Origin of the sequence: Alloprevotella sp. OH1205_COT-284, assembly GCF_003859795.1 — a bacterium.
Classification (GTDB): Bacteria; Bacteroidota; Bacteroidia; order Bacteroidales; family Bacteroidaceae; genus Alloprevotella.
This window is the reverse complement of sequence record NZ_RQYI01000006.1, coordinates 1-57671: the sequence shown is the minus strand read 5'-3', so window position 1 is coordinate 57671 and position 57671 is coordinate 1. Positions and strand designations below refer to the sequence as shown.

The following is a 57671-nucleotide window of genomic DNA, read 5'->3' as shown; positions in this document are numbered from 1 at the left end:
TCAAAACAATCCTTTTATGAAAAAGCTTTTTACTCTTCTCCTTTCCGTCTTCGCTATCGGAGGGGTATCGGCTCAGTCCACCGATACGGGCTATCGAGCCGTTCCGGTCGCCGAAAAGGCATGGCCGCAAACTGCGACTGTTGCGACCACCGATAATTCCAAAGACGTTGTTTTTCGCAGCAATAATCATCCCGATTACTTTGTGTCTTCTACCGATACGGAGCTGAAAGTGATGAATGATGGCACGCGCGATGTATTTCGTATCTTCTCCACGGCAACTGCCAATCAGTACAAAATCTACAATGTGACGAAAAGTAAATTTGTCAAATGGAAACAAAATGCGAATGTCCGAAGTGTAACGGAATTAGTCCTCAATGCGGATGATGCCAATAATACTTGGTTGATTGTGAATAATAACAATGGCAATAATGCAAAAATTGTAGACATTATTGCAGGAGGTCGCACGGCGTATGAAAACAGAGCACCTTGCTGGAACCCTCATGGTGGTTTTGGACACAATAAAGTGATTGGAACATGGGATGCAAACGACGCCAATTCTTCTTGGCAGATTTGCGAGGCAATGGCGCTTACAGCCCCTGAATTTGTGACGAATTACAATGCTACCGAAAAATGGTATTCCGTAACTCTGCGCGGCAAGAAAGTGGCTTACGACAGAGAAGCCAACAAAATGAATTTTTCGGATTTACCCGGTGCTCCTTCTCTTTTTCAGTTTGTGGGTACAAGAGATGGGTTCAAAATCTACAATCGTGCCGCAGGCAATACAAAAGCCTTAGGCTCTGCGAACGTGGCAACCAATGAAGATGTTCTTCCTGTCGAAGCGGCCATGGCCAAAACATTCCGTCTCGAAATGGGATACGACAGAGGACGTTGTCAAGATGCTTGGGTGATCCGCTCTACCACTACCAATAATGGATACCTCCACGATTATAGAGAAAAAGTCAGCTATTGGGTGAATGGCAATGCTAAAACAGATTATGGTAGTGTCTTTGTTTTTACTCCCGAGATATTCAACCCTTTGGCTGAATTTAATTATGAAAAATCAACAGCATTGGCTCTTTTGAATGAATGGAAAGGCAATGCCTCCATTAAAGCAATTTACGGAGAAGATAATATATCAAGTGCTATCAGTACGATCAATGGTTTGAACCCTGCTGAAAATGAAACCGAAGGTAATCGGGCGGTTCAAACCATCGTGGCTGAGATGGAACGACTTTATGCAAATGCCAATGGGAAAAAGATAGTGCTGACTTGTCCGCTTTATCCCACTCGTCGTATGGCGGTGGATTTGTATGGAAAGCTCATGGGGGTTGAAACAACCGAAACCACCGCTTCGCATGTCTTTGTCCTTAAAGCCAATAAGGCATCCCTGCAACTCACGCATGCAGCCTCCGGCCGTAAAGTGCAAACTCAGACAGAATTCAATAAAGCAATTCTTGCAGATAACACAGCCGCTAACTATGCCTTGAAGACTGTTGCAGGTAACAACGAGCAAGTAGCTTTTGAGTGTCAGGATGTTTCCGGTAAAGAAACGGCCTGTTTGCATATGGCAAGCAGCATAGGCTATGCCATTGTGCGTTGGAATGCTCAAAGTATAGGGGCTTCAACATGGAAAGTGGAAGTGGTGAACAGTACGGAAACCGACATCAAAAATGCAGCCAAAGCTCGTTTGTCGGAGGCTGAGGCTTTGTATGCTTCTTCTGTGGGGAGCAGTCTTCAACAGTTTAGCCAAATAAGCAATCAAGCTTACGATAATGCAAAATCCCCCAATGCCGATGTTGCTATGATAGAAACAGGCGTTAAAGCTATACTTAATGGAGAGGTATATAAACTCAATCTTCCACGTCAAGGACAATTCCTGCGCATCAAGTCCAAAGGAGGAGTGAAGTATGTGAGCATGAATCCCGTCACAGCCGAAGGGGTTAATAAAGATCGCCTTTCCACAGTTACGAGTGCGGATGCTTCTACGCTTTTCTACTACAATGGTACTACACTGACCGGTGTGCAATCGGGTAAGGGTATCGGAGTAATAGCTAAGCCCGGTAACGACGGATATAAGGCTTATGTGCTTCCTCATGGTCAAGAACCCAAAAATGTTCATTTCCGCGTTGCTCCTGCTAATAAGAAATATTATAATATTTTGGTGGGTGAGGCGGAAACCTATGATTCGCAAGGACTTTGGATCAGGGACAACAGTGCCTTTGTGGACGGCTCCACAAATTGGCGCGATGGAGATGATGCCAATCGCTTGCAGTTGGAAGAAGTTACCGAAATTCAAGTTCCTCTCGGCAGCGCAGGAGTAGCCTCCTTTGTGATACCGGCAACGGTGAAGATGACCGTTTCTTCCGGGACTAAGGCCTATAAGGTGACGCAAACCGGTAGCGGAACAGCCACGCTAACCTCTTTGGACGGTGTGATTGGTAACGAGAATAGTGAAGTAGCGATTGTGTTGAAAGGCACTCCCGATACAAATGCAACGCTTACCGTTTCTGCCACAAATGTACAAGGAGCGGCCGATATCAGCGGCAATATGCTGATCGGTTCGGTAGCGGCTTCTGCTACGACAAACAAAACGGCAGAAGGGGACTACGGCCTCAAAGTGAGTGGAAGCGAAGCCTACTTCGCCAAGACAAATGCCGATATTCCTTTCCGTCCTTTCCGTGCGGTGTTGCGCACTACCACTGCCCAAGGTGTTTCTGCCTTCTCGCTCAACTTCGGCGAGGACAATGTCACCGCCATTGAAACGGTAGACACCACAACGCAAGACGCCCCCATATTCGATCTCAGCGGACGCCGCGTGACGAAGACCGTGAAAGGCGGAGTCTATATCAAAAATGGTCAGAAAATCGTACAACAATAATCTTTTAAGATCGTTCAAAATGAAGAAAACATATATTGCCCCCACACTTGTAAATGTTGAAGTTCTCGCAGAAGGGCTCATCGCTTCCTCCATTACCTCTATGCCCATGAGAGAAAGCGAGATCGAGAGCGAAAAGATCATCTCGTCTGATGACTTTGCTACGCAAGAATTTAACGGAAACTCATGGTTCGACGCCGAATAGTTCGACACTCTGCGGCGAAGCTCTTTGGAGTGTCGGCCGGCGCATTGTTCGCCAAACTGCCTAAACACTGCCTCCGCTGAGCGCGCCAAACCATTTGAAAAAAGACCGCATCCGTCCCCGTCGGGAGGAGAGCGGTCTTTCTTCTTTTCATTTCATTCCGAACAGCCATGTGCTCAAAATTTCTCTTTTGTCCTTCTTATTTCTTCTTTCTCGTTTTTCCGCTTTTTCTTTTGGTTCTTCTTTGGGTTTATCATTCTATTGGGAAAAAGTGGAGTTGGCGGTCATGGAGCAATGTAGGAAGCGAGAGCACAAAAAACTCATCGGGTCGGACTTGTTGCGGAGTCCGACCCGATGAGCTTTGGGTTGAGAAAGAGGGGGGGGGAGCGGCGTGTGGGCTTTCTTTGGAAGAGCGGCGTGGCGTCGTGCGGTGTTTTGCCGCCGAACTGCCGATTGTTCCATGCCGTCTTTATCCCGCGTCGCAATTATCCCACGCTGCCTTCGAGCGAAACGGAGAGCAATTTTTGCGCTTCGACGGCAAATTCCATCGGTAGTTTGTTGATGACCTCGCGGGCGTATCCGCCGACGATGAGGTTCACGGCGTCTTCCACGGGAATGCCGCGTTGTTGGCAGTAGAGCAGTTGGTCTTCGGAGATTTTCGACGTCGTGGCCTCGTGTTCGACAATGGCGTCGTTGTTGTCCACGTCGATGTAGGGGAAGGTGTGCGCGCCGGAAACGGAGCTGAGCAGCAGGGAGTCGCACGAGGAGTAGTTGCGCGCGCCTTTCGCCTTTTTGGCCATGCGCACCAGTCCGCGATAGGAGTTTTGGCTATTTCCGGCGGAGATGCCTTTGGAGATGATGGTCGAGCGAGTGTTGGGAGCGAGGTGTATCATTTTTGTGCCGGTGTCGGCCTCTTGGTGGTTGTTGGTCACGGCTACGCTGTAAAACTCTGCCTGCGAGCCTTCGCCCGATAAAATACAGGAGGGATATTTCCATGTGACGGCCGATCCGGTTTCGACTTGCGTCCACGACAGCCGGGCGTTTTTGCCGCGCAGGTGTCCGCGTTTGGTGACGAGGTTGAGCACGCCGCCGTTGCCGTCGGCGTCGCCGGGATACCAGTTTTGAACGGTGGAATATTTCACTTCGGCGTCGGCATTGACGATGATTTCGACGATGGCGGCGTGGAGTTGGTTTTCGTCGCGCATGGGTGCGGTGCAGCCTTCGAGATAGGATACGTATCCGCCCTCGTCGCACACGATGAGCGTGCGCTCAAACTGCCCGGTGTTGCGTGCATTGATGCGAAAATAGGTGGACAGTTCCATGGGGCAACGCACGCCTTTTGGGATGAACACGAAAGATCCGTCGGAAAAGACGGCCGAGTTGAGGGCGGCGAAGTAGTTGTCGCGATAGGGCACGACGGTACCGAGATATTTGCGGACAAGTTCGGGGTTTTCTCTGACGGCTTCGGAAAAGCTGCTGAAAATTACCCCTTTTTCTTGCAGCCGCTCTTTGAAGGTAGTCTTGACGCTGACGGAGTCCATCACGGCATCAACGGCAACGCCGGCTAATGCCATGCGTTCTTCGAGCGGTATGCCAAGTTTGTCGAATGTTTTGAGCAGTTCGGGATCAATCTCTTTTTTTTCGTTTTTCTTTTTCGTGGGATCGGCATAATAGGAAATGGCCTGATAGTCGATTTCGGGCAGGCGCACGTGTGCCCAATCGGGTTGTTGAAGCGTTTTCCAGTGTCGGAAGGCGGTGAGGCGAAATTCGAGCAACCATTCCGGTTCGTCTTTTTTGGCACTGATTTGCCGAATGATGTCCTCGTTGAGGCCGGCTTCGATGATTTCGGTGTCTATGTCGGTGATGAAGCCGGCTTCGTATTTTTGCTTGGTGAATGATCGGAGGTATTCGTTGTCTGCCATGGGGCTTTTGTGTTGTTGTGTGGATAGGAGGTGAGGCGTGGGCTTTCTGAAAATGGCGCGCACGACAAGTGTCTGCAAAAATACGATAAAAGGAGGGGAATGCCAAATTTTGCGATGTTTTTGGGCTTTATGCGCAAATAGTTCGGAGTAATGCAAAGAAAAGTCATCTTTTCCGATGATGTTCCGAAGACGACAACGCGAAAGCGGCGTGAAGCTGCTTTCGCGTTGTACAAAGAGAGGCGGTCGGCGTGTAAAAGGAGCTGCCGACACGGCCGAAAGATTATTTCACCACGCGTTTGCGACCGTTGATGATGTAGATGCCTTGTGGCAGGCGGGTGGGATCAACTTCCGGCAGTAAGCGTCCGGCCAAATTATAGATACCCTTTGGAGCGAGCGTGGGAGTAGGAACTGATTGAGGGAGGGCGGTGATGTTTTTCAACACTTCTGCATCGGCAGCGATATTGGGATTTTCATAGAGTACCCATTTCGAGCCGGCATCGTCGGCTGCCCAAACGGCAATGGGAGACTGAGCAAGCTGAGGGGCGGCGCAGAAGTAGGTTAGGGCATTGGAACCGGTGTTGAAAGCAAAACCCAAAGAACGTTGAACGACGTGGATGGGAGTTTGTTCGTCGGTGAAAGTGCAGGCGCTGATGTTGTCGGGTGTTTGGGCAAACTGTTTCGCACCGATGTTGTAGAGATAGAAATCGCCGTTGTCGGTCTTGATGATTTGCCAGCTGCTCAAAGGAGATAGAATGTCGAGAGGCTTGGCAAATTCGGGATTATTGAGAGGGTGATCGGAATCGCCTTGCATTTCGGCTACCCAAACGTTATTTTCTCCTTCTTTTTTTATGGCATAAGCGTTGAAGTGAGGATTGTGGAGAACATAGGCTTTATTGTTCTCGATTTTGTCGAGAGAGGTGATGAGTTCGCCGAGCGAGAGTTTTGCTTGTTCCAAACGGATGACGGAAGAGAAATTGTCTTTCCAATAGGGAGTTCCGGCACCGTCGTAGTCAAGGTTTTCGGTATTGACGATCCAATAGCCGTCTTCTGCTGCGGAGGTGTTTTTGTTGATGCCGCGCATGGAGCGTATGACGAAGTGTCCGTAGAGGTCTTCGAGCGTGCCGTTTGTCATGTTGGTGCCGAGAGGGGCTTTTTCGAGCGTGAGGGGAGACATGGCGGGGTCGAAAGTGTCCGTAAATCCGGTGGTGCTTTCATTCTCCAACCATGTTACGCCTGCGCGCTTGGAATGGTTGCAAAGGTGTTTTCCGTCGGCAGTGGTAAAGAAAAATCGGCCGTCGGCAGTGGTGTGTGCCGTGAAGCGTCCTTGTGCGGGAATGTCGTCGGCATTGCGTTCGCCGAGAGCGATATCGCTACCCGTGTAGATCAGATAGTATTGTTTGTCTTTGCCGACAAAAGTGAAGGTGTAGCTCGTACCGTTTTGAGGCATTTCGATCTTTGTTTCTCCGAGGAGATTTTCGATGGCAGTCATGAGTTGTGCCTTGGTATGAGTGGCCGGTGAGTTGATGATCTCGATCAGCTGTGTACGCGAAGGGGCGTCGGCAGCGGGGTAGCCAAGACCTTTGAAGGAGAGTAGACGTTCTGCGCGTTGGAGATCGGCGGCAGAGATGGCTTGATCGTCGTCGTTGGGTTTGGGCACAGTGGGGTCGTAGGAGAAGGCATCGTCGGTGATTTCTTCGAGGGTGAAGGCCTGATAGACGTTGGTGTAGTCGGCTCCGAAAGTGCTTTCTTCATAGAAGAAGGCAATTTTGTTGTCTTTTTGGAGTATCATCGTGCTGTATGCCGAGCTGAGTTGGGAGATTTGTTTGTGACCCGTCCAGTTTGCGGCAAAAGCGGTCGGCGTGATGTAGTCGGCAATGCTTTCGAGGGCTTTGAAATGGATGCCCACGTTGGTGCGTCCGGGGCCGAAAGGCACGCTTTGGAGTGCGAGGTACATTTGTTTTTGGTCGGCGTTGCGCTTGACGGGAAGAATCATGATTTCGCCGTTACAAGCATTGCTTTGTGCCACGGTGCCGTTGTTGCTCGCACCCGACATGACGGCATTGCTCCAAGTGCCTGCGCCGGTTGTTTCATCGGAGTAGGTGAAGATGTTGAAGAGGCGTCCGCCGTTTGCGCGGCTCGAAATCAAAATGCGTCCGTCGGGCAACTCTTCGCATTTGGGTTCGTCGCCGGCGGGAACGGGGCGTGCTTCGACACCGCCGAGGGCTTTCCACGTCAGGCCGAAGTCGTCGGAGAAGATCACTCGGTTGCCGCCGTCGCGAGCGCAGAGGGGTGCGTAAATACGATAGTGAGTGCCTTTCTTGATGGTGGTGCTTTGACAGAGTTTGCCCGAACCGACAAAGAGGCTTTTGATACCCACGCCGGGAGCAGTTTTGAACATGCTGTACACCTGTTCGGTGAGATCGGTGTAGGTGCCCCAGTTTTGTCCGCCGTCTTCGCTGACGAAGCGCACCATCGGGTTGGGACGTCCCTCGAAATAGTTGGCTTGACCATAGGGCGTTTTTCCGGCCACGCAGAGCATCAACACTTGTTCGCTTTCGCGATCGGCCACAACGGCAGCGTCGCCAAATCCGCAGTCTAAGGCGTTTACGTTGCCCGTGCCGTCGGCGATGGTCGCGGCCTTGCCCCATGTCTTGCCATTATCGGATGAGATGCGGAGCTGTATGTCTACTTCGCCATAGCCGATGTCGCTGCGACAGGGCCGATAGTCGCTAAATGCCAAGAGCTTTCCCGATGGGGTGCAGGCCATGGCCGGAATGCGGTAGGGAATTTCGCCCGGGTTGGTGATGAATAGATACTTGTTGAGTTGTGCATCGTTTTTGGCCACGGTGACCACGAAATTTTGGGTACGAGCAAAGCCATGGACTTTCTGTTGCTCCTCTTTGACGTTGAACGTGATCGAAGTCTGGTGTATATCGGTCACACTGATGTTGGCCGGCGTTGTGCTGCTGGAATTGCTTACGGAGGCTTTGCCGGATGGGGTCACAACGATGGTTTTTCCATCTTGGTCGGAGGTGAAGTCGAATTTGTAGCCTACGATTTCATACCCTACGCTGACAGAGAGGGTATAGGTGCTTGCAAAGTTGGCGGAGGCATTGCCGGTGAAGACCCGGATGTTTTCTCCGTCGTAGTAATCCATGTTATTGCTTGTGCAAGAGAGTGTGACGGTGGGGGAGTCTTGTGTGGATGTCCACGTTCGCGCCCATGTTCCTGCCGGGTTGGTGGCAGTCCACGACCCGGAACTTTTGTTTACGGCAACTTCCGTGTTTTGTGCCACAGTCGTTGCCCACCCCGACAGCGCCAAGGCTGCCGTCAGAAAAAGACGGTAAAAATCTCGTTTCATAGTTTTGAAATTAGTTAATAAGGGAATTTCGGGGGTAAAAATAAAGATTTATTTTCATTCCGACAAATTAAATGTCCTAATTGTAATGTAAATATTGCTTTTAGGCTGTTTTTGCTTTTCTCAGGGTGAAAAATGCGGTTGGCCGTGTCGTCATCTCTTTTGCGGAAATGATGAATATTCGTTCCCCCGTGAACGTGCTTTACCCTCTTTTCGATGCCGTCCGCTGTCCGCCGTCGAGCCGAATCGGACGGCGCACCACCATAGATTGAGTGTTGGGAAAGACTTCCTTTGAGATCGGGATAAGTTTTACTTAGAAGGTTTTTGGAGGTTGTCTGCGAGAGTATCAAACATAAGAGACTGTGGAAAAACATACATCCATCCAAATGTTGAATTTGATTATTAGGTAGATGTGTGACTTGGTTTGGCTGTATTGAGAGGGCTTGTGATGGTTTCTATAACTGGTTGTTTTTTGTCTTTTTAAAAACTATACTTCATCTTCACCCATATTTCGGAATTTTGGCTGTACATGGCAAACATACCTCTTTGGGAATGGAAGTAGTCGTAGCCTGCGGTGAGTTCGATTTGATCATTAAGGTTGTATGTGGCAGAAAAACGATTGAAGATGTCGCCGTCAGCCACGTCAATATAGGCAAAGGTGGAGAGTTTCAGGGTGCTGCGCAAGAGATCTTTGGTTATTCTCGCCGTGGCAAGTCCGGTGTTGCGATAGATATTTAGCATGGCGAGATTGCCCGATACGTATTTATGGCTGTATTGCGCACTGATGTTCCAATCGTTTCCCGGATACCAGTCCATGCCCAAAAGGGTATGGACGACATCTCGCCTGGCCACTTCACTGCCCCAATTTGCACTCTGCGTCTCTCTTAGATAAGCCGCGGTCTCTGCACGCAACACAAACTGACCGATGGGCAGCGAGCAGTCTGCCCCAAGCATCGTCATACGGCGATATATTCCTGTGCCCGAAAGCCGCCTCCCATCGGGCGAGAGCGACAAAGCGAGCGCAGGTATCTTGTTCCACGTTCTGAGCGCACTCACCGAGAAGTCTGCGCCTCTGAGATTGGCCGTTATCCGACCGCCATATTCGATATTTTTCAATCGTTTCTCGGGTTTCCTGCTTTCTAGATCGAAGGTGTAATCCGAGGGTGTCACGGGCAGACGCATCGCCCACGGATTGCGCGCGTCGGTGGGCAGGACAAAAAAGTCAGCCACCGGTGTGCATACCGCCTCGAAGGTTAGTGCCTTTAAAGCATATTTTGCGCGCAAGGCATTGACCGGCATACGAATGTCGTCGTAGTCTTGTGCGAGAAACTCGGTGTAATCGAACGGCGAGATGCAGTCGGTCAGGCGCAGTGCATCTGCCACTCCCCACACCACGATCTGTCTTCCCACACGCATGTCCCAGTTGCTCTTTGCGTAGGAGAGATAGGCCTCTCGAAGTTCAATACCCGTGCGCTCTTTCAAAATACCGTTGTGGGTGGCATTGAGTGAAACGAAGAAGGATGACGCTCCTTTTTCGAGCATCAGTTCTCCTCGCGCCCGAGTTCTCGAAGCCATCCAGTGGCCTCCGCTCGTGCGGAGAGCATGATAGGTGTCCAAGAAGCCTTTCACCCGTGTTTGCAGAGTATTGTCCTCTTCTTCTTCAAAGATATTCGAAAAAATACTGTTTTTTTCCGTGACCGTCTCGTTCACCAAAAGGGTGTCGGCTTGTTCCCTTGCCTGCACCGCTCCCATCGGCACGAGCAAGGGTATAAGCAAACATAATCGCAATGTTTTCATATCAAAGTCCTTTTTCGAGTTTCGCCACCGTGAAGAGATTGGGCGATATTTTCACGTTAAACTTCTGTCCACTCATTTTGATGATGGTCTTGTGTCCGGTCTGCACGTTTTCCATCTGCATGTGATGCATACTCCAAAAGCCCTGCACCTTTTCTATGCCGGAGATGGTGAGACGGCGGTGGAGCTTGTTGAGCTTATCGTAATACTCGGCCTTGACCGCCATCAGACAGTCTTGCCTTATCCACGTCAGGCGACGTGAGTAAATCTCATCCTTGCCTTTGGGAGTGGATTCCACCAACCAACATTTATGCTCGCCCACCATCTCCTCACGCACGAAGGTGTGTGTCTCCTCGTCCACGCTGCGTGTACTCATATCGTCGTAAGTGAAGTCGCTCCCCATGAAATAATCGGTCTTAGACGACTTCCCGCTGATGCGGCGTGTTTTTTTCATCGCAGGCAGATAGAGCCATTTGTCGTCCACATGGCTCGCATGATCGTAATCCCACGTGAGGAAACCCGTACCTTTCACATCTCCCGGGTAGGTAAAAAACATGATTTTTTTCGTGTCTCTTCCCACGTCCATTGCCCACGATTCTAGCTTTCGAATGCGCTTGTGTCCGCTCTTCTGAATGAGTGTCATCTCGATGGCGGCATAGCGCGTGTCGCCATCCGCGCGGTTCTTCACTTTCTGCATGATGTCTCTGCCCGACAGCTCTGCTGCCTGTGCGCCACACACCGTAAAGAGAACGATGATAGCGAGTATAAAATGTTTTGTTTTCATCTTGTCAATGCTTGTTTTTGTTGTTCATGTTTTCTTTATCCGTATGATCATACTCTTTACCGAACACACGGAGATACCTGAAAAGGATGGGAGTGAGAAAAAGGTCTGCCAACAACGCCGACACCATACCGGCCACAGCGAGCAAGCCCCAGTGGCGCATCTGCGTGGCATCGGAGAGGATAAAACCGGCAAATGTAGCCGAAATGATGACGGTGGACATCACGAGAGCCAATCCTTCTACACGGAAGGTAAGGCTGATAGCTTTGCGATAGCCGCCATATCGGTGGAAAGCCACGTGACTGTGGTTGATGAAGTGAATGGTGTCATCGACGGCAATGCCCAGGACCATGGGTATGAGCGAGGCAGTCATCATATCGAGCGGATAGTCCAGCCATCCCATTATACCGCCCACGATGATGGCAGGGGCGATGTTGGGTATCATCCCTACCAGACCCACTTTCCAATTGCCGAAGATGAGTACGAGGATAACACCGATAACCAATACCGACAGAAGCATCGACCACATCTGCCCTCGCTCCACATACTGCTGCATTACGGTGAACTGTGGGATGTTGCCCACCACAGCAACTTGCGCCTTGGGGAAAAGCCTCCGTGCCTCCATCTGCAAGGCTTCCATTTCTTGTTCTGCTTGGAGGGAGTTATAGCTTTTCAGCTCCAACTGCAAACGCAACCGCCGATAATCGTAATCCAACCAGTATTCCGACTCTGTTCCTCCTGCGTTCTCATAGAGCAGGAGCAGTTGCGCCACCATATCGGCCTCCTTGGGAATGGTGTAGAATTGCGCGTCGTTACCGTTTAGTGTGCAATTCATGTCTTTTATAATGTCGGTTATGGAATTATGCCGCTTGGTGAGTTTATAGCTACCGGCAATCTCGGCAAGCCGATCAAGCTTTTGCAGGTTCTCTGGCTTTTTGGCATCGTTCTCGTTAGGTAGGGTAATCATCAGGTCGTAGGCGTACATCGATCCCAATTCCGTTTCGCAGAGATCGAGGAAACGTTTCACATAGGGAATTTTACGCCCCATGGTCTTTTCTATGTCGAATGCAGGTTCGATGAAGAAGAGCCCCACACCACAAAAAATGGTGACGGCTATCGAAACAAGCATCACTGCACGGTGACGGTGCATAATCCTATTTCCAAACCGCTCAAAACAATGCCCGATGCAGCCCTCCACACTCTTCTTCATATCGGTGGCCGGCTTTCTGTCCTTGCCTATCGACAGAACAATGGGCGTGATGAAAAGACAGGTGATGAGTACGGCCAGCAGACAGAGCGAGGTGTTGATGCCAATGGCACGCATCGGCACAATCTGCATAGAGAGAAAAGTCATCATTGCCGCCACGGTTGTCAGCCCCGAAAGCAACACCCCCCAGCCTGTCTCGCTCACCGACTCTATAATGGAATCCTTGCGTCGTCCCGTCTCCACAAACCGTGTTTTGAAAAAGTTGTAGAGATGAATGTTGTAAGCTATGGAGCAGGCAAAGGTGAGGATGACGGCTATCATTGCCGTACTCATATCAATATAGATGCCCGACCAGCCGATAACGCCGAAGCCGATGATAAGGGCAAAAATGGAAGTGAACAAAGGGGCTGCTACGCCACGTAGGGAACGTGTAACAAGGAGCATCACCATGATTGAGACGATGAAAGCGAAAAAGAAGAGTCGTCCTAACTCGCCTTTGAGATAAACAAACTTCTCATACGCCAAGTAGGGCATTCCGGCAGCATTGGGCGATAGTTCTGCATATTTAGCTTTGCCGATGATATGTCCGACTTCCTTGCCTGTGAGCATGTCGGGACCGATGTCGCTCGTTTTCTTCCACACACTGTCTTCGGGAAAAGGGCGGAGCTTCACCATAATCCATGTCATAGTGGCATCCTGTGAAACGAGTTTCTTGGCTACATAGGGTTTGTTGTATGCCTTCCGTTTGATGGCGGCAAGCGAGGCAGAGTCGGTGGGTATCTCCTCCGGCACTATCTGCTCGATAGTCATCCCCTCTTCCGTCCCCACAGCAAATTCGAGATCGGTAACAGAAGTGAGTTTGTCGGCATACGACAGGCTGTCTTTCAATTCGTTGCTGAGATCACGAATGAGCGTCAGACTGCGGTGGGAAAAAAGTTCTTTGTTCCTTACCAGCACCGCCACATAATAGTCGTTGCCGAATATGGATTGGAACTCGTTGGTTTTGAGTAGCATCGGGTCGTCGTTCACGAAATAGTCATCGAAGGAAGTTTTCATCACCATTCTCTTTGTGCCAATGAAAGAGAAGGCGACCAAGAGGATGAACATTCCTGCAACGACAAGGCGATGGCACACGATCCACCCGGCCAATCGTCCGAAGGTGTGATTGATTTTTTCAATTTTCATTGTATTTCTGTTTTTTCTAAAAACTAAATTCCTACATCCGAGTGCCGGTTTTCCACTCCCTCTTGCTGCAACAGCACCATTTTGGCAAACTCGCCGCCTTGTGCCATGAGTGCTTCGGGAGTGCCTTGCTCTTTCACGGTGCCGCCGCTGAAAACTACAATCTTGTCGGCATGGCGCACGGTTCGCATGCGGTGGGCTATGATGATGACCGTCTTTTGGCGCACCAGTTCGGATAGGGCGGCTTGTATGCGTGTCTCGTTTTCAGCGTCGAGGCTGGCGGTGGCTTCGTCGAGGAGAATGATGGGCGCGTCTTTCAAGAGGGCGCGGGCTATGGAAATGCGCTGCCGCTCTCCTCCCGATAGAGTTTCGCCGTTTTCGCCGATGAGCGTGTCGTAGCCTTGTGGCATGCGGTTGATGAACTCTTCGCACTGCGCCAACCGAGCCACCCTGCGCACCTCTTCGTCGGTGGCATCGCGTTTTCCTATGCGGATATTGTCGGCAATGGAGGCATTGAAAAGCAACACGTCTTGGAACACCACGGCGTAGTGGTGCAAGAGGTATTCGGAATCAATGGAAGACAAAGGCTCGCCTCCGAGCAATATTTCTCCGCTGTCGGCGTCCCAAAATCGGGCGGCAAGTTTGGCGGTTGTTGTTTTTCCTCCTCCCGAAGCCCCCACGAGTGCCGTCACTTCGCCTTGTCGGGCGATGAAAGACACGTTGTGCAACACTTGTTTGCCTTCCTCGTAGGCGAAGGACACGTTGCGAAACTCGATGTTGTAGTTTTTCAACACCACCTCCGTTCGCCCTTCTTGGGTTGGCATGGCTTCAATCTCTTTCATTCGATTGATGCGCACGTCGAGAAACGTGAGCACGGCGATGTTGTTGCACACTTCCTGAATGGGATAGTAGACCATTGCCGTGATGAGCAGGAAGGCCATATAGACAAACGCCGACAGTTCGCCGCGTTCCAAGAGCCACGCCCCCACGAGAATAACCGTAGGTATGCCGAGTTTGAGCAATGCGGCGGAAAGGTTTACGAAGACTCCTCCCCAAAGGTCGTTGCTGAAAAGTTCTTGCTCCAAATGTGTGAGTCGGCGGTCGAAACGGCGGTTGTAGTCTTCCTCTCCGCAGTAAGATTTGATTTCCTGAATGCACTCCAAGCCCTCTTGTATCTGTTCCGTGACGCCACGTTTCACGGTATAGAGCCGTGCAAAGGCGCGGTTTATTTTGTGCCTTGCCAAGATCAGCGTCCCCACCGCTGCGGGAACCACCCAAAACACGGCGATGGCCAACCGCCAATCGTAGGCGAAGAGGCCGACGGCAACGAGCGACATGCTCAGTGCCGAGGCAAAGAGCTGTGGCACAGCGTGCGAGAAGGTGTGTTCCAAGTGTGTGCAGTCCTCCATTACGGTAGAGGTGAGGTCGGAGAGGTTGCGCTCGCCAAAGAACGCCAACGGCAATCGGCGCAGCTTTTCTGCCACACTGATGCGGCGGTGTGCGCTTTCGTCATAGACGGTGGTGTAGGTGCTGTCGTATTGCCATCGGCTCACGACGAACATCACCGCCATGACCGCCATAGCCAAGAGCAGGTAGAACGCGGGCGAGTGCGGTGTGCGGCTCTTGTCCAGATATTCGGTGAGAAAGAGAAACAGATAAGTAGGCGGTAACATCAGCGCAAGGTTGAATAGCGTGGTGTAGGCGATGCCGCGCATCAGGTCTTTTGCCCCTTTTTCCGAAAGGGCGAAACGGTGTTGAAAATATCGTATCATCGTTTTAGACATTGGAAATGAAACATTGAAGACAATAGGAATATGTTCGGCGTCTTTGCCGGCACATTCTTTTTACAGGTGCCATGCCACGGCCTTTCGATATTCGTTCCACATACTCTGATATACCGATCCGCGCTCCATGAGTTCGGCGTGCGTGCCCTCTTCTGCGATGCGTCCTTGCTGCATCACCACGATGCGGTCGGCATCTTGCACGGAGGTCAGCCGATGAGCAATCATCAGCACCGTTTTTCCTCTTGTGAGGTGGGCGAGGGCTTTGCGAATGAGGTGTTCGCTTTCGGGGTCGGCAAAGGCGGTGGCTTCGTCGAGCACGATGATGGGTGCATCTTTCAGAATGGCACGCGCCAAGACGATGCGTTGTTGTTCTCCGCCGGAAAGATATGTGCCCTCCGCCCCGATGACGGTGTTCAATCCATCGGGCAGCCGGTCGATGATCTCGCGGCTCTGCGAGAGGTCGATGGCGCGGTTCACCGCTTCGATTGAAGCATCGGGATTGCCGTAGCGAATGTTGTCTGAGAGTGAAGTTTTGAAAAGGCGTGTGTTTTGGAACACGAACGACACGCTGCGCATCAGTTCCGCCTTGTCCATAGTTCTTACGTCTACGCCCCCGATGCTCACCGTGCCTTCACGAACGTCCCAAAATCGGGGGATAAGTCTTGCCAATGTGGTTTTTCCGCTGCCCGATGCTCCCACGAGTGCAACGGTTTGGCCTTCGAGAATGGTGAGGTCGATGTGGCTCACGGCATCCGTTTTCGCCCCGTCGTAGCGGAAAGATACATTTTGAAAGCACACATCGTGCGACTTTGCCTGCATGGAAGTTTTGCTCGTGGGGAGTTCGGGAACATCGACGAGTCGTTCCAAACGCTCCACCGCCTCGTTGGCCAAGAAGAGGTTTCGACTGAGATACATGCTCTTCATGACGTTGGCCGAGATGACCGGTGCAATCAGCACATAGAGGAAAATGTCGGCTATGACGAGGGCGGTGTTTCCGCCATGGGCGATGAGGACGATGCCCACGGGCACGAGGATAAAGGCAAAGGCATGAATGGCAATGGTGTAGGCCGACATGGGCGTGCGCCACATGCGGGTATATCGTATCACGAGGTTGCGATAATTGATGATGCTGTCGTGCAGCCGCTTGAAGGAGAATACCGTTTGCTGAAACACCTTGACCACCGGCACGCCACGCACGTATTCCACCGCCTCTGCGCCCATTTTCTCCTGCGCATCCAGATAGAGCCGCTGAAAATTGTTGCTTTTGGGATTCATCATATATCCCATAATGCCGAAAGCGCAAACGATAGGGACGAGGGCGGCGATGCCCAATTGCCAATCTACGGCGAGCAGCAGAGCAATCACTCCCAAAGGAGCAACGATGCTGCCGGCCACATCGGGCAGGATATGTGCCACGAAAGTGTGCGTTTCAGAAGCGTTTTCGTCGATGATTTTGCGCATCTGCCCCGTCTGTTGTGCGTTGAAGAAGCCGAGGGGTACACGCATCAGTCGCTCCATTGCCCGCCGGCGCATGTTTGTTTCCACCCGAAAGGCGGCAAGATGAGAGAGCAACAGGGCAACGAAATAGAGCCCTACGTTTGCCACCGAGATGATGAGAGCCGCAAGGGCATAATCCCACACGGGCGTTTCGGCAAAGTCGCCTTCGGCGGTGAGCAGCACGCGTACCACGAGCCACAGCAACACGAAGGGAGCGAGCGAGAGCAGGCCGTTTAGCGCGGAAAGAACTATGGCGCAGGGCAAAAGCAATTTGCGTCCCTGCATGTAGGCGGATAATCGTTGAAGTGTTTTGAACATTTCTCTTGTGTTTTTATAGAAGGTTGAAACTATGGTTGCATCAGTGCTTTCCAGCCCGCTATGCCGTATCGGGCATACTGTCGGAGAGCAAGCTCGATTTCCTCTTCGGTGTATTCCTCGTGGTACACCAACTCGCAAAAAATGGCTACCCACGTGGAGGCGGCAATGCGGAGGAGGAACGGCGAGATGTCTGTGTTGAGGTGAGGGTAACGCTCTTTCATCAAGCGGAGGTATTCCGTGCCGATGCGCGTTTGGTGGTCGGTGATGCGTTCCTTGTAGCCGGCCAGCGAAGTGCCCTCCGCGCCCGAGAGCAAGAGCCGAAGCTCGGGGCGGAAGCTGCGGATGAGGGTGTGCATGGCGATGAGATATTCGTTTTGAGGCTCCTCCATGTCGAACACGTCAAGGCGCAGATGTTGCTCCTTGTTGTGAGAAAGAAGGTAGCTGTCGAGTCGCTCGATGAGCGGGCGCAACACCTCGCGAAACAGCTCGTCCTTTGAACGGAAGTAGTTGTACACGTTGCCCACGGCCATGCCTGCCTTGTGAGCAATGGTGCGAATGGACGTGCCACTCGCGCCGTGGGCGATAAACTCTCTGCGTGCCACGTCGATAATGCGCCGGCGTGTCTCCTCTTTCAATGTTTGCATAGGGCAAGGGGGATTGATGAGATTTGCAATAATGAACATTGTTTTGATTTGCTCATTAAAAAAGCGCATTGCTCTTTGCCCGAACAATGCGCCTGTGTGGTTGAGAGCTTGCGCCCCCTGTGTCTATGGAGTTTATCTGTTGCCATATCATCTGCTTTTTCAGTTTGCAAAATTACTAAGACCGCGATACCGACACAATACTCAAAAATGGGTATTTTGCACTCGCCTTTTGAGCAGAATAGGGCAGTGATGAGTGTTTGCTTTGGATTTATCCAACCTCGCGACGAGCCGTTTGTCGGTTCGATTGGAGGTGATGACGGTCTTTCCTTATGCTTGTTCAATCGAAAAAGCGATACTGAAAAATCCGGGTGTATCTCCAACGATTTCATTCACCCGCTGTCCGTAAGGCATCAGTCGCTTTTGAAAAGGCCTCCGAAATCTGAGGTCTTGTTCCACGAAGAAGAGAACAAGCTCGGAACTTGCGGCAAGGGGTGGGAGAAGGAATTTTCCGCACCGCGGTGCGGAAAATTTTAGCTCTGAGCTAAAATTTTCCACCTCAGAGGTAGCGAAAACCACCTCCCGACAATGTTAAAAAACGGCCGCTCTCGCGCGTGCGCGCGTATCCCTGTTCATTGTTTTTGCCTTCACTGCCTTCGCAAATCAATTCAAATCTTTGATTTTCAGTGTGTTTTGTGCGAAGGCAAGTGAAGGCAAAACGAAAAGCTGTTTTTCAAGTCGCTGGAAGTCAGTATGTTGTGGTGTTATTTTGCCTTCACTGCCTTGGAAAAAGGCGGTGTTCGTGTCGCGCTCTGTGAAAGGAGGTGAAGGCAAAAGGGGAATTTGCCTTCACCGTAGGGGCTGTGATTTTCAGAGGGTTGCGATTTCTCTTGAAAGTTTGCCTTCACTTGCCTTCGCACAAAACGCGCTGACAGTCAGGGGAAAAGAGGAATTTGCGAAGGCAAAACGGCAAAAAACAAAAAAATAGGGTGGAAAAACGTCCGAAAAGGGTGGTTTCATCGGCGCGGCTCTCGTTTTCGGCCAACTGCGCGCAGGAAGGCGGAGCGGTTTGGCGGTTTTCGGATAAAAGACTATCTTTGCCGCATGAGAACTTCGTTTTTTTCTTCCGCTTTTCGTCGTTTCCGAGTCCGTTTGCAGTCCCTCTCCTTTCGCACGGGGGTGGTGGTGCTTGCGCTGTGTGTGCCCTTCTATGTGCTCTCTTTCGCACAGATGGCTTTGCCGTCTGCGTGGTTGGGGGCGGCGGCCAAAGGGGTGTTGTGGGCTGTGTTTTTCGGCATGGCCAAAGCGTTTCAATATGGCGGTTTGCTCATTCTCGGAGCAGACGGCGTGAAGCGGCTCAGACAATGGAAAAAGCGTCCTCGTGTGTAGGGGGACGCTTTGTTTTTGCAAAAAAGATGTCGGTGTCGGGCGGCGGATTACAGTGCGATGATGAGCGAAACGACGGAGGTGAGCACCGATATGAGGGAGAAATAGATGTAGGGCTGGTGCCAGACGTTGCCGTAGGCTTGGGCTTCGCGTATCCGTTTCTTGTTGGGGGCTACATAGACCACGTCGCCGGGTTGGAGCTGATAGCCGGGAGATGCCCACAGGTCGTGTCGTTTGGTCAGATCGAGGGCAAAGGCTTTCACCTTGTTGTCTTGTTTTCGCAACACCAACACGCCCTTGCGGTCTGCGTCGATGTTGAGGTCGCCGCATCGCGAGAGAGTTTCGACGAGGTTGAGCCGGTCGCGGTCGAAGTTGATGCGTCCGGGTCGGTGTACTTCTCCCAATACGCTCACGAATTGGTTGAGGATTTCGACGGTGACGACGGCGTCGTTCAGGAGTTGGCGGCTTCGCAGTTCGTTTTGCAGTTTTTCGGCGGCTTCGGCTCGGCTCAAACCTTTCAGGCCGACCACGCCCAATGAGGGGAAGATCACGTTGCCGTCGGCGTCCATGATGTAGGGCGCGAAAGACTGCTCGCCGTGGAGATGTCCGGTTTGGGTTTTTGCCACGATGATTTTGTTGAAAGCGATTGCGAGGTCGGGCGTTTTCGAGCTGGACACCGCGATGTGGAGTTTGTCGCCGGGTTGCAGGCGGAGTTTCTCGCCGGCCGAGGCCAGCAGGGCTGCCGAGGCTGCGGTGTCGGCAGGGGTTGCGGGTGCGGTGTCTTGAAAATAGGCCACGTCTTGTGGCGTTTTGCAGCTCCAAAGGGCGATCAGAGCGATCAGTGTTGCGACAATACTGCTGAATTTCATGATAATATCGAAATGAGCTTCAAAAGTACGCATTATAATCCGAACGCCTCGCCTTATTTCCCGATTTTTTGGCGATGAGGCTGTTTTTCCGCTTCGTTGTCTTGCTTTTTGGCTTTGTCGTCTTGCTTTTGGGCTTCTCCTCCGTGTTTTTGGGGCTTCGTTGTTTTGCCGCGTTGCCGGTGTGTCTGTTTTTTTCGTTCTTCTGTCGTGCTTTTTGGTTTTTCCGTCGTGTTTTCGGTTTCGCCGTTTCGCTTTTTGTCTGCATGGCTTGAAAGTGATAAAAATACGGCTTTTGCATACATGTAAAACGTGTTTTTGATAGCTTTGCGTGTGAAATCTGAAATTATGGAAGAACTAATGCAATCGGATGTTTCCATTTGTCTTTCTTTCCGTCGCTTAATGCAGACAAATGCAAGTATGCATAAATCGTTTGCTTTTTAGATTTGTCTTTGTTATTGCTTTTTGATATTTCTATATATCATAATTAGGCCTTTGTTGTTAATTTTAGCTTCTTTCTTGCTTTTTCCTCTGTTCTCGTTTTCTTTTTATAATCAAAAAAACTAAATTCGCGAAAATTGGTTCTCGAATTAGGTATTACAAGAGTGTTTATTTATTCTCTTTTTCGTTTGAGAAATGTACCGGCGGCCGTTGTTTCCAAGCGGTGTTTCGACATAGACATTTCCAGTGTTTCTCCGCCACCCGGCATGTGGGGCGCATGCCTGCCTCTTCGCCAAGTCATTGCGTCGGCGAGTTGCCGTCGATGACTTCCAATCAGCCCAAAAAGCAATAAGATAATATTATTAAAGGTAGAATTATGAACAAAAAGTTAGCAATCCTGAGTGCCGCTGTAATGATGGCCGGCACGATGGCTGCTCAAACGGTTGTAAAAGGCCGGGTGACAGACAAGGGCGGCCATCCCATCGTCGGAGCTTCCGTGAAAGCCGGCAACAAGGTGGTGGCCATTTCCGACGAAAACGGTAACTTCACCATTTCCAAACTCCCTGCCGGAGTGAAGAAAGTTTCCGTTGCCTATATCGGCATGGAACCCTCTACGGTAGACGTGTCCGGAAATATGAGCATTGTTTTGGCAGAGTCAAACACCAATCTTGATGAAGTGATGGTCGTGGCCTATGGAACGACCAAGAAATCGTCGTTCACAGGATCTGCTGCTGAGATCAAAGCCTCCGATATTTCCGACCACGTCACCTCCACTGCCACTTCTGCACTTGTGGGTAAGGTGGCCGGTATTCAAACCACCACCGGCAGTGGCGGCCCCGGATCGGCCCCCACCATTCGCGTACGCGGTATCGGTTCGATCAGTGCCAATTCCTCGCCGCTCTATATTGTGGACGGAGCACCCTATGAAGCCGGCATTGCCAATATCAACCCCTCCGACATTGAGAGCCTCACCGTGCTCAAAGACGCTTCGGCCAGTGCCATCTACGGTGCTCGCGGTGCCAACGGTGTGGTCATCATTACCACCAAAAAAGCCAAACTCAATCGTGATGCCGAGGTGAATTTTGAAGCCCGTTGGGGTTCAAACAGCCGTCTGGTGCCTCAATACGATGTCATCAGCGATCCTGCGCAATATTTTGAAACGCATTATAAGGCTCTCTACAACTCCAAGTTCTACAACGGTGCAACCCCCGGGGAGGCTTATGCTTTTGCCGACAAAAATCTTCTCGATGCCAAAAACGGTGGTCTTGGTTATCAGATTTTCACCGTACCTGCCGGTGAGAAACTCATCGGTACAAACTTCCGTCTCAACCCGAATGCCACTTTGGGATATAGCGACGGAAAGTACTTCTACACCCCCGACAACTGGTATGACGAAACGTTTCACAACTCGTTCCGTCAGGAATACAACATCAACGTCAATGGTGCCACCGATCGTTTCAACTACTATGCCAGCTTCGGTTTCCTCGGCGACGGCGGATTTGTGAACAACTCCGACTATCAACGCTATACCGGTCGTACCAACATGGAATATCAGGTGAAGCCTTGGTTGAAACTCACCACCAACATGGGCTTCACGCACTCCGATTCGAGAAGCCCCCAATATACCACAAAAAACTGGGGTTCTTCGGGCAACCTCTTCTATGTCACCAACTCCATCGCGCCGATCTATCCTCTCTATGTGCGCAATGCCAACGGAGAAATCATGCGTGAAAACGGTCGCATCGTCTACGACGCCGGCCAAACCGCTTTCCAACGTGCCAACATCACGGGCAATGCCGTGCGCGACAACGAGTATAACATCAGCAAATCCGTGCTCGACGTCTTCACCGGCAAGTGGAGCATGGTGGCCACTCCTCTCGAAGGCTTGGCTTTGAGCGCAACACTCAACACTACCGCCATCATGGGACGCAGCAATGACCTGTCCAGCCGCTTTGCCAGCGGTAGCACCGACGATGGTATAGTGGTGGTAGAAAGCACTCGCAAGTTCAGCGTCAATCAGCAATACATGGCCAACTACAACACCACCTTCGGCGGTGTACACAATCTTGCCGTGTTGGCCGGTTACGAGCAATACAACATTGTCGATCAGGAGTTGAGCGGATACAACGACCACCTTTTCAATCCCAACATTCCCGAATTGAACAACGCCCACGGCAAAGAAAAGCGCGAAACCAACTCCAAGACCGACCGCTACATGACGATGGGTTTCATCGGCCGTGTGAACTACGATTTCCAAGAACGCTACTTCCTCAGTGCCTCCTATCGCCGTGACGCTTCGAGCGTGTTTGCTCCCGGTCATCGCTGGGGCGACTTCGGATCGTTGGGTGCCGCTTGGCAGCTGATGAAGGAAGACTTCATGAAATCGCTCACTTGGCTCAACAACCTCAAAGTCCGCGTCAGCTATGGTGTGCAAGGAAACGACGGTTTGGACAGCTGGCACGCTTATGCCAAACAGTATCGTCCCTCTTACAACAGCACCTCCGGCGAATACTCCATCAAGATGACCACTCTCGGCAATGACAACCTCACTTGGGAAACCTCCAAGCAATGGACACTCGGTGCCGACTTCTCGATGTTCAACTATCGACTCTCCGGAAGCCTCGAATATTACAACCGCCTGACTTCCGACATGCTCTACTACAAAGACCTTCCCCTCTCCTCCGCACTCTCCGTGTCCGACTATCCCACCAACTTGGGCGAAATGGTGAACCGCGGTGTGGAATTCTCGCTCAACGCCGTTGCCTACAAGGACAGCCGTATGCAATGGGATGTCTTTGCCAACATCACGCATAACTACAACGAAATCACCGACCTCGGCGGCGAAGTGGTGAAGGGCGGAAGCTCTATCCTCAAAGAGGGCACGAGCCGCTACGAGGCCTATCTCGTCAAATCGGCCGGCATCGATCCCAAAACCGGTAAGGAGCTTTATTATAAAGATGTGAAAGACGCCGCAGGAAACGTGACCGGACAAACCACCACGGACGACATTTCCGCAGCCAGCTATTATGAATGCGGCACCACTCTTCCTTCTGTATTCGGAGGATTTGGAACGAGCATCTCCGGCTATGGCTTCGACCTCTCGATGAATTTCTCCTATCAGCTCGGCGGTAAGATCTACGACGGACAGTATCAGACCCTCATGCACAACGGTCGTACGGCCGGTTTGGCCATGCACAAGGATCTGCTCAAAGCATGGACGCCCGACAACCGCAATACCGACATTCCCCGCCTCTCTACCGGTGCAGGCGACTTTGGAGCCTCTCAAACGGCCATCGACCGTTTCCTCACCAGCTCCGATTACCTCACGCTCAACAATGTCACCCTCGGCTACACGCTTCCCACCCAATGGTTGGAAAAACTTCAATTCAGCCGCATGAGAGTGTATGTGTCCGGTGAAAACCTCTTCCTTCTCACCGCTCGCAAGGGGCTTGATCCTCGCTACAACTTCGGTATCGGATCCATGACCGGAGGTTCGGGAATGGCCGGCGGCAGCTATTCGGGCAGTCGCACCATCACCGCAGGATTGAACATCACCTTCTAAAACCGCATTGTTTCAAGCAATATTCATTATGTTCCGAGAGCGGAGAGCAGCCTCTCCCTCTACGGGCTTTTCAAAACGACAAACAACATGAAACTCCATAAATATTCCCTCTTGTTGGCGACGGCTTTGGCATTCGCTTCCTGTTCCGACATCAACGAGCAATATTTGGAAGGCAGCGATCAGACCAAAGAGCAGCTGGAAGGTACCATTTCTAACGTGCCCGATCGTGCCAACTCCCTCTTCTCGGGTATGTACACCATGATGGCACAGCCCAAATTCATCTTTACCACCCGTCCACGCGACGATGAATTCGGAATAGTCACCGGCCTGCTCAGTGCCGACTTCGAGGGAGCCGACATGAGCGGAGCCGACAACGGTTACAACTGGTTTTCCGTGGCCAGCGAATTGGCCAGCCGTGATGCCACTTACGCCAATCCCTACATCCGCTACAAGGTGCCCTACATGCAGATCGGTGTAGCCAACGACGTGATTGCCGCATTCCCGGCCGACACCAAAAATCCCAAAATCATCGCCATGATTGCGCAGGCTCGTGCCATGCGTGCTTTCGACTACTTGCAGCTCGTGCCCTACTTCCAATTCGGATATGCCGTGGCCAAAGATCAGCCCGCCGTGCCTATTGTCGGCGCAGGAACGATCAACAACAACCCCCGCGCCACCGTCGAGAAGTGTTACGAGATCATGCTCGAAGATCTCAACTATGCCATCGAAAACCTCAAAGAGTTTGACCGCGGTGCCAACAAGTTTCAGATCGACCAAAAAGTGGCCTACGGTCTTCGTGCCCGCGTCTACCTGAATATGGGTAAATTCGCCGAAGCCGCTGCTGATGCCGACATGGCCATGCAGGGCTATGCGCCGGCCTCCGTTGCCGATGTGAGCAAGCCTGCTTTCTGCGATCTGGCCGAAAAGAATTGGATGTGGGGCGCGCAAATCACCGAAGCCTTGGCCGAAATCAGACCCTATGCCACTCCGGCCTCTTGGCTCTCTGCTTTCAGCGGACAGGGATATGCCGCCGCAACTGTCGGCAACTTGGCCATGATCAACGTGTTGCTCTACAACAAAATTCCCGCTACCGACGTGCGCAAAGGCTGGTGGCTCAACGAAAGCGTGGAGTCGCCCCTGCTCAACGGCCTCGTGTGGAAATACACCGACAAAGACGAAACCGTGGAAGTGAGCGGACAGGAAATTGCCCTTGTCAACATTCCCAACGTGAAAGTGCCTTACACTCCCTACATGAACGTCAAGTTTGGCATGAAGAAAGGCGTCGGATCGACCGTCAATGCCAACGACTATCCCCTCATGCGTGTCGAAGAGATGATTCTCATCAAGGCCGAGGGATTGGCACGCAGCGGCAAGGAAGCCGAGGCACGCCAAGTGCTCGAAGACTTTGTCAAAACCTATCGCGATCCGGCTTACACCATTCCCGCCAATCGTGCCCTCACCGACGAGATTTGGTTCCAACGTCGTGTGGAACTTTGGGGTGAAGGCTTCTTTACTTCCGACGCCAAGCGCATGGGCAAGCCCATCGTTCGTTTCCACGAAGGAGTGGAGAGCAACTTCCCCGAAAAGTTCACCTTCAACATCGCCGCCAATGACCCTTGGCTCAATATGCGCTTCCCCCGTCAGGAGATGGATCAGAATGCCGGCATCGTCAACAACGAAGGTGGCAGTGTTCCCGTGTCCAAACAAAATCCGGGTCTTCGCGACGGCGTGACCGACTAAATCGCATATTTTTCAGAACATTCAAAAAAAAACAGCCACATGAAGTTTGCTAAATATCTAATCATTGCGCTGGCCGCCGGTGTCCTCTCAGTTTCTTGTACGGACGATGAAGACAATTACGTCCCGGCTCCTGCTTCCGATGTGAAAAGCTCGGTTTATTTTCCCGAAAATCAAAACGGAACGCATGCTTTCCTCTTGGAGGAAAATGTGGAAGTCACCGTCGACGTGAAGCGTGAAGACAAGGGTGCTGCCCGCACCGTCAAAATCGATTTCTCCACCGTTCACGACGATTTGATCAAAAGCTGCGACAACGTCGCTACCTTCAAGGAAGGAGAAGACGTGGCCAAAGTGAAGGTGCAGCTCAACAAAGAGAAAATGGAAGCCTTCAAGAACTACGCCGTCTACCTCAATGTCGATCCCGCCGAGTTCAATCCCTACAAGCAGCAGGACATCACTCCCTCTGTGAGGTTGAACTTTGTGCGCGAAGACTATGCGCCTTTCGCAAAAGGCGAGTTCAACGATCCCTTCATCGCCGAAGCCGCTTCGCAGAAAGTGTTGGAATGGTCGGAAATACTCAAAGTCTATCGCCTCTCCGACCCATGGGGAACGGGAGAAGGAGAAATCATTTTCTCGGTCGATGATAAAAATAAGATCCACTACAAAACGCTTTCTTTCTCCACCGGTTACGTACATCCCAAGTATGGTCTGATCTCCGCATTCTGGGAAGGTTTTGAAAACAAGCAATACTACAATGCCGAGAAGAAAGTCTACAATTTCCACTTCGACATGAAAGTGTCGGCCGGAAGCTTCGGAGACGTTCACTACACTTTTGCCGTGAAAGAAAGCCTGATGAAATAAACTTTCGTTTCATCCACACATTTTTCCACCTATCCGGAGGGCGTGTCGAAAAGACGCGCCCTCCGCTTTTGAGGTCGCCCGTTGTCTCGACATGCTCTCCGTCTGCATCGTTGTGCTTTGAAAGCATCGGCCTCGGAAGATCCGCCATTTTCCGGCTCTGAGGTAGCCGTTTTTAGCTCTGAGGTAGAAAATTCTACTTCTGAGTTAGAATATCCAGCTTCCCGGCTCATGCTTTCTGCCTCATGGTTCGTGTATTTTGTTTCGCGTCGGCGTAGTTTCGGCCGTCGATCGGGAGAGAACCGCGAACCTCGCGGCGAGTCGGCTTCCCACGGTTGATTTTTCCAAACTCCCTTTTATAATAATGTGTCTTCCGAGGGAAACCGTGTCGGGAAAAACGCCGAAAGGCTTTTCCTTTATTTGTTTTTACGCTAACTTTGTGCCGTAAATCGAGTTTGCTGTTTCCCCGGCCTTCATCGCCCCCCTTTTGTCTCGTCGATCGGCCTGCGGCGTTTGGTTTCTTAACAGATATGATTGCGCTTGCTTGCCCATTTCATTTCGCTTTCTTCCACTGTTTTTTTTCAAAGTTTTCTTTTTAATGAAACATACCGTTTTTCTGCTTTTTCTCTCATTGGCTGCTTCTACTTTCGGACAGATACCTGCCGACACTTCCGTGGTGCGTGCCGACAGCACAACCATCGAAGAAATCAATTTGGGTAGTGCGCTCATCGTGGGCAAACGTCAAAACAAAGTGCAAAGTCCGCTGATGGGAGTCAGTTATTTGCGTCCCGAATATATCAAAAGCATTCCCACCATGTTTGGCGAGGCCGACGTGATTAAAGCCTTGCAGATGCAACCCGGCGTTTCGGTCGGCATCGATGGATTTGCCGGCATGATGGTCAGAGGTGGCAACGACGATCAAAACCTTTTTCTCATCGACGGCAATCCGGTGTATCAGATGAACCACGCCGGCGGCCTCTTTTCTGCCTACAATGTAGAGGCCGTGCGCGACGTGGCGTTCTATAAATCGTCTTTTCCCTCGCGCTATGGCGGCCGTTTGTCGAGCGTTGTGGACATCATCACCAAGCCCGGCGACATGGAACGCTACGCCGGATCTTTCGGTGTCGGACTGACCTCGGCCAATATCAATGTCGGCGGGCCCATCGTCAAGGGGCGCACCGCCTTTCACTTCTCCCTGCGCCGTTCGTGGCTCGACCTGCTCACCACTCCTGCCCTCGCCTTGGCCAACAGCGAAACCAAAGCCGACGGCGAGAAAAACACGGGCAGCTACATTTTTCACGACATCAATCTCCACCTCAGTCATCGTCTCGGTGATCTCGGCACGTTGGCTTTCGTCGGCTATGCCGGGCAGGATCGCCTCGCCGTGGGCGGCGAATATTGGAATCCCAACCCCTCGTCCAGTCATCACTACGACGAGTTTTACGACAAAATCGACATGAGCATGAGATGGGGCAACATGCTCGGCGCATTGAAGTGGCAATTGCCCGTGGGCGACCGCTGGTTGCACAACCTCACCCTGTCCTATACCCGATACGGCTCGAAATACCGCATCGACACCGAGTTCTCGCAGGGCAAGCCCGGCACCGCCGCCTACGAGCGCGAGAAAAGCCGGAAAGAGATGCACAACGGCATCGACGACATCGGCCTGCGATCCCAATGGCTGTGGACACCACGCCCCACCGCCAACGTGCGCTTCGGAATCGACTATATGCACCATCGTTTCACACCCGAACAACGCCGCGAAGCCTCCGAAAATCCCCTCATCGGATTTGCCCGAAACGAAAAGCCCATCCACGCCCACGACATCAGCCCCTATGCGGACGTCGAGGTGCAGCCGCGCGAGTGGCTCAAAATCAACGCCGGCCTGCGTTTGTCGGATTTCTACGTCAAGTCGAAAAACTATTTCTGCGTCGAGCCGCGCCTTGCTGCCAACTTCCTCCTCACCCCCTCGGTGAGCTTGAAAGCCGGCTACGCCCGAATGAGTCAATACGTGCAGCAGGTGAGCGACACCTACATCTCCATGCCCACCGACTACTGGATGCCCATCACCGACCACTTCTCGCCCCTCGTCGGCGACCAAGTGTCCGTCGGTGCCTACTACACGCGAGAAAACAAATGGAACTTCTCGCTCGAAGCATGGTATAAGCACATGAATCACCTGCTCGAATATCGCGAAGGACACGCTGCCCTCTCCCTCACGTCTTCGTGGACGGACAAGCTCACCGCGGGCAAAGGCGAGGCATACGGCCTCGACCTGCAAATCGAAAAAAACTTCGGTCGCCTCGCCGGCTATCTCGGCTACGGATGGCTGTGGACGGAACGCACGTTTCCCGAAATCAACGGCGGACGACCCTTCCCCTCCAAATACGACAACCGCCACAAACTCAACGTCGCTCTGAGCTATCGCGCATCGCGACGCGTAGAGCTCAACGCCTCGTGGACGTTGATGAGCGGAAACCTCGTCACATTGGCCTTTGCCGACTATGAATATACGGAAAACATCACCCCCGACATACCGAAATACCCCTCCGATCGCGACCAAACCCAACTCAACTACATCTCCGCAAAAAACAACTACCGACTGCCGCCCTACCACCGCCTCGACGTGGGCATCAACTTTCATCGCTTCCACAAAAGCGGACGGCGCAGCACATGGAACATCAGCCTCTACAACGCCTACTCGCGCATGAACCCCGTCGTCGTGCGGAAAAAAGAAGAACGCTTCAACTTGCCCGGCAGTTCGGAGCAGCGATACCGCACCCGATACCAAAAACTCTCCTTCTTCCCCGTCATTCCCTCCGTGTCCTACACGTTGAAATTCTGATCCCGAAAACACCTATCGACATGAAACCTAAATTTATCCTCCATGCAGTCTGCCTGATGCTGTCGGTCACTGCTTCGTGTACGCAAGACTTGGAAATCGACGGCCGAGAGATCGAACCCAAAGTCGTGCTCAACTGCGTGGCATCGGGAAACAGCCCCCTCAAAGCCGCCGTCAGTCGCACCGTCGTCTACAACGAGACCGATCGCCGACGTCAACACATCGCCGACGCCACCGTCATGCTCACCGTGAACGGAACGCCGCATTCGCAACTCACCCTCGACCCGGCCGATCACTACAAAGCCTATGCCGCCGACTATGTGCCCCGCGCCGGCGATCGCATACGCCTCGACGTAAACACACACTTGGGACGCGTTTGGGCGGAAGACGTCATGCCGACTCTCACGCCCATAGAAAAAGTAGATTTCCATTTCGTCGAGAAAAACAACAACGGCTCGCCCGAAACCGTCTATCGCATCACTTTCACCGACAACCCCTCCGAACGAAACTTCTATTTCGTCGGCATCACCGACAAATACAACATGAAACTCTGGCTGGATTTCAGCAAAGACGAAGTTTTCCGCCCCGCCCTCGACGGGCTTAACGCCATAGACGACGAGGCACTCTTCGACATCTTCGGAGGAGGCATGGCTTTCAGCGACGACCTCATCAACGGCAAAACCTACACCCTGCGCATCGCCGAAGTGGGCGAAAACGGGCATGCCCGTAGGCGTGTCGATCGCATCATTAAGCTCTATTCCGTCTCCCAATCCTATTACCGCTACCTCAGACGCATTTTCAACGAGAGCGAAGATTCGTTCAACAACGCCTTGATCGAAGCCGGCTTGGCCGAACCCACACCCCACCACACCAATATCAACGGCGGCACCGGCATATTGGGCATGATGCAAGTGGCCAAAGACACCGTAAACATCGGACTCGACGTCGAGGAAAACGGATTTCCCACATGGTAAGCCACCCCCGTTTCTCTCCGCAACCAACGGGCAAGACCCGCCGATACGCCCCCTCGAAAAGAACACAACGCCGCAGGGCAGTGATTTTTTAGCGCAAAATCCTTAAAAACAAAGATTTTTGTGTATCTTTGTCGCCAAATCTGCGCGCGCTCCGCGGTGGCGCGTCTTAACGCTCTGAAAACAAAAACAATAAACAACAAAAATAATGGCAGCATTACAAAAAATCAGAAGCAATACTTGGATTATTGCAGTGATGGGGGTGGGGCTTTTCCTCTTCATCATCACGATGGTACTCGACCAAAACACAATCTTTGCCCTTACCAACAGCAACCGCAACGTGGGCGAAGTGTATGGCGAAAGCCTATCGCAAGAAGAATACTTCAAAATGGTCAATGAAGCCACCGAAGTTTTCAAACTCCGCACCGGAGGCACACTCACCGACGCACAAAGCGATCAAGTCCGCGATCAGGTGTGGCAGGAATACGTTGTGTTCCAACTCATCAAACACGAATGCGACAAGCTCGGCATCATCGTCACCGAAGCCGAAGTGCAGCAGGCACTCCGCGAGGGTACGGCTTCGAGCTTCCAAAACATGGCCATGTTCATGGGGCAAGACGGACGCTTCGACTACACCGCACTCCAAAACTTCTTCAAACAATATAAGGAGATGCGCGGCAAGCAAATCGACCCCTCCGTGGCAGAACAGCTCGAAACCATCAAAGATCTTTGGGCATACACCAACACCCAGCTCCGCCGCGAGTTGCTCATGACGAAGTATCAAATGCTTCTCATGCAGTCGTTCACCACCAATCCCGTCAGTGCCAAAACCGCTTTCGACAACCGCACCCTCACCACCGACGCCGTTGTGGCCGCACTCCCCTTTGCAGCCATTGCCGACAAAGAGGTGACCTTTGACGACTCGGATCTCAAAAAGGTTTACGACGAATACAAAGAAAGATTTCGTCTTGACAACGAAGTGCGCGACATCAAATATATCGACGTGCTCGTCACCGCCTCAACGGCCGACAAAAAGGCACTCGCCGAAGAAATGAATGCCCTCTACCAAAAACTCCAAGCCGGACACGATCCTGCCGCCGTGATCAACGCCGGCAAGAGCACCGTGCGCTTTGCCGACATTCCGCTTTCGGGAAGCGTATTCCCCAACGACATCAAACAAGTGCTCGACTCTATGGCCGTAGGCACAATCAAAGCACCCTACACCAACGTGCAAGACAACACGATGAACGTCGTGAAGCTCATTGCCAAGACCCAAGCACCCGACTCCATACTCTATCGCGCACTCCCCGTGCAGGCCGCCGATCAGAAAACAGCGGAGGTTCGCACAGACTCCATTCTCAAAGCCCTCAACGGCGGAGCGAAATATGCAGATATTGCCAAAAAACTCGGTGCTCCCTCCGACTCTTCCTGGATCGCCGCGCAACAATTTGAGTCGCTCAACGTGACGCCCGAAAACGCCACCTTCATCAAAGCCCTCTACAACGCGCCGGCAAAAGCCTACACCTCTTTTGACATCAACGGCACGAAGATCATTCTTCAAGTGCTCGAACGCAAAGCATATACCACCAAATATGTTGCCGCAGTGGCCAAAGTTCCCGTAGACTTCTCCAAAGCCACTTATGAGACTGCCATAAGTAAATTCAACCGCTTCCTCGCCGCCAATCGCACCCTTGCCGACATCGTCAAGAATGCACCCAAAGAAGGCTACCAGATGGTCGATCAAGACAAGTTCTCGGCAGCCGCCCGCAACATCGGCGCAAGCGGTTATTTCCCCGGAGTGGCCGGATCGAAAGAAGCCGTTCGTTGGGCTTTCGACACTGCCGACGAAAACGAGATCTCACCCCTCTACGAAGTGGGCGAAGCCAACAATCACCTCTTGGTGGTCGGCCTCTCCAAGGTACACAAGAAAGGCTATTTCCCTTGGGATGACAAAGACGTGAAAGAGTTCCTCACCGCCGTTGTCAAGAGCCGCAAAAAAGGCGAGCTTGCCGCCGCCAAACTTTCCGGCGTGAAGACCATCGCCCAAGCCAAGGCCAAAGGCGCGGTTGTAGACAGCCTCAACGGCGTGTCGTTCAGCGGCTACAACGTATTGCCGGCCGTCGGTGCTCCCGAACCCGTGCTCACCGCAGCCATTGTTGCCACCGCCAAGGGACAAACCACCCAGCCCGTCATCGGAACTTCCGGAGCCTATGTGGCACAGATCGTGGCCAAAAACAAAGGCACAGAGAAATTCGACGTGAAGCAGGAAATGAGCATGATGCAGCGCAACTACTCGCAGTTTGCCCAACAAATGCTCGGTGTGCTTGCCCAAAAAGCCAAAATCGAGGACAAACGCTACAAGTTCTAAGGCAGCGTCAGCCCCATCGGTATTGATCACAACGGAGTTAGGAGTTCAAGCTCCTGACTCCGTTTTTTCTGTTTCTCCCTCTTTTCCTTCTGTCTCCTCCTCTATTTTTTCTGTCTTTCTCTCCCTTTCGGTTTCCATGAAACTTCCCCAACTTCTTCCTCTCTTTGAATCCCACCCCGGCGTTTGTGCCATGCGCCAATGTCTGTCGGAGAGCGTTTCGCCCGTAGCCCTCGACGGTCTTCGCGGATCGGCCGCAGCCGTGATGCTGGCTGCGCTGTCTTTGAGCGAGCACCGTCCTTTTTTGCTGATCCTCAACGACGATGAAGAAGCCGGTTATGCTTATCACGATCTCCGCCAGCTGCTCGGCGACGAAGGCGTAGTATTTTTTCCTTCGTCCTATCGCCGCGCCGTGAAATACGGACAGCGCGATGCCGCCAACGAGATACTTCGCACCGACGCCCTTTCCCGTCTTTCGCAGTGGGACGGCACATCGCTCTTTGTGGTCACCTCCCCGGCCGCTTTGGCCGAGCGTGTGGCTTCTCGCCGCAGCCTCGACGACCACACCCTCCTGTTGCACACCGGAGAGGAGCACGATGTCATGGCATTGACGCGGCGTTTGGAAGAAGTGGGGTTTCGGCGATGCGACTACGTCTACGAGCCGGGCGAATATGCCCTGCGCGGTTCCATTCTCGACGTGTTCAGTTATTCCTCCGAGTTTCCTTTCCGCATCGACTTCTTCGGCGACGAGATCGAAAGCATCCGCACTTTTGAAGTGCAGACGCAACTCTCCCGACAGGTCGGCACGGAGGCGCGCATTGTGCCCGATGTGGATGGCGAAGGGGCGGACGGAGCGGCCGAACTGGTATCCTTCACCGACTTTCTGCCCGCATCGACGGTGGTGGTCGTGCGCAATTTCTCTTTTGTCATCGACGTCGTAGAACGCATCTTCAAAGACGGTTTCGCCCGTCAGGCCTTGGCCGAGCAGGCCGCCGCTTCGGAAATGGAACTTGCAGAAGGCCACGCCCGGCTTTCGGCAGAAACGCTCCTCATCAAAGGGGAAACGCTCCGCCGGGGGCTTCGCCTGCTGCCGCGCTTTGAGATTTCGGGCAGTGTCAAGGTCGGTGCCGAAGCCGTGGTGGCGTCGTCTGCGTCCAAAGCCCGCATCGCTTTCCACACCCAAGCCCAGCCTTTGTTTCACAAAAACTTCGACCTTGTGCTTCAAACGTTGCAACGTCACCGCATCGACGGCATCCGCACCTATGTGTTGGCCGACAGCGACAAGCAAAACGAGCGTTTGCGCGACATCGTGGCCGAGCGGCAGCAGACGGACATGGAAACCTCTCAGGAGCGTGCCGCCGCCACGGAGCTGTTCACCCCCGTCGCTCTCACCCTCCATGAGGGCTTTGTGGACGAAACGGCTCAATTGGCACTTTTCACCGATCATCAAATCTTCGATCGTTTTCATAAATACAACCTCCGCTCCGACCATGCCCGAAACGCCAAAATCGCCCTTACGCTCAAAGAGATCATGCAGTTTGAGCCGGGCGACTACGTGGTTCACGTCGATCACGGTGTAGGGCGTTTTGCCGGTTTGGTGCGTCTGCCCGGCAGCGACGGCGAGATGCAGGAGGTCATCAAGATCACTTACCACAACAACGACGCCATTTTCGTTTCGATCCATGCCCTCCACAAGGTGTCGAAATACAAAGGTCGCGAGGGTACTCCGCCGCGCCTCTCCCACCTTGGCACCGGAGCTTGGGAGCGGATGAAGGAGCGCACGAAGCAGAAACTCAAAGACATTGCCCGCGACCTCATTCTTTTGTACAGCCGCCGGCGCGAAGAGCGAGGCTTCGCCTTTTCGCCCGACTCCTTTCTGCAACAAGAGTTGGAAGCCTCTTTCGCATACGAAGACACCCCCGACCAACTCAAAGTGACCCGTCAGGTCAAGGCCGACATGGAGCGCGACCGCCCCATGGATCGCCTTGTGTGCGGCGACGTAGGCTTTGGCAAGACCGAAATTGCGGTGCGCGCCGCTTTCAAGGCCGTGTGCGACAACAAGCAGGTGGCCGTGATGGTGCCGACTACCGTGCTCGCCCTGCAACACTACAAAACATTTGCCAAAAGGCTCAAAAACTTCCCCGTTCGGGTCGATTATCTTTCGCGGGCGCGAACCTCGGCGCAAACCAAAGAAATTCTCAAAGATCTCGAACGAGGCGACATCGGCATTGTGATCGGTACGCACAAGCTCATCGGAAAAAACGTGAAGTTCAAAGATTTGGGATTGCTCATTGTCGATGAAGAACAGAAGTTCGGCGTTTCGGTCAAAGAGAACTTGCGCCGTCTTAAAGTCAATGTCGATACGCTCACCATGTCGGCCACGCCCATTCCGCGCACCCTCCAATTTTCACTCATGGGAGCACGCGATTTGAGCGTCATCAACACACCGCCGCCCAACCGCCACCCGATCCAAACCGAAATTCACTCATTCGGCCACGAAATCATTGCCGATGCCGTCAATTTTGAAATGAGCCGCAACGGGCAGGTCTATGTCGTCACCCACCGCATTTCGTCGCTTTCCAACATCGAGCGCATCATTCGCAAGCACGTGCCCGATGCGCGCGTCGTCATCGGACACGGGCAAATGGAACCCAAGAAGCTCGAACAAATCATCCTCGATTTCGTCAATCACGAGTATGACGTTTTGCTCTCGACCACGATTGTGGAAAACGGCATCGACGTGCCCAATGCCAACACCATACTCATCGACAACGCCCACCATTTCGGGCTTTCCGACCTTCATCAGATGCGCGGCCGTGTGGGGCGCGGCAACCGCAAAGCCTTTTGCTATTTGCTCGCGCCGCCTCTCTCGTTGCTGCCCGACGACGCCCGTCGCCGTTTGCAGGCCATCGAAAACTTTTCCGACCTCGGCAGTGGCATCCACATTGCCATGCAGGATCTCGACATCCGGGGAGCCGGCAATTTGCTCGGAGCCGAACAGAGCGGCTTCATTGCCGATTTGGGCTACGAAACCTATCAGAAAATTCTCTCCGAAGCCGTTTCCGAATTGAAAAACGACGAGTTTTCCGAACTCTTTGCCGAAGAACTCGACCGTCAGACCCACGCCTCGGAGGGCGACGCTTTTGTGGCCGAATGCAACGTGGAGTGCGATCTGCGCGCCTATCTGCCCGAAACCTATGTGCCGGGGGCGAGCGAGCGTATGTTGCTCTATCGCGAACTCGACGGTTTGAACACCGACGAAGAGATTGCCGATTTTCGCCGTCGTCTCGACGATCGTTTCGGAGCTTTGCCGCCCGAAGCCGAGGAGTTGTTGCGCGTTGTGCCGTTGCGGCGCATCGGCCGCACGTGTGGGGCGGAGCGTTTGGTCATCAAGTCTTCGCGCATGACGCTCTATTTCGTGGCCAATGCCCAAAGTCCGTTTTATCAGAGTCCGATGTTTCAGCGTGTGCTCGACTATGCCATGTCGCCCGACAACCTCCGCCGTTGCGAATTGGGCGAGCAAAAAGGCAAGCGTTTCATTCGCGTCAAGGGCGTGTCTTCCGTGGCTCGGGCCGTGGAAGTGTTGAGCAACATTGCCCGTTTGTCCGAATAAGGCAGCCCCCTTGCCGACCGCGCCCCTCGAAAGCGATCTTTTCGTCTTTCGAGGGGCGCGTTGTATCGGCAGGGGGCTGCGGCAGGCGCCGTGAGCGGCGGGCGGAGGGAGTGGGTGTTGTCACGGATGCCGGTGTTTGTGCGGTGGTCGTCGGTGTATATACCGTGGCCGGCAGGGTTTGTCGGCGGGCAGCGGAGTTTGTTCGGCCGATTTTCGGCGTCAAGGCAGCAACACCTTGCGGCCGCCGACGATGTGAAGACCCGAACGCGGCCGCAAGGCCTTGCGGCCGAAGAGGTCGTAGGTGGCTTTGAGCTCCGTTTCGGTCGAAGGCAGGGATATGCTTGTGGCCGAGCGGTAAACATATTCTACCAATCCGTGTTCGGTGATGGTCTCGGCGTTTTCAAATGTGGGGGTAGCGTTGTTCAGTTCGTAGCCCTCAATGCGAGGGGCGTCGATGCGGAATTCCTTTCCGGCTCTCACCAATACGAGGGAGTCGGGGCGCAGTTTTTTGCCTTCGGCATCGATGTATTGCAGAGTTAGGCCGAAATAGGGGCGGGCATTGTGTTTGAAGAGCGTCACGATCTGTTGCCGACCGTTGCGCGGATCGGTGATTTTCCACCGCTGTCTTTCCGTTGAGGGCACCGGGGGGATTTTTTCGAGGGTAAAGGTGACGGGGGCAGTGTGTGTTTGTCCGTCTTTTTCGTCGAGCCGATCGACATAGCGGTTTGTCGCTTCATTGTAGATAGCCCAACCTTTGGAGCGTTGCACCAATTGCCATGTGGCATAAGCATCGTGTCCGCCTCGCGAGAGTTGTCCCGTTTGTCGTTTCTTGCCGTCGGGTGCCATTTGCCACAGACGATCGATGCCTTCGTCGTTTTGCATGATCACGAAGCTCATGCCGTCGTCGATGTGCTCTACGTTTTCTTTCAGCAGACTGTCGAGGCCGCAGTAGGCTTCGGTGGTGTAGGTCATGGTGATGGGTAGATCGTTTTCTCCGCAGATGTTGGTGCCGGAGGGCAGGAAGTTGGTGACGGTGTAGAAGGGTATGGTGGGCGGTGTGATGAAGTAGCACCGGCTTTTTTCTTCGCGGATGGTGTCGTTTCGCAGAAATGCGCCGTGTTTGTCCTCACAGCGAATGTAGGCATACTTATATTCCGTTTGTGCTCCGGCCGCCGTGTGCGACAGGGCGAGCAGGAGCAGGAGGAGGGAGAGGGTGGTTTTCATGTTGGGGAGAGATGAATGTGACAGAAAGGTTTGTTTCGCCTTGTTTGCGGCGAGGGTGTGGGAGCTTTTCCGCCGTAGATTGGTTGTCGGCTGCATCGGCCGTCATTTTTTCTTCAATCCGGCCTCGAATTCTTCTATTTCTCGTCGAAAAACCTTGTCGGTACTCAGTCGGTGTTCGAGTTTTGAGCGTGAGTGTGCGACGGTGGAGTGGTCGCGTCCTCCCATTTCGCGCCCGATGCGTGAGAGGGAACAGTCGGTGTATTTCGTAGCCAGATAGATTACCAGTTGTCGCGCTTCGACAATGTTTTTTTTGCGACTTTTTCCTGTCACTTCGGCCGGTTTTACCTTGCAGTGCCGACACACGGCTGCCATGAGGAGGTCGATGGTGAACTCCTTGCGCACTTGATTGACCAGTCTGGCCACCACTCTGCGTGCCAAGTCGAGGTCGATGGCGCAGGAGTCGGTGAGCGAAAAGGCGATCATGGAGTTGATCGTGCCTTGCAGTTCGCGCACGCTGTCGGATACGTTTTCGGTGATGTATTGCACGACTTCTTCGGGAAACTCGATGTTTTCCCTTCTCAGTTTGGAAGTGAGGATGTCCCGTCGCAGAGCGATGTCGGGGCGTTCCATTTCTACCGTCACGCCCCATTTGAGCCGTGTGAGTATGCGCTCTTCCAGCCCCTCAAATTCTGCGGGCGATCGGTCGCAGGTGATGAGGATTTTTCGGTTGATGGCGTGCAGGTGGTTGAAGATGTGATAGAACACCTGTTGTGTTTTCGGCGTTTGTATTTCTTGGAAATCGTCGATGATCAACACGTCTATGCTTTGGTAGAAGTGGAGAAAGTCGTTGAGTTTGTTTTTTACGACCGACTCGGTGTATTGGGTGCGAAAGACGGCGGCCGACACGAGCAACACGCGCCGCGTCGGAAACTTCTCTTTCACGGCCAGTCCGACGGCATTGACCAAGTGTGTTTTTCCCACGCCCGAAGCGCCGAAGAGAAAGAAGGGGTTGAAGGTGGTTTGGTCGGGGTTTTCGGCGATCGACTTGGCAATCGTCGTGGCCACTTGGTTGCTTTTCCCCTCGCAGAAGTTGCGGAAGTCATATCCGGGGTTGAGAAACGATTCCAAGGGGGCGACGGCGTTGGATTGCTGCGGCGAGTAGGCCGACACGACGGCTTGCCGTTCGGGTGGGTTGCCGGTGGTGGCTTTTCCGGAGTTGGCGTTGGGGTCGTCGCTTTGCAGGATCCGCCAGTTCAGCCTCACCCCTTGGCCATAGGTGGCCTTGACGGCCATGACCAGTTCGCGCCCCATGGCCTCGCCCATCAGATTTACATACGTCTTGCTCGGCACGCCCAAGATCAGCATATCCTCCTTCAAAGCAAGAGGGTGCAGGGGTTTCGCCCAAGTGTCGTAGACTGTGGGCGATACCAAATTCTGCAATTTTTGCAGGCAAATTTTCCAGTTTTCGTGCATAGATCGACTGTTGAGAGGTGAGGGGCAAAACAGTCCGACCGGCCGTGTGGCGATCGGACGCAGACAGAGAAAAGCGCACGCGAGGAGGCGAAATCGCCGTCGGCAGGAGCTTGGGGCGTGCGGAGAGGCAAAGTTACTAAAAAAAAAGGAAAAGTCCTTTTCGTTGTCGTCGTAAAGGACATTTATTTTTTCATCGCTTCGCGGGTTGTGTTTTTTTCGGGTGTTCGCAGCGGCGGTGTTTTGGGGAGTGTCGGGCGACGGTGTGTGCGGTGCGGCATCGGCCGGTCGGTCGTGCGTTGCAAGAGAGTGGGAGGCCGGTTTTTTTAGCTCTGAGCTAAAATTTTCTGCACCGCGGTGCAGAATTTTCTACCTCTGAGGTAGTTTTTTGAGGTTCAGAGTCCGTTGTTTTCCGAAAGCTCGCGGCCGTCTTTCCGCTGTGGGTGCGCCGTCGGTTGCGGTGATTGGAGCGTGTCGGGCGGTGTGGTGTGTGCGGCTGCCGTCCGTCCCCGGCTCATACGGCGGTAGTTGGCGGCGCGCAGGTGTCGCAACAGCGTGTCGGGGGCAAGTCGTCGGGCAATGGCCTTGACGCCTTCTTCGAGGCATTTGAGGAGGTAGTTGATGCGCCATGCCGCGGTGTGCTCCACGCCCCGTATGAGGGCGCGCTCCCGATTGACGCGCAGCCGTTGGCTCGACGACACCCCCGTTTCGGCCTCAAAGACGGCAACGGGCATGTCGCGATAGTCGAAGCCCACGCCTTGTTGCCACAAATGGCGAAAGAAGTCGTAGTCGGCGGCGAGGCGGAAGCGCACGTCGAAGGGGCGGTTGCGCAGCAGGGCGGTGCGCACCAAGGCCGACTGGTGGCAGAAGGGCATTTTCTCGGCCAGCGTGGCGAGCGGTTTGGGAGCGATTTCGACTTGTCCGAAGTCTTTTCTTAACACCACCTTGCCGTAGACCACACCGCAGTCCTCCGAGGGAGGCGATTTGAAGAGGCGGCTCAACACGTCGGGGGCGGCAAAGGTGTCGCCGGCATTCATGAAACACACCCATTCGCCACGTGCGTCGGCCGCCCCTTTGTTCATGGCGTCGTAGATGCCGCCGTCGGGCTCGCTCGAAAACCGGAAGTCGATGCCCCGCTCGGCGAAGCGTGGGGCGTAGTGGCAAAGCATGGAGGCCGTCTTGTCGGTGGAAGCCCCGTCGACGAGGCGATATTCCAGCGGGGTGTAGTCTTGCGAGAGCACGGAGCGGAGGGTGTCTTCGAGCACGGCGGCGGCGTTGCGGCAAACGGTGACAATGGTGATCAGCGGCGGAGGGGAGAGGGTCATGATGCGGAAAAATGAGAGGGAAAGGCCGGGGCGTTGCCCGAAGGGCGGCCTCGGACGGTGGCAGAGCCGGGGCGCGATGAGGCGAAAGCTCCGGGCGGAAACGCTTGCACAGGGCAGTGCCTGCCGTGCAAATGTACAACTTTTTCTCGATTTCCGACGGCAGGTTGTCGTCTTTACGGCGGAAAGCACTATATTTGTACGTTGAAATTTCATCGGTAGGTGTTGAGAGTAGATTGACGATGTCAAAGCGAAATCAACGACCTGCGAAGAAGCCTTGTTTTATTTTCAACACCCCCTTAGCTGCTATGCGACTGATCAAAATGACCGGAGGGCTGGGCAACCAGATGTTTATCTACGCGCTCTACCTGCGGATGAAAAAAGACTTTCCCGACACGCGCATCGACCTCTCCGACATGATGCACTATCGTGCGCACAACGGCTACGAGATGCGCCGCGTGTTCGGTCTGCCGAAAACGGAGTTCCTGCTTCCCCGTCGGGTGAAGAAGGTGTTGGAGTTTCTGTTTTTTCGCACCGTGCTCGAACGCAAGCAGGGCGGATCGCTGCGCCCCTATCGTGAGAGCAGTCTGTGGCCGTTCGTTTATTTCAAAGGCTTCTATCAGAACGAGAAATATTTTGCCGACATCCGCTCCGAAGTGCGCCGCGCTTTCACCTTCGACATGAGCCGCGCCAATGCCCGTTCGGCCACACTGGCCGCGCGCATCGACGCCGACGCCTCGGCCGTGTCCGTACACGTGCGTCGCGGCGACTATCTCTTGCCCCGCCACTATGCCTCGATGGGCGGCATCTGCACCGAAACTTATTTTGAAAACGCCCTCCGCGCCATTGCCCTCCGTGTCGATGATCCGCACTACTATGTCTTTTCCGACGACCCCGAATGGGTGCGCACGCACCTCCCTCTGCCGAATGCCGTCTGCGTTGATTGGAACACCGGATCGGACAGCTGGCAGGACATGATGCTCATGAGCCGCTGCCGGCATCACATCATCAGCAACAGCACCTTCTCGTGGTGGGGAGCGTGGCTCTCGCAGCATTCCGAAAAGGTGGTGATCGCGCCCTGTCGGTGGACGCGGCAAAGCGAAGATACCTCCATCCTGCCCGAAACGTGGACGAAAGTAGACATTTCCTAAACCTCCGCCATGCTCCGAAAAATTCTCAATGCCATTGCCGCACTTCCCGCTACGCTGCGCCCCACGACCGCGCCGCGCATCATCATGACGCTGCTCGTGAAAAACGAAGAGCAGTTGCTCGACATGAACCTGCGTTTCCACAAAGCCATGGGCGTGGACGGCTTCATCATCACCGACAACAATTCGACCGACGGCACGCGCGCCATCATCGACCGCTACGTGAGGCGGGGCTGGGTGCTGGCCGTCATCGACGAACCGGGACGCGACTACCGCCAACGCCGGTGGGTGGATCGCATGGTGATGATGGCCAAAGAGCGGTTTGCCGCCGACTGGATTATCAACGCCGACGCCGACGAGTTTTGGTATGCCCCCTCCGGCTCGCTCAAAAACGAAGTCGCCGACACCCGTGCCAACGTGTTGCGCTGCGAAGTGGTCGGCATGCTGCCCCAAGAAAACAAACCCTTGTGCGAATGGAACGAAACGACGCACGAGGTGGAGCGGCGCGCCGAAATGGGACTCTCCCCCTATGGCATCTACGGCCCGCACCCTCACAAGGTGATGCACCGAGCCGACGGATACCTCCAAATCTCCATGGGCAACCACAAGGTGAAGATGCTGCCCAAAATCCAAAAAGACAGCGACGTCAAGGTCTATCATTTCAACCTGCGCGGCAAAGACGCATTTATCCGAAAGATGATCAACGGCGGCCGCGAGTTGGAGCGAAATCCCGGCAAACACGGCGGACGACACTGGCGATACTTCTATGCCCTCTACAAAGAGGGACGCCTCGAAGCGGAATACGACCGCGTCGTCGGCACCCACCTGCACGACGCCCTGAGAGCTTGCGGCGGCATTCGCACCGACAACCGTTTTCGCGACTTTTGGGCGGAGCATTGTGCCGAATAGACCGCCCGACCGACACGACCCACTCCCTTTTTTGCCCCTCACACCCATGAAACACGCGTTTCTCATCATGGCTCACCAAGAGCCGGAGGTGCTCCTCGCCCTGCTTCGACTGCTCGACGACGAGCGCAACGACATCTTTCTGCACATCGACCGCCGCGCCGCCGACCTCAACAAGGCCGTGGCCGACCTGCGGCTCGAACACGCACGCCTCTTTCGCGTCGAGCCGTCGGCCGAGGTGGGGTGGGGCGACTTGTCGCAGGTGGAAACCGAACTCCGATGTTTTGAAGCCGCACACCGACGCGGCACCTATGCCTACTACCACCTCCTGTCGGGAGTGGATCTGCCCATCAAAACCATGGACGAACTCCACGCTTTCTTCTCCACCTGCGGCGGGCGCGAGTTCATCGGGTTTTGGAACGACGAACACCACCGCCGCGACCTGCAACGCAAAATATCGCGACGCTATTTCTTCACCCGCTACTTCAAACGCCGACCTCACCGCTGGCGACACCGCTTCACCGCCCCCCTTCGCAACATCGCCCTCTCGGTGCAAAAAATGGCGCGCTACCGACGGCGGCACATCATCGACTTTCAAAAGGGCTTCAACTGGTGCAGCATCACCCACGGCTTCTGCACCCATTTGCTCGAACACCGAGCCTGCGTGCGCCGCATCTTTCGCCACACCCTCTGCCCCGATGAGATTTACAAGCAGACGCTCGTGTGGCATTCGCCCTTTCGTGCCGCCCTCCACGACACCGACGACCCCGAGCGCGGCAGTCTGCGCCGCATCGACTGGCAACGGGGAAATCCCTACGTGTGGCAGGTGAAAGACATCGACGAACTGATGCGGTGCGAACTGATGTTTGCCCGAAAGTTTTCAGCCGAAGCCGCCGCCGAAATAGTGCGCCGCCTCGTCCGGCCGTCGGCTTGACCGGACACTTCCTCGCACAACGCCTCCGCCCCCTCTCCAAAGCGATTTTGAAGAGGGGGCGGAGGCGTTTCGGGCAGAAGGGACGGAGCTATCGCCGCGCTTTTCCGAGCAGCGTTTGCAGACAGAGTTTGAGCGCGTTGCGCAGAATTTTGAAGTTGCGCTCCCAAGGGGCGTCCTTGTCGAGGGCGTAGAGCATTTTCTGCTCCGTTCGCGAACGGCCTTTCACGGCCTCCGTCAGTCGCTGCCCCAAATGCTCCTCCAACACAAGGCATACCTCGCGTTCGCGGGTGGCCTCCGAACTTGCCCACGACGAGATGCCCGTCGTGTCGAAGCGTGCCACCGTCACCTCCATGCGCTCGTAGGAGGCATTGCGCATGATGAGCTCGTAAAACATCTGTTCCCAATCGCCCATGATGCGCAGATCCTCGCGATAGGGACGGCGACGGAGCAGGTCGAGACGGATGAAGGCGGCTTGGTGCGAGAGCGTGTTGCACGCCATGAAGTGTGCGCCCGGACTGCGAGGGGCGTCGATGCGTCCGCCCGGCCGTGCGGCGTGGAGCAGGCCGCCGATGTAGAAATCCTTGCCGCTCTCCAACAACGGCGCCACACGCTCCAACACGTCGGGAGCCGAAAGCACGTCGCCGGAGTTGAGAAAAAGGGCATAATCGCCCGTCGCGGCGCGAACGCCCTTGTTCATGGCCGGATAGATGCCGCCGTCGGGCTCGCTCACCCAGTAGGTCAGGCGGTGGGAAACGCTCTCGATGAGCGCGCGGCCGCCGTCGGTCGATCCGCCGTCGATGACGATGTATTCGTCGGGGCGGCGCGTTTGGGCAAACACGGAGTCGAGCGTGCGGCCGAGCCCCTCGCGGTTGTTGTGGTTGATGGTGATGATGCTGATGCGCATGGGCGTGAAAAATAAGTGGCTTCCCCGTCGGGGAGAGTGGTTCGGACTATGGTTTGGAAGCGGTGGCGCGACTTTTTTTTCTGCCGCCGCGCATGCGGCCGGGGGCGTGGGCTTCCATGAACCGCTCCCAGTCTTCGCGCGTGCGCTTCCAGCGGTTGTGCGTCCACAGCCACAGATGCGGCGAAGCACAGATGCTGCGCTCCATGGCACGGACGTAGGCCTCGGTCACGGCATGGCGGCCGCCGTTCTCATCGACCTCCAAACGCCGCACCACACAATGATAGTGGCCGCGCCGGGGGCGTGTGATGTCGGCGTAATAGAAACTCGCCCCCACCTTGCGCCCGATTTTCTCCGCGCCGGTGAAAAACGATGTCTCGCGACGCAGAAACGTCGTCCAAAAGTGCATCGCCTCCCACTTGGGCGACTGGTCGGAAATGAAACCGATCATGGCTTTTTTGCCTTCGCGTTTGAGCGACATTATGGTGCGCAGCGTGTCTTTCATCGGAATGTTGAGCGCGCCGAAACGGCCGCGCATGCGCAAAAAGAGGCGGTCGATGATTTCGCTGTGGAGAGGGTGGTAGATTTGGCCGAACACCGTGTCCGTGCGGCTCCAATAGGGCAGAGAGGCCACCCACTCCCAGTTGCAGAAATGGCCGAGATAGAGAAACGCAAACGACCTGCCCTCGCGCTCCATTTCGGCCTCGGCTTCTTCGATGCCCTCAAAGGTGATGCGGCGCATCATCTCCTTGCGCGACATCGACATCTCCTTGATTGTCTCGACAATGTAGTCGGCAAACCAACGGTAGAAATCGCGCTCGATGCGCGCACGCTCCTCTTCGCTTCGTTCGGGAAAACAGAGCGCAAGGTTTTGGCGCACCAGCCGGCGGCGATATTTCAAAACGTGAAACACGAACGGAAAAATCAGCACGTCGGCAAAAAAATAGTGCAGCCGCATGGGGAGAAGCGACACGAAGCACCACAGGCACAGAAAAAGAGAATAACGAAATTTCACGTCGCGAATTTAAGCATTTACCTTGAATAGCCCAATCAAAATGCCGAAGTTTTTCGCCCCTCGCCTTTCGCCTCGCTCTTCGGAGCATGGGGCGCGCAGAGCACTCTTAGAACCTTTCTTGCGGTCGTGATGCGGCAATAAGGGACGGAAAATTTTGCGTTTCGTCCTTTATCATGTATTTTTGCAGATCGAAAAGAGGTCTTCGCGGCATTCTTCCGCAGACAGACCCGTAAGATTCAGCATATCGGCAACTAAACTTCCATCATCATGTCCGACAGAAAAGTACGCGTGCGTTTTGCCCCCTCGCCCACAGGTCCCCTCCACATCGGCGGCGTACGCACCGCGCTCTACAATTATCTCTTCGCCCGACAACACGGCGGCGACTTCGTGTTTCGCATCGAAGACACCGACTCCAACCGCTTTGTTCCCGGAGCCGAGGAATACATCATCGAGTCGTTCAAATGGCTCGGCATCGAGTTTGACGAAGGCGTGAGTTTCGGCGGCGACAAAGGCCCCTACCGGCAGAGTGAACGGCGCGACATCTATAAGAAATATGTAGACATCCTCCTCAAAGAGGGCAAAGCCTACATCGCCTTCGATACCCCCGAAGAGCTCAACGCGCGACGCGAAACCACGGCCAACTTCCAGTATGACGCCACCACGCGCGGCACGATGAGCAACTCGCTCACCCTCACCGCCGAAGAAGTCGAAACGCGCCTCAATCGCGGCGACCAATATGTGGTGCGCTTCAAAATAGAACCCGGAGAAGAAGTACACGTGGACGACCTGATCCGCGGCGACGTGGTGATCAATTCCACCATCCTCGACGACAAAGTGCTTTATAAAAGCGCAGACGGACTCCCCACCTATCATTTGGCCAACATCGTGGACGACCACCTGATGGAGATTTCCCACGTCATCCGCGGCGAAGAGTGGCTGCCCTCCGCACCGCTCCACGTGTTGCTCTACCGTGCCCTCGGCTGGGAGCAGACCATGCCCCGATTTGCCCACCTGCCCCTCCTGCTCAAACCCACCGGCAACGGGAAACTCTCCAAACGCGACGGCGACAAATTGGGCTTCCCCGTCTTTCCGCTCGAATGGAAAGGCGAAGACGGCACCGTGAGCAGCGGCTATCGCGAAAGCGGCTACCTGCCGCAGGCAGTGATCAATTTTCTCGCTCTGCTGGGCTGGAATCCCGGCGACGACGTCGAACTGATGTCCATGGACGAACTTATTCGCAAATTCGACCTCGCCAAATGCTCCAAGGCAGGAGCGAAATTCGACTACGTCAAGGGCTGGTGGTTCAACCGCGAATACCTGCTCGCCACACCTGCCGCAGAATTGGCACCGGACTTTGTCCGACTGCTCGCCGCACAGGGCATCGACACCACGCCCGAACGCGCGGCGGCCGTGATCGACATGATGAAAACGAAAAACATTGAGTATGTCGATGCCCAAAGCGGACAAAACAAAAAGCGCAACGTCAGCTTCATCCGGGATCTTTGGCCGCTGTGCGACTTCTGCTTCGTTGCGCCCACCGCCTTCGACAAAGAAGACAAATTCGTCAAGAAAAACTGGAAAGAAGATTCCGCCGAAACCATGGCCGAAGTGGCGCGGCTGCTCGAAAGTCTGACCACTTTCACCGCCGAAGCGCAAAAGGCACTCATCGACCCATGGTGCGAACAAACCGGAGCCAAGCCGTGGAACGCATGGCGCGTGGCACTCGTCGGCGCAGGCAAAGGCCCCGACATGTACGAACTCTCGGCATTTCTCGGCAAGGAGGAAACGCTGCGCCGCATCCGTTTTGCCATCGACAGCCTCTGACGCATGTATAGTTTCGGCATTTATCTCTACGCCCTCATCGTAAAGCTGCTCGCCCTCTTCGGACACCCCAAAGCCCGACTCATGGTGCGAGGACAGCGCGACACATGGCGCATACTCCGCCACCAAATCAGAGAGGGCGAACGCTATGTGTGGTTTCACGCCGCCTCGCTCGGAGAATTTGAACAAGGGCGGCCGATCATCGAACGCCTCCGTCGCGAGCAGCCCGACCGAAAAATCCTGCTCACCTTCTTCTCCCCCTCCGGCTACGAAGTGCGCAAAACCTACGCCGATGTCGATGTCGTTTGCTACCTGCCTTTCGACACCCCCACCGCCGCCCGAAGATTTATCAGAGCCGCGCGGCCGGAAATGGTGTTTCTCATCAAATATGAGTTTTGGCGCAACTACATCGACGTGCTTCACCACCGCGGCATCCCCGTTTACAGCGTGAGCAGCATTTTCCGCCCCCGGCAGATTTTCTTTCGGTGGTACGGCCGCAACTACGCCCGTTGCCTGCGACGCATCAGCCACTTCTTTGTGCAAAACGAAGAATCGGCCGCCCTCTTGCAAAGCATCGGCGTTTCCGGCAACGTCACCGTGAGCGGCGACACACGCTTCGATCGCGTCATCGACATCCGCCGAGCCGCGCGCGAACTGCCCCTCGTCGAGAAGTTTGCCCAAGACCACACCGTACTTGTGGCCGGCAGCACGTGGCAGCCCGACGAAGAAATCATCATCGACTATTTCAATCGCCACCCCGACCTGCGCATCGTCATCGCCCCACACGTCGTGGACGACCGTCATCTGCAAGACATCGAGCACAAAATCGAGCGACCCGTCGTGCGACTTTCGCGCGCCACTCCCGACAACGTCGCCTCGCACGACTGCCTGCTCATCGACGGCTACGGTCTGCTCTCCTCTATCTACCGATATGCTTCCGTGGCCTATGTGGGCGGAGGTTTTGGCGTAGGCATCCACAACGTGCCCGAAGCCGCGGTCTACGGCGTGCCCGTCGTCATCGGCCCCAACCACGAACGTTTCCGCGAGGCCAACGACCTCTTGGCCAACGGCGGTTGCCGGGCCATCGCATCGGCCGATGACTTCGCCGCGATTATGAACGACTTCTTGAAAAATCCCTCACGTCTTGCCGCCGCCGGAAAGGCCGCCGGAAACTACATCTCCGACAATGCCGGCGCGGCCGATCTGATCTTTCGCCACGTCTTTCACGCCCCGGCGTGAATTTCCCCATAGGACGAACAAAAAGCTCCGGTGAGAGAATAAACAACTCCGCGAGCGAACACACGAAACAGCATGGTTATTGTTTCGTGTGTTCGCTCGCGGAGTTGTTTTCGGTGAGTAGTTGCTATGGGTACGCTTTTGCTTTTGCGGTCATCGGCAAACGATCCACTGCCCCGTTTTGTCAGCTCCTTCTCGTCTGGTCTTTTTCTCTTGCATCAGTATATTTATATCTCGTCTGATCGTGCTGTATGACACAGCCGGCTTGTCGGCCATTTCTTTTGCCGATATGGTAGGCATTGCTTTCATCATATCCAAGACCGCAACTTGCCGTTCCTTGGGATTTCGTTTTACAGTATCATCTACCGGTTTTACAGTATCATCTACTCTTTTTACAGTATCTCATGTAGTCAATCCCATAGATAGAACATGCAGGAAGGCTTGCAGCGTAGTGGGAGGGATGAGGAAAAAGCACATGCCTTCATCTCATCGGGGAACGCCCGTTTTTCTCGGTTCTCATGTCGTTTTTCTTACCTCCAATGTAGGTTTTTCTACCTCTGAGTTAGAAAATCCTACCTCTGAGTTAGAATTTTCTGCCTCCCACGCGTTTGTCGGCGGCGGGCAGGCGGAAACTTCGGCAGCGAGGCGCGTGTGCCGTTGTCGGGACGTGGCTACACCTCAATGGCATACCAACCCGTCCATGTGGCTCCGGGTGCGGCCTGCTGAATGTAGGGACGTTCTTGAATAGAACCCGAAAAATCCTGTGGGTCACAAAGTCCGTACCACGGTTCGCAGCAAACGAAGGGGGCGTGCTTCCCCTGTGGCGACCACACCAACCAAGCCGGAGCCGACGAGGAAACGCGCGCCACGAGCCGCTTCTGCAAATCGAGTACCTGAACGGCCGACACCTGCCGATCGTCGAAGATGAGGGCTTCGTGGGCAAAGGTTTTGACACAAACGGGCACGAGGGCGTTGGCGGGCTGATGACGGGCGAGGGCAGTGGAAGTTTCCATGTCGTCGTTCCAAGGTATGGGCACGCGCGCGGCTTCGGTGCAGCCTTGCACGGAGGCGCGGAGCATGGAAATGGGGCGTCCCTCGAAGCGCAGATACCCCTGCACATCTTGTCCCTCGCGCCGCCAGTCGGGCATGAGGAGGGCGGGATGGCCGCCAAACTGAAACCACATGGGCGAGGTCTTCGAGAGATTGGCAACGCGAAAGTCGGATCGGAGGGTGCGCCGGTCGAGCGAATAGGTTACTTCGAGCCGATAAGGCCAAGGGAAGAGGGCGGCCTCTTCGGGAGCATTTTCGAGGGTAAAAGTCAGGGCGGTCGGCGTGCTGCGGAGGAGCGTCCACTGACGTTGGCGCACGAAGCCGTGTTTGGGAATGCGATATTCGCGGCCGTCGATGCGACACACGCCGTTCCACATACCGCCGACAATGGGAAAGAGCAGCGGCGAACGGCCGTTCCAAAACTCGGCATCGCCGTGCCACAGATATTCGCGTCCGCTTTGCACGTCGGTCAGCGACTGCATTTCAGCCCCTTGGGCGGCAACGACGACGCGGAGATGTTCGTTGAGGAGAGTGTGGAGTTCTTGCATGGCAGTACGAATTATGCGTTACGAAATGAGGGAGAGTAGGGGTGTGGCGTCTACTCAAAAGCAAATATAAACATTTTTTTTGAAAAGCAAAACAAAAGTCGGTTTTTTCGTTTTTTCGAGTTTAGTCCTGCCGTCCGCTCCGCCGAGGCGAAGAGGTCGCTCTTCTTGCAAGGGCGGGAGGGATGGGGCGAGCTGCTCTTGGCGTATGGCAAAAGCAGCCTGCAAGGGCTTTGCATTTTCAAAAGAATGCCGTATCTTTGTGCCCAAATCATTCAGCTTTGCAAACATCGACCATGGCGATCACTTCCAACTTCAAAACATGGCTCAACATTGTGGTGTCTGCCGCGGTGTGTGCGATCGGCATCTTGCTCGCCATACCGCGCGACGCCGGATTTGGCTATGATTACAGCCTCGAACAACCTTGGCACTACCCCTCGCTCATCGCCACCTACGAGTTTCCGATCTATAAATCGCCCGAACAGCTCAAAGCCGAGCGCGACAGCGTGTTGCAGGGATTTTATCCTTATTTCAACCTCAACCGCTCCGTTGCCGCGCAGCAAATCAAAAACTTCAAGGCCGACCATGCCAAGGGGCGGTTTGCCGGCGTGCCCCACAGCTACGTCAGCCATGCCCTTGCCCGTCTTGGAGAGGTCTACGAAGCCGGCGTGGTCGATCTCGAAGTGATGAACCTCATGGCCGACCGCAACACCAAAGGCGTGCGCGTGCTCAGCGGAACGGCTGCCACGGCGAAACCCCGAGCCGCACTCTTCTCGCCCCGAACGGCCTATGACTACATCATGATCGACGACGAGAAGTTCTCGCGCGAAATCATGACCCACCTCAATCTGCACCATTATCTCACGGTCAATCTCGTGTATGACAGCGTAAAAACCAAAGAAGACATCGAGGAGCAACTCTCCTCCATATCGCTCAACACGGGCATGGTGTTGGCCGGCGAGCGCATCATCGACCGCGGCGAGCGCGTGAGCCGGCATCAGCTCGCCATTCTCGACTCGCTGCGCCAAGAGAGCGAGCGGCGCAAGGAGGAAAACAGCGGACTCGTGCTTGTGTGGATCGGGCAGCTGGGCATGATTGTCGCCATCGTCGCCGCCTTGATCATATATTTGCACATGTTTCGCAGAGATCTGTTCGACTCGCCCCATGCCATCCACCTCATCTTCACGCTCATCACCATTTTTTCCGTTTTCTCGTCGCTCCTTGTAACCTATAAGTTCTTCACGGTCTACATCATTCCCTTTGCCATGGTGCCGATCATCGTGAGGGTGTTCATGGACACGCGCACGGCCTTTGTGTCACACATCACCATGGTGGCCTTGGCCTCCATACCGCTCCACACCAATTATCGTTTCGTCATCACGCAAATGTTGGTCGGGCTGACCGCCATTTATTGCATCAAGGAACTGACCGAACGCTCCCAAATCCTCCGCACCGCCTTCATCATCACCGTCTGCACATGGGCTTTCGGCTTCTGCTACGATCTGGCGCAGGGCACGCCCATCGACGCCATCGACAACGCATGGTATTGGCACATAGGGCTCAACGGCGTGCTCCTGCTCTTCACTTATCCCTTTCTCTACCTCATCGAGCGCATGTTCGGCTTCACGTCGAGCGTCACGCTCATTGAGCTGAGCAACATCAACACACCCCTCATACGCCGCATGGCCAAGGAAGCGCACGGCACTTTCGTACATTCGATGCAGGTGGGCAATCTGGCTGCCGAAGTGGCTGCAAAAATCGATGCCAAGGTGCAGCTCGTGCGGACAGGAGCACTTTATCACGACATCGGGAAAATGATCAATCCTGCCTTCTTTACCGAAAACCAAGGCGCACTCAACCCTCATGATCAACTGACCGAGGAACGCTCGGCCGAAATCATCATTTCGCACGTCACCGAGGGGCTTCGGCTCGCCGAGAAGCATCATCTCCCAAAAGTCATACGCGACTTTATCATCACGCACCATGGTCGCTCACTCGTGAAATATTTCTACATACAGGCCTGCAACAAACACGGCGAAGAGAATGTGGATAAGGAGGCTTTCATCTATCCCGGCCGAAATCCCTTCACTCGCGAACAGGGCATTCTCATGATGGCCGATGCCATCGAAGCCTCATCAAGGAGTCTTAAAGAATACAGCGAAGAAACCATCTCAAAGCTCGTCAATCGCATTGTCGATGCCCAAATGGCCGAGGGGTATCTCAAAGAATGTCCCTTGACTTTCCGCGACATCGCCGAGGCGAAGGCTACTTTCATCGAAAGCCTCAAAACAATCTATCACACGCGCATAGCCTATCCCGAAATGAAGCCGGCTAGCTCAAAAGAGGAAAAAAACACGGGAAAACCACGCTTTTTCGGTGGAAATTGGACGTGGAAAAAATAAAATCATTCTAAACCCTTTTTAATACTTACAATGAAAAAAAATCTGTTTCTTTTAGCCGCAGTCACGGCGTTTGCCTTCTACGGTTGCTCCAATGCCGAGGATTACGTGCAACCTGCCGCCGCCACTGCTCAGTTCGTGCCATCGCCCAAAGCTCTCGAATATGATGCCTCGCTGTTTCCCGCTCCCGATAAAAGTCAGGAGCTCAATCCGCGCAATCTGCTTGCCAATTTCAATAAACTGATCATCAAAGCCAATCCCGAACGCGGACTCGAAAGAAAGGAAATCGACGTGAACGACGAACAGTTGCAAGAAATCAAAACTTTCACAGACGATCTCGTCAAAGCGGCCGATACGCCCCTCAAAAAGCTCGAACTGCTCAACGCATGGCTGAAAAACACTGTGCGCTACGAATACGCCGACAACAGTTCTTATGCCGTTTTCAAGAATCGGAAAGCCATTTGTCAAGGTTATTCCAATCTCTTGCGCACCATGCTCTACACCCAAAACATCCCCTCTGTGGCCGTCAATGGCGTCTATAAAGGCATCGGCGGCCATGCTTGGGTCTATGCCTATGTCAATAATGCATGGTATGTGGCCGATCCTACCAACAATTTGAAGCCTTGGCGCATCTCCAACACCGCTGCCTATTCCCATCTCTTGCCTCAGATGGCTAACATTGATATTTTCGAGGACGACAACTTTGTCTACAACTACAACGAGTCTTATCTCAATATCAAAGAAGTGAAGAAAGGCACTGAAATCTTGGTTATTCCATACAGCATCAAAGGTTTCCGCATCGGCAGCTTCAATCCCTCCAAACCTCTCCCTACCGGCATTCGCCACATCTATATTGGTAGTAACATTCATTCGTTGGGCGAATCTTTTTGCGGACTGAAAGCATACCGCTCGTTTGATGAGGCCGTCTTCGTCGATCCTCAAAATGCCGACTTCGGCAGCGAGCATGGCATTGTTTATCGTCGCGATTTCCAAAAGAAACTCACGAGCTTGTTCTACATTCCCAGCCAAATGCGCTCTGTGAAGCTTCGTGCAATGGAAAAGGTGGAGAAAAACACTGTTTACAATCACAGCGTTGTCGAAGAAATCATTATTCTTCCCGGCACGAAGAAATTGGAGAACTATGCCATCGAAAGTTGTGGTGCTCTCCGACGTCTATACATTCCCGAAGATTGCGAAATGGACGAACAAGCTTTGTATCTTTGCCCCGAAGGGGTAGAAATCATGGTTGGCGACTTCACCGGCATTGCCAAAGTGAAGAAATAAACGGTGTTTCCCACGCAAAAGTCCAAACCTATCGTCCGCATCCCGTCGGCACATTGCAGTGTTTTCTGCGTTGCCGCGAGATGCGGACGATACGTTTTCGGGCATTTCTGCCTCGCCTTTCGCCTCGTCGGACTCGAAAAGCGGACGTTTCGATGTCCATGAAAAAACGATCATGTCCCATAAACGGCGTTTTTTGGTACATGATCGCTTTCTCATGTCCCATAAACAGCGTTTTTTGGTACATGATCGCTTTCTCATATCCCATAAACGGCGTTTTTTGGTACATGATCGCTTTCTCATGTCCCATAAACAGCGTTTTTTGGTACATGATTACTTTCTCATATCCCATAAACGGCGTTTTTGGGTACATGATCGCTTTCTCATGTCCCATAAACAGCGTTTTTGGGTACATGATGTTTTTTTACCCTTGCGGTGGTGTCACGGATTCGATGCTTTCCGTTCGTTCCGTTTGGGAAGAAGAATGATTGAGGAAGAGGTTGATGAGCGGAATGTTCATATAATAGTTTGTGCGCCACACCTTGATTTTTTCCAAAAGTCCCAATTCCACAATTCTGTCCAAGTAGCGAGTGGCCGTTTTTCTTTCTATTTGCAATTCTCTCTCGAAGAAATCGATCTTGGTATAGGGATGAAAGAAAAGATTGTTGAGCAACTCATGTTTATATTGTCTGCCAAATGCCGGTCGCAGGATGTTTTTGAAATCGGTCATCATCCGTTGCATTTTTCCGACAAGATCTATCGTTTCTTCGGCTGTTTCTTTCACCCCTTTGAGCATGAAAATCACCCATTCCTCCCATGCCGCGAAATTGTCGGGGGCGGTATCTCTGACGAGTTGTATCAGTCGATAGTATTCCGACTTATTGCGTGTGATGTAGCGGCTCAGATAGAGAATGGGCAAGTCGAGCGTATCTGAAATGATGAGATAAAGAATGGCGATGATGCGTCCCGTGCGTCCGTTGCCGTCGAGGAAAGGGTGTATGCTTTCAAACTGGTGGTGGATAACGGCCATTTTGATGAGCGGATCAATGTCTTGCAATTCCTGTCGATTGATGTAGGCTTCCAAATCCTTCATCAGTCGTTGCACCTCTTGGGGATCTTGTGGCGGCATATAGACGGTTTTTCCTTCTCCGTCTATCAGTTTTGTGCCGGGTTGGGCACGAAATCCGGCTCGGTTGCCCACCAACTCGCATTGGATGCCGATAATGTCGTTGAGAGAAAGAATTTTGTTTTTTCTCACCCGTTCAAAACCTGCTTTGAGTGCTTCGCGATAGCGCAACACCTCCTTGGTCGACGCATTGACCACAACGCCTTGCAGATTGAGGTCGGCTTTGTAGAGTTCGTCATTGGTCGTCACGATGTTTTCCACTTCCGAACTCTCTTTGGCTTCTTGTAGCGAGAGCGAGTTGATCAAGATGTTTTCGTTGGGAATTGTCTTGGCCAAGCCTTTCAGTTCCGCCAACTTTTTGTTTGCCTCGTTGAGTTGTTTGAGCACGGCTTTGGTTTCCAAATCGTGTGCGAAAGGTAGGTCGGGGATGTGGTAGGTGTTGGGCATGGTGGGAGACTGAAATAATTTTTATGGCTTCGGAAAAAAACGGCTTGCTTTGAGGGCTGTCGAATCGGTATCCGGGTGTTTTTGCTAAGGCAAAGATACTAAAACGTTTGCAAACCATGCCCCTTGGTAAGGTTTTCTTTTGGGGTGATGTCGTTCAATGGGAATTTCCGATGATGCCGTTTGGCGTGTGTTGTCGATTTGGGGTTGTCTTCGGTGTTGTGTTGTTTGAGAGAAAAAGGGCTGTGTCGATCCGAGTATTTCGGAGTTCGACACAGCCCTTTGCGGATTTGCGAGATCGCTTGCAAAAGCAGTCGCGAGGTTTATTTGCGGAGTCCCAAAGCCTTGATGATGGCGCGATAGCGTTCGATGTCGCGAGCTTTGAGATAGTTGAGCAGCGCGCGGCGCTTGCCCACGAGTTTTACGAGAGCGCGTTCGGTCATATGATCTTTACGGTTGGCTCTCATGTGCTCCGTCAGGTGGGAAATACGGTATGAAAACAAAGCAACCTGGCTCTCGGCGGAACCGGTGTCCGTGTTAGACTTTCCGTACTGTCCAAAGATCTCAGTCTTCTTAGCAGAATCTAAGTACATTGTGTATAGATAAATTATGAGTTAAAAGACGCTCCGCATCGTGCGTAGCGTGTGCAAAAGTACGAAGTCTTTTTTATCCGACCAAGTAAACGGTTGAAAATTCGAGGTTTGGAGGCCGGTTTTTGTGGAAAATGCCGCCGTCGTCGGTCGTGAAGGAGCGTTTGGGGCGGCGGAGAGGGCGTTGCAGAGGGAGTGGAGGACGTTGCCGAGGGAACCGGAGGCGTTACGAAATGTGGCGTCGGGCGTTTGACGCGTGACCGTGGCGGCGTGTTCGTCCGATGTGTGCGTGGGGAGGGCGTCGTAGAGTGTCGGTGTTGGGTGCGGAGCGGAGGGTGTTGTCAGAGCTGTCCGCTTTCCACCATTCTGACGACGCGCTCGGTGAAACGGTCGTCGCCCTCGGGGTCGTAGTGTTTGTTGAGGCTCAGTCCGAAGATGAATCCCACGCCTTGGTAGAAATTGGCTTTGAGCGAGCCGATGAAGGCTTTGGCAATTTGGTAGCCGGTTTGGTTGCACTCGCGGTCGATGAGTTTGATGAGGAGGCGTCCCTGCGACCGCGACATTCTGCTGACCACGGGCATGTATTCTCGTTTCAATCCGCGCTCCATGGCGTCGAGGTGTGCGTCGCGTGCTTCTTTGGAGGGAAGCGTTTCGAGATATTCGTAGGTTTCGATGATGGTGATCTTCACCATTTTTGCCAACGGCAGGAGTTTTTTGATGTTGGCCACGAGGCGGTTGTAGCGTTGTCGCTCCTTTTCGTTTTTGAATTCCATGGGCGGATATTTGTGGAGCGTGGGCATGATGACGTGTGGGATGCTGTCGCCCTTGTATGCGGCTTTTCCGACCTGCACGCTCAACGCGACGGCAGGCGGCGTCTCGCCTTTTTTTTCGGAAGGGAGATCGTCGATTTCGCTCTGTGCGCTCTGTGCGCTCAGGGCAAGCGGCAGGCAGGCGAGGAGCAGGGACAGGAGTCGGGTGGGGGGGAGGGTCATTGGGGCAAAGATACGAACTTCGACGAAAACAGCGGTATAAATTCTCTTAAACTTCCTGCGCCGCCCCAAAAAGCGTCGTTCGCCGTGGGGCATTGTCCGCTCCGTGGCGCAGAAAGACGGGTTGCGCGGTGGAAAATGCCGCACCGCGGTGTGGGAAATTTTAGGTCTGAGCTAAAAAAATCTTCCACCAATACTTTTTGCCTGCGAACTATCTTACTGAGGAGCAGAGTGTTACCATTTAGTAGTGGATAGATAGGTAACGATTTAGAAATGAGCGGAGTGCTTTGAGGTACATCGTTTTGAATAGCCAAAGAACGCTCACTTTTATCACTTGCAAAGGTACAGATTTGCGAGCGAAAGCGAGCGTTCTTTCGTGATTTTCTTCTTTGAGAAGGGCGAATTTGTTTCCTACATCCTTCTTCCCCGTCTCTTTTTCTTGTTGGCTTCGTTGCGCAATTTTCGCTGAAAGGCGGTCTCGGCATAATCCTCTCCGTGGACTTGGAAGTCCAACACTCCGCCAACACCCGATGCAATCCCTTCGGCAACTTCCACCACGCTTTCAACAAGGCTTGGTTCAAGACTTGGTGTTGGCTGTAGCTTTTCTGCTTTCGGCTGATAAATCGGGACAGAAGACAGATAGGGAGCAGCATAGGACAATCCGAACTGTTTCAACAGAGAGTTATACCCAAACTCTCGTCCTATCTCCGAAGCCTTGAACGTCTGCCTCTCAAAAAGAAACGGATCTTCCGCTGATCCGTAAAAATGACAATTAAAACGATATTGATATGAGATTTACCGCCATCGACACCTCCGCTTGGGAGGAACTGAAAAAGAGCATCGAAGAGCTGGCTCTTTGTATGAGAGTAGAGTTTGGCACGAAACCCGAAGTCCCCGACCTATTGCACAATGGGGACGTGTGCCGAATACTGAACATCAGCAAGCGAACGCTCCAGCACTATCGGGACACGTCCGTGCTGCCCTTTATCCAAATCGGGCATAAGTGCTATTACAAACGTGAGGATGTGGAAGCACTTCTTGCCAAGTCCAACCGAAAAATACAATGAC

General features: G+C 53.6%; 39 protein-coding genes and 1 pseudogene. 18 read left to right on the top strand and 22 right to left on the bottom strand.

What is annotated here, in order from left to right; genetic code table 11:
* Positions 1-16 precede the first annotated feature (16 nt).
* Positions 17-2878 carry a hypothetical protein gene (locus EII14_RS02925; protein ID WP_124931073.1) on the top strand — a complete coding sequence of 954 codons (2862 nt, stop codon included), beginning with the start codon at positions 17-19 and terminating at the stop codon, positions 2876-2878.
* Between the two features lie 19 nt (positions 2879-2897).
* Positions 2898-3080 (top strand): hypothetical protein, encoded by a 183-nt coding sequence (locus tag EII14_RS02920; RefSeq protein WP_124931072.1) that lies wholly within the window; start codon positions 2898-2900, stop codon positions 3078-3080.
* A gap of 255 nt (positions 3081-3335) precedes the next feature.
* Here the strand turns inward: EII14_RS02920 and EII14_RS02915 are convergent, their stop codons facing one another.
* From EII14_RS02915 to EII14_RS02875, 9 genes are all read right to left on the bottom strand, one after another.
* Complete coding sequence (locus EII14_RS02915; RefSeq protein ID WP_124931071.1) at positions 3336-3539, bottom strand: hypothetical protein; 204 nt, start codon at positions 3537-3539, stop codon at positions 3336-3338.
* Positions 3540-3562: 23 nt separating this feature from the next.
* On the bottom strand, positions 3563-4999 hold the full coding sequence (gene sufB, locus EII14_RS02910; RefSeq protein WP_124931070.1) for a Fe-S cluster assembly protein SufB: 1437 nt from the start codon (positions 4997-4999) through the stop codon (positions 3563-3565).
* Between the two features lie 280 nt (positions 5000-5279).
* The gene (locus EII14_RS02905) at positions 5280-8360 is read right to left on the bottom strand and encodes a sialidase family protein (RefSeq protein ID WP_124931069.1); all 3081 of its coding nucleotides are present in this window, start codon (positions 8358-8360) and stop codon (positions 5280-5282) included.
* 477 nt (positions 8361-8837) lie between these two features.
* Positions 8838-10154 carry a DUF1302 family protein gene (locus EII14_RS02900; protein ID WP_124931068.1) on the bottom strand — a complete coding sequence of 439 codons (1317 nt, stop codon included), beginning with the start codon at positions 10152-10154 and terminating at the stop codon, positions 8838-8840.
* Between the two features lies 1 nt (position 10155).
* The gene (locus EII14_RS02895; RefSeq protein WP_124931067.1) at positions 10156-10935 is read right to left on the bottom strand and encodes an outer membrane lipoprotein-sorting protein; all 780 of its coding nucleotides are present in this window, start codon (positions 10933-10935) and stop codon (positions 10156-10158) included.
* A 4-nt stretch (positions 10936-10939) separates the two neighbouring features.
* On the bottom strand, positions 10940-13324 hold the full coding sequence (locus EII14_RS02890; protein WP_124931066.1) for an RND family transporter: 2385 nt from the start codon (positions 13322-13324) through the stop codon (positions 10940-10942).
* A 23-nt stretch (positions 13325-13347) separates the two neighbouring features.
* On the bottom strand, positions 13348-15093 hold the full coding sequence (locus tag EII14_RS02885; RefSeq protein WP_124931065.1) for an ABC transporter ATP-binding protein: 1746 nt from the start codon (positions 15091-15093) through the stop codon (positions 13348-13350).
* Between the two features lie 72 nt (positions 15094-15165).
* Complete coding sequence (locus tag EII14_RS02880; RefSeq protein WP_124931064.1) at positions 15166-16920, bottom strand: ABC transporter ATP-binding protein; 1755 nt, start codon at positions 16918-16920, stop codon at positions 15166-15168.
* Between the two features lie 29 nt (positions 16921-16949).
* Positions 16950-17564 (bottom strand): TetR/AcrR family transcriptional regulator, encoded by a 615-nt coding sequence (locus EII14_RS02875; RefSeq protein WP_124931119.1) that lies wholly within the window; start codon positions 17562-17564, stop codon positions 16950-16952.
* A gap of 1101 nt (positions 17565-18665) precedes the next feature.
* Here EII14_RS02875 and EII14_RS02870 point away from each other — a divergent pair.
* Positions 18666-18950: a hypothetical protein gene (locus tag EII14_RS02870; RefSeq protein ID WP_124931063.1), complete on the top strand. Its 285-nt coding sequence runs from the start codon at positions 18666-18668 to the stop codon at positions 18948-18950.
* Positions 18951-18997: 47 nt separating this feature from the next.
* Here the strand turns inward: EII14_RS02870 and EII14_RS02865 are convergent, their stop codons facing one another.
* A complete protein-coding gene (locus tag EII14_RS02865) occupies positions 18998-19816 on the bottom strand; it encodes a polysaccharide biosynthesis/export family protein (protein WP_158608303.1) in 819 nt (272 codons plus the stop codon).
* Between the two features lie 814 nt (positions 19817-20630).
* Between EII14_RS02865 and EII14_RS02860 the strand changes: the two genes are divergently transcribed.
* The 7 genes from EII14_RS02860 to mfd all read left to right on the top strand — a co-directional run bounded on the left by EII14_RS02860 (position 20631) and on the right by mfd (position 36202).
* Positions 20631-23816, top strand: a complete 3186-nt coding sequence (locus tag EII14_RS02860; RefSeq protein WP_124931061.1) for a SusC/RagA family TonB-linked outer membrane protein — start codon at positions 20631-20633, stop codon at positions 23814-23816.
* A gap of 87 nt (positions 23817-23903) precedes the next feature.
* A complete protein-coding gene (locus tag EII14_RS02855; protein ID WP_124931060.1) occupies positions 23904-25556 on the top strand; it encodes a RagB/SusD family nutrient uptake outer membrane protein in 1653 nt (550 codons plus the stop codon).
* A 39-nt stretch (positions 25557-25595) separates the two neighbouring features.
* Positions 25596-26414, top strand: coding sequence for a hypothetical protein (locus EII14_RS02850; RefSeq protein ID WP_124931059.1), 819 nt, complete (start codon positions 25596-25598; stop codon positions 26412-26414).
* Between the two features lie 595 nt (positions 26415-27009).
* The gene (locus EII14_RS02845; RefSeq protein ID WP_124931058.1) at positions 27010-29256 is read left to right on the top strand and encodes a TonB-dependent siderophore receptor; all 2247 of its coding nucleotides are present in this window, start codon (positions 27010-27012) and stop codon (positions 29254-29256) included.
* Positions 29257-29276: 20 nt separating this feature from the next.
* Complete coding sequence (locus tag EII14_RS02840) at positions 29277-30227, top strand: DUF4249 domain-containing protein (protein ID WP_158608302.1); 951 nt, start codon at positions 29277-29279, stop codon at positions 30225-30227.
* 205 nt (positions 30228-30432) lie between these two features.
* Complete coding sequence (locus EII14_RS02835; RefSeq protein ID WP_124931056.1) at positions 30433-32592, top strand: peptidylprolyl isomerase; 2160 nt, start codon at positions 30433-30435, stop codon at positions 32590-32592.
* Between the two features lie 136 nt (positions 32593-32728).
* On the top strand, positions 32729-36202 hold the full coding sequence (gene mfd / locus EII14_RS02830) for a transcription-repair coupling factor (protein ID WP_124931055.1): 3474 nt from the start codon (positions 32729-32731) through the stop codon (positions 36200-36202).
* Between the two features lie 219 nt (positions 36203-36421).
* Here mfd and EII14_RS02825 read toward each other — a convergent pair whose 3' ends face one another.
* The 3 genes from EII14_RS02825 to EII14_RS02815 form a co-directional block, all read right to left on the bottom strand.
* The gene (locus EII14_RS02825) at positions 36422-37426 is read right to left on the bottom strand and encodes a MucBP domain-containing protein (RefSeq protein ID WP_158608301.1); all 1005 of its coding nucleotides are present in this window, start codon (positions 37424-37426) and stop codon (positions 36422-36424) included.
* Between the two features lie 102 nt (positions 37427-37528).
* Entirely contained in the window at positions 37529-38899 is a 1371-nt protein-coding gene (gene dnaA / locus EII14_RS02820; RefSeq protein WP_124931053.1) for a chromosomal replication initiator protein DnaA, read from the bottom strand.
* A gap of 392 nt (positions 38900-39291) precedes the next feature.
* On the bottom strand, positions 39292-40221 hold the full coding sequence (locus EII14_RS02815) for a glycosyltransferase family 2 protein (protein WP_158608299.1): 930 nt from the start codon (positions 40219-40221) through the stop codon (positions 39292-39294).
* A gap of 305 nt (positions 40222-40526) precedes the next feature.
* On the opposite strand from EII14_RS02815, the gene EII14_RS02810 reads away from it, so the two are divergent.
* The 3 genes from EII14_RS02810 to EII14_RS02800 are packed head-to-tail and all read left to right on the top strand — an operon-like array spanning position 40527 to position 43206.
* A complete protein-coding gene (locus tag EII14_RS02810) occupies positions 40527-41369 on the top strand; it encodes an alpha-1,2-fucosyltransferase (RefSeq protein ID WP_124931051.1) in 843 nt (280 codons plus the stop codon).
* Positions 41370-41378: 9 nt separating this feature from the next.
* The gene (locus EII14_RS02805; protein ID WP_233569355.1) at positions 41379-42275 is read left to right on the top strand and encodes a glycosyltransferase family 2 protein; all 897 of its coding nucleotides are present in this window, start codon (positions 41379-41381) and stop codon (positions 42273-42275) included.
* A 46-nt stretch (positions 42276-42321) separates the two neighbouring features.
* Positions 42322-43206 (top strand): beta-1,6-N-acetylglucosaminyltransferase, encoded by an 885-nt coding sequence (locus EII14_RS02800; protein ID WP_124931050.1) that lies wholly within the window; start codon positions 42322-42324, stop codon positions 43204-43206.
* Positions 43207-43294: 88 nt separating this feature from the next.
* Here EII14_RS02800 and EII14_RS02795 read toward each other — a convergent pair whose 3' ends face one another.
* A complete protein-coding gene (locus EII14_RS02795) occupies positions 43295-44110 on the bottom strand; it encodes a glycosyltransferase family 2 protein (protein ID WP_124931049.1) in 816 nt (271 codons plus the stop codon).
* A gap of 46 nt (positions 44111-44156) precedes the next feature.
* A complete protein-coding gene (locus EII14_RS02790) occupies positions 44157-45122 on the bottom strand; it encodes a lysophospholipid acyltransferase family protein (protein WP_255422081.1) in 966 nt (321 codons plus the stop codon).
* A gap of 267 nt (positions 45123-45389) precedes the next feature.
* On the opposite strand from EII14_RS02790, the gene gltX reads away from it, so the two are divergent.
* On the top strand, positions 45390-46946 hold the full coding sequence (gene gltX, locus EII14_RS02785) for a glutamate--tRNA ligase (RefSeq protein WP_124931048.1): 1557 nt from the start codon (positions 45390-45392) through the stop codon (positions 46944-46946).
* A gap of 3 nt (positions 46947-46949) precedes the next feature.
* Positions 46950-48182 carry a 3-deoxy-D-manno-octulosonic acid transferase gene (locus EII14_RS02780; RefSeq protein WP_124931047.1) on the top strand — a complete coding sequence of 411 codons (1233 nt, stop codon included), beginning with the start codon at positions 46950-46952 and terminating at the stop codon, positions 48180-48182.
* Between the two features lie 150 nt (positions 48183-48332).
* Here the strand turns inward: EII14_RS02780 and EII14_RS09650 are convergent.
* Both EII14_RS09650 and EII14_RS02770 read right to left on the bottom strand, forming a co-directional pair.
* A pseudogene (locus EII14_RS09650) lies at positions 48333-48500 on the bottom strand (HTH domain-containing protein); the annotation flags it as partial.
* Positions 48501-48850: 350 nt separating this feature from the next.
* On the bottom strand, positions 48851-49777 hold the full coding sequence (locus EII14_RS02770) for a hypothetical protein (RefSeq protein ID WP_124931045.1): 927 nt from the start codon (positions 49775-49777) through the stop codon (positions 48851-48853).
* Positions 49778-50070: 293 nt separating this feature from the next.
* Between EII14_RS02770 and EII14_RS02765 the strand changes: the two genes are divergently transcribed.
* The gene (locus EII14_RS02765) at positions 50071-52176 is read left to right on the top strand and encodes an HD family phosphohydrolase (RefSeq protein ID WP_158608298.1); all 2106 of its coding nucleotides are present in this window, start codon (positions 50071-50073) and stop codon (positions 52174-52176) included.
* A gap of 30 nt (positions 52177-52206) precedes the next feature.
* Positions 52207-53457, top strand: coding sequence for a transglutaminase-like domain-containing protein (locus tag EII14_RS02760; RefSeq protein WP_124931043.1), 1251 nt, complete (start codon positions 52207-52209; stop codon positions 53455-53457).
* A gap of 28 nt (positions 53458-53485) precedes the next feature.
* Here EII14_RS02760 and EII14_RS02755 read toward each other — a convergent pair whose 3' ends face one another.
* The 5 genes from EII14_RS02755 to EII14_RS02730 form a co-directional block, all read right to left on the bottom strand.
* Positions 53486-53869: a hypothetical protein gene (locus EII14_RS02755; protein ID WP_124931042.1), complete on the bottom strand. Its 384-nt coding sequence runs from the start codon at positions 53867-53869 to the stop codon at positions 53486-53488.
* 9 nt (positions 53870-53878) lie between these two features.
* On the bottom strand, positions 53879-55027 hold the full coding sequence (locus EII14_RS02750) for a Fic family protein (RefSeq protein WP_124931041.1): 1149 nt from the start codon (positions 55025-55027) through the stop codon (positions 53879-53881).
* A 320-nt stretch (positions 55028-55347) separates the two neighbouring features.
* Positions 55348-55617 (bottom strand): 30S ribosomal protein S15, encoded by a 270-nt coding sequence (gene rpsO, locus EII14_RS02745; protein ID WP_124931040.1) that lies wholly within the window; start codon positions 55615-55617, stop codon positions 55348-55350.
* A gap of 338 nt (positions 55618-55955) precedes the next feature.
* The gene (locus EII14_RS02740; RefSeq protein WP_233569354.1) at positions 55956-56699 is read right to left on the bottom strand and encodes a DUF4294 domain-containing protein; all 744 of its coding nucleotides are present in this window, start codon (positions 56697-56699) and stop codon (positions 55956-55958) included.
* A gap of 315 nt (positions 56700-57014) precedes the next feature.
* On the bottom strand, positions 57015-57263 hold the full coding sequence (locus tag EII14_RS02730; protein ID WP_233569353.1) for a hypothetical protein: 249 nt from the start codon (positions 57261-57263) through the stop codon (positions 57015-57017).
* A 128-nt stretch (positions 57264-57391) separates the two neighbouring features.
* On the opposite strand from EII14_RS02730, the gene EII14_RS02725 reads away from it, so the two are divergent.
* Positions 57392-57670 carry a helix-turn-helix domain-containing protein gene (locus EII14_RS02725; RefSeq protein ID WP_124931037.1) on the top strand — a complete coding sequence of 93 codons (279 nt, stop codon included), beginning with the start codon at positions 57392-57394 and terminating at the stop codon, positions 57668-57670.
* Position 57671 lies beyond the last annotated feature (1 nt).

What these genes read in the sequence shown, in the direction of transcription:
- EII14_RS02925 (WP_124931073.1), top strand. Translation starts at nt 17, where the DNA reads ATGAAAAAGCTTTTTACTCTTCTCCTTTCCGTCTTCGCTATCGGAGGG.
- EII14_RS02920 (WP_124931072.1), top strand. Translation starts at nt 2,898, where the DNA reads ATGAAGAAAACATATATTGCCCCCACACTTGTAAATGTTGAAGTTCTC.
- EII14_RS02915 (WP_124931071.1), bottom strand. Translation starts at nt 3,539, where the DNA reads ATGGAACAATCGGCAGTTCGGCGGCAAAACACCGCACGACGCCACGCC.
- sufB (WP_124931070.1), bottom strand. Translation starts at nt 4,999, where the DNA reads ATGGCAGACAACGAATACCTCCGATCATTCACCAAGCAAAAATACGAA.
- EII14_RS02905 (WP_124931069.1), bottom strand. Translation starts at nt 8,360, where the DNA reads ATGAAACGAGATTTTTACCGTCTTTTTCTGACGGCAGCCTTGGCGCTG.
- EII14_RS02900 (WP_124931068.1), bottom strand. Translation starts at nt 10,154, where the DNA reads ATGAAAACATTGCGATTATGTTTGCTTATACCCTTGCTCGTGCCGATG.
- EII14_RS02895 (WP_124931067.1), bottom strand. Translation starts at nt 10,935, where the DNA reads ATGAAAACAAAACATTTTATACTCGCTATCATCGTTCTCTTTACGGTG.
- EII14_RS02890 (WP_124931066.1), bottom strand. Translation starts at nt 13,324, where the DNA reads ATGAAAATTGAAAAAATCAATCACACCTTCGGACGATTGGCCGGGTGG.
- EII14_RS02885 (WP_124931065.1), bottom strand. Translation starts at nt 15,093, where the DNA reads ATGATACGATATTTTCAACACCGTTTCGCCCTTTCGGAAAAAGGGGCA.
- EII14_RS02880 (WP_124931064.1), bottom strand. Translation starts at nt 16,920, where the DNA reads ATGTTCAAAACACTTCAACGATTATCCGCCTACATGCAGGGACGCAAA.
- EII14_RS02875 (WP_124931119.1), bottom strand. Translation starts at nt 17,564, where the DNA reads ATGCAAACATTGAAAGAGGAGACACGCCGGCGCATTATCGACGTGGCA.
- EII14_RS02870 (WP_124931063.1), top strand. Translation starts at nt 18,666, where the DNA reads ATGAGAACTTCGTTTTTTTCTTCCGCTTTTCGTCGTTTCCGAGTCCGT.
- EII14_RS02865 (WP_158608303.1), bottom strand. Translation starts at nt 19,816, where the DNA reads ATGAAATTCAGCAGTATTGTCGCAACACTGATCGCTCTGATCGCCCTT.
- EII14_RS02860 (WP_124931061.1), top strand. Translation starts at nt 20,631, where the DNA reads ATGAACAAAAAGTTAGCAATCCTGAGTGCCGCTGTAATGATGGCCGGC.
- EII14_RS02855 (WP_124931060.1), top strand. Translation starts at nt 23,904, where the DNA reads ATGAAACTCCATAAATATTCCCTCTTGTTGGCGACGGCTTTGGCATTC.
- EII14_RS02850 (WP_124931059.1), top strand. Translation starts at nt 25,596, where the DNA reads ATGAAGTTTGCTAAATATCTAATCATTGCGCTGGCCGCCGGTGTCCTC.
- EII14_RS02845 (WP_124931058.1), top strand. Translation starts at nt 27,010, where the DNA reads ATGAAACATACCGTTTTTCTGCTTTTTCTCTCATTGGCTGCTTCTACT.
- EII14_RS02840 (WP_158608302.1), top strand. Translation starts at nt 29,277, where the DNA reads ATGAAACCTAAATTTATCCTCCATGCAGTCTGCCTGATGCTGTCGGTC.
- EII14_RS02835 (WP_124931056.1), top strand. Translation starts at nt 30,433, where the DNA reads ATGGCAGCATTACAAAAAATCAGAAGCAATACTTGGATTATTGCAGTG.
- mfd (WP_124931055.1), top strand. Translation starts at nt 32,729, where the DNA reads ATGAAACTTCCCCAACTTCTTCCTCTCTTTGAATCCCACCCCGGCGTT.
- EII14_RS02825 (WP_158608301.1), bottom strand. Translation starts at nt 37,426, where the DNA reads ATGAAAACCACCCTCTCCCTCCTCCTGCTCCTGCTCGCCCTGTCGCAC.
- dnaA (WP_124931053.1), bottom strand. Translation starts at nt 38,899, where the DNA reads ATGCACGAAAACTGGAAAATTTGCCTGCAAAAATTGCAGAATTTGGTA.
- EII14_RS02815 (WP_158608299.1), bottom strand. Translation starts at nt 40,221, where the DNA reads ATGACCCTCTCCCCTCCGCCGCTGATCACCATTGTCACCGTTTGCCGC.
- EII14_RS02810 (WP_124931051.1), top strand. Translation starts at nt 40,527, where the DNA reads ATGCGACTGATCAAAATGACCGGAGGGCTGGGCAACCAGATGTTTATC.
- EII14_RS02805 (WP_233569355.1), top strand. Translation starts at nt 41,379, where the DNA reads ATGCTCCGAAAAATTCTCAATGCCATTGCCGCACTTCCCGCTACGCTG.
- EII14_RS02800 (WP_124931050.1), top strand. Translation starts at nt 42,322, where the DNA reads ATGAAACACGCGTTTCTCATCATGGCTCACCAAGAGCCGGAGGTGCTC.
- EII14_RS02795 (WP_124931049.1), bottom strand. Translation starts at nt 44,110, where the DNA reads ATGCGCATCAGCATCATCACCATCAACCACAACAACCGCGAGGGGCTC.
- gltX (WP_124931048.1), top strand. Translation starts at nt 45,390, where the DNA reads ATGTCCGACAGAAAAGTACGCGTGCGTTTTGCCCCCTCGCCCACAGGT.
- EII14_RS02780 (WP_124931047.1), top strand. Translation starts at nt 46,950, where the DNA reads ATGTATAGTTTCGGCATTTATCTCTACGCCCTCATCGTAAAGCTGCTC.
- EII14_RS02770 (WP_124931045.1), bottom strand. Translation starts at nt 49,777, where the DNA reads ATGCAAGAACTCCACACTCTCCTCAACGAACATCTCCGCGTCGTCGTT.
- EII14_RS02765 (WP_158608298.1), top strand. Translation starts at nt 50,071, where the DNA reads ATGGCGATCACTTCCAACTTCAAAACATGGCTCAACATTGTGGTGTCT.
- EII14_RS02760 (WP_124931043.1), top strand. Translation starts at nt 52,207, where the DNA reads ATGAAAAAAAATCTGTTTCTTTTAGCCGCAGTCACGGCGTTTGCCTTC.
- EII14_RS02755 (WP_124931042.1), bottom strand. Translation starts at nt 53,869, where the DNA reads ATGTACCCAAAAACGCTGTTTATGGGACATGAGAAAGCGATCATGTAC.
- EII14_RS02750 (WP_124931041.1), bottom strand. Translation starts at nt 55,027, where the DNA reads ATGCCCAACACCTACCACATCCCCGACCTACCTTTCGCACACGATTTG.
- rpsO (WP_124931040.1), bottom strand. Translation starts at nt 55,617, where the DNA reads ATGTACTTAGATTCTGCTAAGAAGACTGAGATCTTTGGACAGTACGGA.
- EII14_RS02740 (WP_233569354.1), bottom strand. Translation starts at nt 56,699, where the DNA reads ATGCCCCACGGCGAACGACGCTTTTTGGGGCGGCGCAGGAAGTTTAAG.
- EII14_RS02725 (WP_124931037.1), top strand. Translation starts at nt 57,392, where the DNA reads ATGAGATTTACCGCCATCGACACCTCCGCTTGGGAGGAACTGAAAAAG.